Origin of the sequence: Micromonospora fiedleri (assembly GCF_016774385.1) — a bacterium.
Lineage (GTDB): Bacteria > Actinomycetota > Actinomycetes > Mycobacteriales > Micromonosporaceae > Micromonospora > Micromonospora gifhornensis.
In genome coordinates this window covers 285,770-343,160 of the sequence record NZ_JAETXL010000007.1, presented here as the reverse complement: position 1 = coordinate 343,160, position 57,391 = coordinate 285,770, and the positions used below count along the sequence as shown (strand labels likewise).

The window sequence follows — 57,391 nt, the reverse complement described above, 5'->3', positions numbered from 1 at the left end:
GTAGGCGGGAGACTACGCCGATCGCTGCCCACGGCGATCGTTCTACCCGCACCACCGGGTCCGCTACCGGGGATCCGACGAATTCGTCGACGGTCAGCGGTGCGACTGCCGGAACCGACGCACCATGAGCAGGGCACCGGTGACCAGGGCGACGAGGACCGCCGAGCCGATCCAGAGCCGATCCGTACCGCTGTTGTCCTGCGCGCCCGCCGCCCGGGCCCGCCAGCGGGTCTCCTGCTGCGGCGCGGTGAAGCCGAGGTGATCGGCGTCCGGGTCCGGGGTGGGGATCGAGCCCGGCGCCGGGCCGAACCCGGTGATCCCCGGTGCCTCGTTGTCGTCCAACGGGTTGTGCTGCACCAGCGGCACGTCCGCGGTCAGCGCCGCGATCGGGTCCACCAGGCCGTAGCCGAACCGGTCGTCGCGGCCGGTGGGACCGATGTCCTTGGCGGTGACCAGCAGACGGTTCACCACGTCGCCGGCGGACATCTGCGGATAGCGGGCCCGGACCAGGGCGGCGGTGGCGGCGACCAGCGGCGCGGCGAAGCTGGTGCCCTGCACCCGCCAGTAGCCGGCGGGGGACCGTGCGCCGACGAGACCGCTGGCGGGCGCGGTCAGTACGGTGGCCCGGCCGGTGATCGCGCCGCTCCACAGGTTGTTGCTGGACCGTTCCAGGCCGGAAACCGCGATCACGCCGGGCTCCCGGGCCGGGTACCACACCTTCGCGTCGGGTGAGGTGGCCAGATTGCCGGTGCAGGCGACGACCACCACGTCCCGGGCGAAGGCGTAGTCGATGGCGGCGGCCAACGCCGGGCTGTCCCCGCTGCCACCGAGCGACAGGTTGATGACCTGGGCGCCGTTGTCGACCGCCCACCGCACACCCTGGGCGACGATCAGCGCGTCGTCGTAGCGGTTCTCCTCGTCGAGCACCCGTACCGGCAGGATCCGGGCGTCCGGGGCCAGCCCCACCACGCCCTGACGGTCGTCGTTGCGCCCGGCGATCAGGCCCGCCACGGTGGTGCCGTGCCCGACCGGATCCGGCTCGGCCGCCCCGTCCGGCGAGACCAGGTCGATGCCGGGCAGCACCCGCCCGGCCAGATCCGGGTGCGAACCGTCCACCCCGGAATCGATCACGGCGACGGTCACGCCCCGGCCGGTCGACGTACGCCAGGCGATCCGGGCACCGAGCTTGTCGAGCTGCCACTGCTCGTCGCGGATCTGATCGGCACGGTCGGTCACGTCGCCGGGCGCGTACGCCACCGGCACGGTGACGCTCGGGTTCGCCGGTACGGCGGCAGCCGGCACCGCCGCGACGACAGCCGACACGGCGGTGGCAGCCGCCGCGAGCAGCGCCCGGCCGGCCAGCCGTCGAGGCCCCGGCGGGCGACCGTGCCGCACCCTTGTCACATTCTCAGCCGTTCGGTCGCAGCAGACATGACGATCGGAGATTACCGGTTCCGTCCCGTTTCCAGGGACGTTCGCGATACTCGACGTCACTGTGGCGGCAAGTACGCCAGTTGGACCAGCCGTACGCCCTCCCGCCGGGTGAACAACCGGCCACGCCCGGCGGGCAACGGACCGGGTCGGACCGGGCCGACCAGGGCGCCTTCGTCGGGGCTGCCCGACATCACCAGGCCCGAGGTGGACAGTTCACGCAACCGTTGGACGATCGGCTCGTACTGGGCCCGGCCGGCGCCACCGCACCGACGGACCAGCACCAGGTGCAACCCGACGTCGCGGGCGTGCGGCAGATGCTCCTCAAGTGACCGCAGTGGGTTCGCCGGCCCGCTGGCCACCAGGTCGTAGTCGTCGACCAGGACGAACAGCTCCGGGCCGGACCACCACGACCGGTCCCGCAACTGGGCCGGCCCGACATCGGGGCCGGGAATCCGACCCTGCATGTAACCGGCGGCGGACTCGACCAGGTCGGTGGTGTGCGCGGCGGTGGTGCCGTACCCGATCAGGTGGGGTTCCTCGATGACGCCGAGCAGGCTGCGCCGGTAGTCGACCAGGATCACCCGGGCCTGCTCCGGAGTGAACCGGCTGACGATCGTGCTGGCCAGGGCGCGCAGGAACGACGACTTGCCGCACTCGGCGTCGCCGTAGACCACGAAGTGCGGTTCGGTGGTGAAGTCGAGCACGACCGGGCGCAGGTCCGCCTCGGCGATCCCGATCGGGATGCGCAACCCGGTGGCGGCGTCGCGATCCAGATCGGCGTACGGCAGCACCGCCGGCAGCAGCCGCACCGGGGGAGCGGACGGCCCCGACCAGGCCCCGTCGATCTGCTTCACCAGTGCGGCGGTGTCGGAGCCGGTGGACTGGGGCAACGCGACGAGGAAGTGCAGACTCGCGGCGGTGATGCCGCGCCCCGGCGTCTGCTCCGGCACGTCCGCCGCCGCGCGCCGGGCGACGAGCGAGTCGGACGGATCACCGAGCCGCAACTCCAGGCGGGATCCGAACAGGTCCCGGATGGCGGGGCGGAAGTCCAGCCAGCGCACCGCGGTCGCCACCACGTGCAGCCCGTACGACAGACCTCGGGTGGCGAGATCGGTGATCAGTGGTTCCAGGTCGTCGTACTCGCCGCGCAGGGTCGCCCAGCCGTCGACGACGAGGAAGACGTCACCGAACCGATCACCCTCGGCCGACCCGCCGGCGAGTCCGGTGGCACGTCGCTGCCGCCAGGCGGCCACCGACTCGACCCCGGATTCGGCGAAGGCGCGTTCCCGCTCCGCCAGCAGGGTGGCCATCTCACCCACGGTGCGGCGTACGCCGGTCGGATCGGCCCGCCCGACCACCCCACCGACGTGCGGCAGGTCGCGTACCGCCGCCAACCCGCCACCGCCGAAGTCGAGGCAGTAGACCTGCACCTCGGCCGGGGTGTGGGTGAGCGCCAGCGCGCAGATCAGCGTACGGAGTGCGGTGGACTTGCCGCTCTGCGTACCGCCGACCACCGCGACGTGGCCGGCCGCGCCGTCCAGCGCCAACCAGAGCAGGTCACGACGTTGCTCGTACGGCTTGTCGACCACCGCCACCGGCACCTGGAGGGCGCCGTGCAGCTCCGGATTGCCGAAGGTCAGGCCCCGGACGGGATCGATCGTGAGTGGCCCGACCAGTTCGTCCAGCGCGGGGGCACCGTCCAGCGGTGGCAGCCACACCTGGTGGGCCGGTGGACCCTGTCCGGCGAGCCGGCCGATCAGCAGGTCGAGCAGGGTCTGACCGGTCTCCTCGTCCGGCTCGGTGGTGACGGCCGGAACGGGCGGCTGCGCAGCCGGCGTGAAATGGGTGGAGAAGGTGAGCAGCCGGGGCCGGTCCGGACCTGCCGCCGAGGCCGATGTTCCCCGCCGCCGCACCGGCCCGGAGACGTACGCGGCCTTGAACCGCAGCAACGGCTCGGTGCCGAAGCGCAGATAACCGTGCCCCGGCGTACGGGGCAGTTCGTAGGCGTCCGGCACCCCGAGCACGGTGCGCGACTCAAGCGAGGAGAAGGTCCGCAGACCGATCCGGTACGACAGGTGGGTGTCCAGCCCGCGCAGCCGTCCCTCCTCCAACCGCTGACTGGCGAGCAGCAGGTGCACGCCGAGGGAGCGGCCCAACCGGCCGATCTGGACGAAGAGGTCGATGAAGTCGGGCTTGGCGGAGAGCAGCTCGGAGAACTCGTCACAGATCAACAGCAGCGACGGCAGCGGGGCCAGCGGACTGCCCGCCGCCCGGGCCCGTTCGTAGTCGCGCAGGCTGGCGAAGTTGCCGGCCCGGCGCAGCAGCTCCTGCCGGCGGACCAGTTCGCCGTTGATCGCGTCGACCATGCGGTCGACCAGCGGCAGCGCGTCCGCCAGGTTGGTGATCACCGCTGCGGTGTGCGGCAGCCGGTCGAACGAGGCGAACGTCGCGCCGCCCTTGAAGTCGACGAGTACGAAGTTGAGCTGCTCCGACGAGTGGGTGGCGGCGAGCCCGAGCACCAACGTACGCAGCAACTCCGACTTGCCCGAGCCGGTGGCACCGATGAGCAGGCCGTGCGGGCCCATCCCGTCCTGCGCCGACTCCTTGAGGTCCAACTCGACCGCGCCGCCGTCGACGCCGACGCCGAGCGGCACCCGCAGACGCTCACGGGCCGACCGGGGGGCCCAACCCTGCTCGGCGGTGAAGCCCGCCGGGTCGCCGAGGCCGAGCAGCTCCGGCAGACCCGGCTCGACACCCGGTACCGCATCCTTGCCACCGGTGGCGGCGGCCAGCCGTAACGGTGCCAGCCGGCGGGCCACCGCCTCGGCCTCGACGATGCTCAGGGCGTCGGCGGTGCCGACCTCGGCGGTCTCGTCCGCCGAGTGGGAGTGCAGCCGGCCCTCGCGCAGCTCCAGCAGCAGCGCGAACCGGTCGAGCAGCCGGGGCGGCGGGGTGTCCAGGTCGATCAGGGTGACCCCGTCGATGCCACCGTCGCCCGCCAGCTCGGTGGCGCCGGTGAGGTCGCCGCCGTCCAGCACGACCACCAGGTGCGGGCCGTCCGTGGCGGGCCCGGCCGGGCTGAACCGGGGCCGGCTGGCCAGCACCTCGTCGAGCAGACGCTCCAGTTCCACCGCGGAACTGGTCACCAGGCGTACCGGACCGAGGGCGTCGCTGCGCGTCGGGTGCTGGGCGTGCGGCAGCCACTTGGTCCATTCCCAGCGGTCGCGCCGTTCCGGCCCGGCGCAGACGGCGACGAGGAGTTCGTCCGGGGCGTGGAAGACCGCGAGTTGGGTGAGCATCGCCCGGACCAGCGCCTGCGCGGCCGGCGAGCCGGTGTTCCCGGCCGGCGCGCCCCGGACGAACACGCGGGCGAAGCTGCGCAGCGACAGCGCCACCGGCAGGTCGGGCACCACCGAGTACGCGTCGAGGAACCGGCGCAGCGCGCCCGCCGTCATCGGCTCCAACTCCTCCAGCGGGCGGGTGACCGGCGGGATCAGCGGCGTGGCCAGGGTCTGCGGCCCGACCGCGACCCGGACCACCGCGAAGTCCGGGTCGGTGGGCCGGCGTTCCCACACCCGGTGGCTGTCCACAGTCGACCAGAGCAGCCCCGGGTCCGGGTGCCGGTAGCAGAGCCCGGTGCGCTGCCGCGCCGCAGCCTGCCGCACCTGCCGCCGCAACGTCGCCAGGTGCCGCAGGTACTCCCGACGGGCCGCCATCATCTCCGACTTGCGTGGGCTGCCCGAGGCGCTGCCCCAGCTGGTGACCAGCATGGCCAGCGAGGAGAGCCCGAACATGGCCCCCACCACGTACGAGTAGGCGCCGCCGCCCCGGCCGAACATCATGGCCATGGCGATGGTGCCACCGAGCATCGGCAGCACCATCAACATCTGGTGCCAGCGTCCACCGGTGACGGCGGGTATCTCCGGTGGCGCCTCGACCGGCAGTTCACCGACCGGGATCTGCGGTGCCGGACGCCGGGGTGGCCGCCGGATGACGACAGTGGACACGCGACCTCCTGACCGCGCTCGGTAACCCGAAGCTGGCTCATCGTAGGTAAAGTGCTCCCGTTCGCGCAGCCGTCGCCCCACTGAGCATGGAGGCCGGTCGATGACAGTCGAGCTGACCCGGATCACCGTCAGCACGCCTGCGCGGCGCGTCGACGTGGCCCTGCCGGAACATGTGCCGCTCGCCGAACTGCTGCCGGAGGTGCTGCGGCACGCGGGCGTTGGGCTGGCGGACGACGGGGAACGCCACGGTGGCTGGCTGCTGCGACGGGCCGACGGCACCGCGCTGACGGCCGGGCAGGCGCTGCTCGCCCAGGGCGTCCGCGACGGGGAGATGCTGCACCTGGTGCCGGCCAGCGTGCAGTGGCCCGAACTGGACTACGACGACGTGGTCGAGGCGATCGCCGACGGTGCCCGTCGTCGCGGTGGTGCCTGGTCGCCCCGAGCCACCCGGGCCGCCGCACTGGGCGGGGCGGCGGTTCCGCTCGCCGTCGGTCTGATCGCCCTGCTGGGCGGCGGTCCGGAGCATCCGGTCGGCTGGTTCGCGGCGGCTCTGATGGCGGCGCTGCTCTTACTGGCGGGCACGGTGCTGTCCCGGGCTCAGGGAGACGGCCCGGCCGGGGCCACCCTCGGCGGGTACGCGCTGCCCTACGCGGCAGCCGCCGGTGCGCTCGCCGTCGGCTCGGGTGACCCGGTCGGCCCGTTCGGTCCGCTGCGCTGGATCGGCGCGGCCGAACTGCTGGCCGCCTCGGTGGCGCTGCTGCTGGCCTCGGTGCTCGGGCTGCTCGGGGTGGCCACCCGGTTACGGATCTTCGTGGCCGGCGTGGTGGTCGGCGCGGTCGGTGCCGCGACCGCCGTCGGCGGCCTGTGGCTTCACCCGGCCGGCACCGCTGCCGTGCTGCTCTGCGTACTGGCCTTCGGGATCGGGGCCGTCCCGCTGCTGGCCATCCGGTTGGGCAAGGTTCCGTTGCCGCCGATCACCCTGCCCACCGGCTCGCCGGACGACGCGGACCGGGTCCGGGATCTCCCCGACCGCAGCCGGGTGTACGCGGCGGTGACCCGCACCGAGGAGATGCTCACCGGGATGCTGATCGGGCACGGTCTGCTGGCGGTGGGTGCCGCGCTGGTGCTCAGCGGCTCGGACACCGCGAGCCGGTTGCTCGTCGCGGTGACCTCGGCGGTGCTGCTGCTGCGGGCCCGACTGTTCGTGGCGGTACGCCACCGGATGCCACCCGTGCTCGCCGGACTGGCCGGGTACCTGCTCCTCGGCGCAGACCTGGCCGCTGCGGCGGGGGAGCGGGGTCAGCTGCTCCTGGCGGCCGGTGGGCTGCTGGTCGCCCTGCTGATCGTGGCCGGTGGCACCACGTACGCCCGGCGGCCGGTCTCGCCGTACCTCGGTCGCCTCGCCGACCTCACCGACACCGCGCTGGTGGTCTCCGTGGTGCCGATCGCCTGCGCCGTGCTCGGTCTCTACGAACGAGCCCGGGGCCTGCTCGGCTGAGCAGGCCCCGGGCTGTCGGATGCGTCCATCAGTGCGTGGATTCGCCGCGCTCGGCGGCCTCCCGGGCCCGCCGGTACGACGCCTGGATCTCGGCCTCGGCCTCGGTGCGCCCCACCCAGGTCGCGCCCTCGACCGACTTGCCCGGCTCCAGGTCCTTGTACACCTCGAAGAAGTGCTGGATCTCCAGCCGGTCGAACTCGCCCAGGTGGTGGATGTCGCGCAGGTGCTCCTGCCGCGGGTCCTCGTACGGCACGCAGAGGACCTTGTCGTCGCCACCCTTTTCGTCGGTCATCCGGAACATGCCGATGGTGCGGCAGCGGATCAGGCAGCCCGGGAAGGTCGGTTCGGGGACCAGCACGAGCGCGTCCAGCGGGTCGCCGTCCTCGCCCAGGGTGCCCTCGATGAAGCCGTAGTCGGCCGGGTACTGCGTGGAGGTGAAGAGGGTGCGGTCCAGCCTGATCCGGCCGGTCACGTGGTCCACCTCGTACTTGTTGCGGTGACCTTTCGGGATCTCAACCGTGACGTCGAAATCCATCTGCACGCTCCTCATTCGCCCACGCTGGCTTGACGGAACCGGCGGCCGCACCCCCGGACAGGCGAATACCCGCCCGCATACTCCGGCCGCCGCATAGTCTTCGGACCGAAGTAGTGTCACCCAGGCCGGTTCCGGGTGGGGAGGAGGGGGTCGTGGGGAGGGAAGATTCACACTATCGACCCGACGACGCAGGTGACGGCGTTTCCCGCCAACCGCCCCCGAAGCCGGCAGCCGGGCGGGTACCGGTGCCCGAGGCCCAGGTCCTCCGGCCGCAACCGGCCGTCCCGACCGGTCCTCCCGCCGGCGAATCCCCGCGGGACGCGGAACGGACCCAGCCGCTGACGGTCGGCGCCGGCGCGGGCACGACCAGGGCTTCCAGCCCACCGCCGCCCGCTGTCGGCGGCGGACCGGGCGTGCCGTCCGACGTACCTCCGCAGCCGCCCCGACCGACGTCGCGCCGCCGGCTGCCGGTGCTGCTCGCCGCGGTGCTGGTCCTGGTGCTGGCCGTGGTGGGCCTGGTCGTGGTGCGTCCCGGGCCGGTCGAACGCTGGTTGGCCGACGACCCCGCCGCCCCGAGCGCCGCGCCGCCGGAGCCGTCGCCGGTGGCGGTGCTGGCCGGCACCGACATCGGCGCGCCGATGCCCGCCACCGACGGGCTGCGTACGGTGCTCGATCCGCTGATCGCCGACACCGCGCTGGGCGGTCGGGTTCACGTGTCGGTGACCGACGCGCTGACCGGCCAGCAGTTGTTCGAGCGGGGCGGCGGTACGGGCACCGTGCCGGCGTCGGTGACGAAGCTGCTGACCGCGGTGACCGTGCTCACCGCTCGCGGCCCCGGATACCGGATTCCGACCACGGCCGTGGCCGGCGCGCAACCGGGCGAGGTGGTGCTCGTCGGCGGCGGCGATCCCACCCTGGCGGCGGGCGACAAGGGCTTCTACCCCGGCGCGGCCAGTCTGAAGGACCTCGCCGAGCAGGTGCGTACGGCGCTGGGCGGGACCGCGCCGACCCGGGTCGTCGTCGACTCCTCGCTCTACTCCGGGCCGCGGTTGGAGCCGGGCTGGGACGACGACATCCCCACGGGTGGATACGGCGCGCAGATGACCGCGTTGATGCTCGACGGTGCCCGCAAGGATCCGAAGGCCAGCCAGGGCTGGGCCGAGCGGGTCAGCCAGCCCGATCTCACCGCCGGGCGGGCGTTCGCCCGACTGCTCGGCGTACCGGAGGGCGAGGTACGCAGCGGCACCGCCCCGGCACCCCCGGCCGGCTCGACGGAAACGACGGAAGCGACGGAAGCCCCCGGGGCGACCGGTGCGCCGGTCGGCGCCACCGGGCCGGGTGCGCAACTCGGCGTGGTGCAGTCGCCGCCACTGATCCGGCTGGTCGACATCATGATCAGCGACAGCGACAACATCATCGGTGAGGCGCTGGCCCGTCAGGTCGCGTTGGCGCGTGGCCGTCCGGCCTCGTTCACCGGTGCCGCCTCGGCGATGACCGAGGTGCTGTCCGAACTGGGCCTGCCGACCGAGGGCCTGGCCCTCGCCGACGGCAGCGGCCTGTCCCGGCGGAACCTGATCAGTCCCACGTTGCTGACCGAGACGTTGGCCCTCGCGGCCAGCCCGGACCGCCCCGAGCTGGGCGGCATCTTCGGTGGGCTGCCGGTCGGCGGCTGGTCGGGCACGTTGCGCGACCGGTACGGCTCGGTGCCCGGCACCGCCGCCGGGGCCGGAACGGTCCGCGCCAAGACCGGCACGTTGACCGGGGTGCACGCCATCGCGGGAGTGGTGACGACGGCCGAAGGCCGGCCACTCACCTTCGCCGTGCTCACCGATCGCGTCCCGGCCGACGGGATGGAACCGGCTCGCGGGGCCCTCGACCGGATCGCCGCCGCCCTGGCCACCTGCGGCTGCCGCTGACCCGTACCGCCGTCGAGGGCGTGGACGGGTGTGCCGGCGCGGGTACGGTGGGTGGCATGGCGCAGTTCGTGGACTGGGATCTGGCCGTCGCGACCGCGGGGGCTCTGGGCAAGACCGGCCCTCGGGTGTCGTACGACGAGGCCACCGAGGTGGTCGCCGAGCTGCGCCGGTTGACCGACGAAGCGGCCGGGCACGTGGCCGACTACACCGGGCTCACCTCGCAGGTGGCGCATCCGCCGGTGCGGGTGGTCGACCGGCGGGACTGGGCCGCCACCAACGTCGCCGGCCTGCGCGAGGTGATCACACCGCTGGTCGGTCGGCTGGCCTCGGACAAGCAGCCCGGCGCGCTGACCGAGGCGGTCGGCTCCCGGGTCACCGGAGTGCAGGCGGGCACCGTGCTGGCGTACCTCTCCGGCCGGGTGCTCGGCCAGTACGAGGTCTTCTCGGCCGATCCGGGCCAGTTGCTGCTGGTCGCGCCGAACATCGTCGAGGTGGAGCGCAAGCTGCAGGCCGACCCCCGCGACTTCCGGCTCTGGGTCTGCCTGCACGAGGTGACCCACCGCACGCAGTTCACCGCGGTGCCGTGGATGCGGGGATATTTCCTCGGCGAGGTGCAGGCGTTCGTGGATGCCGCGCAGGGCAGCGAGCACCTGCTCGACCGGCTGCGCCGGGGCGTGGGCACGCTGGCCGACGTGGTGCGTAACCCGCAGGGCCGCTCCAGCGTGCTGGACATCGTGCAGACACCCGGGCAGCGGGCGGTGCTGGACCGGCTGACCGCGCTGATGACCCTGCTGGAGGGGCACGCCGAGTTCGTGATGGACGGTGTCGGCCCGCAGGTGATCCCGAGCGTCGAGCGCATCCGGGCCGGCTTCAACCGCCGCCGGGAGGCCGGCAACCCGGTGGAGAAGACCGTCCGCCGGTTGATCGGCATGGACGTCAAGATGCGGCAGTACGCCGAGGGCCGCAAGTTCGTGCACGCGGTGGTCGAGCGGGTCGGGATGGCCGGCTTCAACCGGATCTTCGAATCGCCACTGACCCTGCCCCGGCTGAGCGAGTTGAGCGAACCCGACGCCTGGGTGGCCCGGGTACACGGTCCGGTCGGGCCGAAGCCGCCCGCCGACTGAGTCGGCGACGATGGCCGCGATCTCCCCGTCCGTCGCTGCGATCCGGGTCGCGGTGCGTCGGGCGCTGGCCGAACTGCCGGCGGACGGGCCGGTGCTGGTCGCCTGCTCCGGGGGTGCCGACTCGCTCGTACTGGCCGCCGCCGCCGCGTTCGTCGCGCCCAGATCGGGCCGGACGGCCGGTCTGGTGACCGTCGATCACGGGTTGCAGGCCGGGTCGGCCGAGCGGGCCGAGGCGGTGGCTCGCTGGGCGGAACAGGCCGGTCTGTCGCCGGTGGAGGTGGTCCGGGTCGAGGTGGCCGGCCGACCCGGTGGCCCCGAGGCGGCGGCTCGCGAGGCCCGCTACCAGGCGTTGGTCGAGGTGGCCGGGCGGCATCGCGCCGCGGCCCTGCTCACCGGGCACACCCGCGACGACCAGGCCGAGACGGTGCTGCTCGCGCTGGCCCGGGGGGCCGGCCCACGTGGGCTGGCCGGGATGCCGGTACGCCGCGATCTGGGCGGGGTGCCTCTGGTCCGGCCACTACTGGAGATCAGCCGCGAGCAGACCCGCGCGGCGTGTGCGGCGCTGCGCCTGACGCCGTGGCAGGACCCGCACAACTTCGATCCCGCGTACGCTCGATCCCGGGTCCGGGCCCAGTTGGTGCCGGCGCTGGTCGAGACGCTCGGTCCCGGTGTCGTCGACAACCTCGCCCGGACCGCCCGACTGGTGGCGGCCGACAACGCCGTGCTGGACGAGCTGGCCGGGGATGCGCTGCTCGCGGCGCGGCACCCCGACGGCGGGCTGGCGACCAAGACCCTGGCCGACCTGGCCGGCGCGGTACGCGGCCGGGTGCTGCGCGCCTGGGCTCACGAGCTGGGCTCACCGCCGGCCGCGCTGTCCCACCGGCACATCGCCGCGCTCGACGCGCTGGTCACCGCCTGGCGGGGCCAGGGGGCGGCGTACCTGCCGGGCGGACTACGGGTGGTGCGCCAGGCCGACCGTCTGCTGCCCGCACCCGACTGAGGTCAGTCGGCGGGGACGCGGTCGCGGAAGGTGACCCGGTAGGCGTTCGGGGTGGCACCGACCCGGCGGGTGAAGTGGTGACGTAGCGCGGCGGCGTTACCGAATCCGGTCCGGTCGGCCACCTCGTCCACGGTCAGCCCGGTCTCCTCCAACAGTCGGCGGGCCAGCAGGACCCGCTGGTTGGTCACCCAGTCGTGCGGGGTGGTGCCGGTCTCGGCGCGGAACCGGCGGGCGAAGGTGCGCGGTGCCATGCCGACCCGGGCCGCCAGTTCGTCGACGGTCACCTGTTGGTCCAGCCGCTGAATGAGCCACTCCAGCAGCGGCTCCAGGGTCGGGGCCTGCGGCACCTTCGCGATCGGCGCCTCGACGTACTGGGACTGCCCGCCGTCGCGGTGTGGGGGTACCACCATCCGCCGGGCCAGCCGGGTGGCGGTGGCCGAGCCGTGCTCCTGGCGTACCAGATGCAGGCAGGCGTCGATGCCCGCCGCCGTGCCGGCGCTGGTCAGCAGCCGGCCGTCCTGGACGTAGAGCGAGTTGCAGCGGACCCGCGCCTCGGGGTGTCGGCGTTGCAACTCGTCGACGTGCCGCCAGTGGGTCGTGCACTCCCGGCCGTCCAGCAGCCCCGCCTCGCCCAGCAGGTACGCCCCGGTGCAGACGCTGAACAGGTACGCCCCGCGGTCGGCGGCCCGGCGCAGCGCCGCACGCACCTCGGGGTGCGCGGCGGTGTCGCCGTGGTGGGCGGGAACCGCCACCAGGTCCGCCCGCTCGATCGGGCCGAGGTCGGCGCTCGGCACCAACTGGAAGCCGGCGGAGGTACGCACGGTCGCGCCCTGCGGGCTGCACACGTCGAACCGGTAGCCGGGCAGGCCGTCGGCGGTGCGGTCGGTGCCGAACACCTCGGCCAGTACGCCGAGCTCGAACGGGGCGACACCATCCAGCACCAGTACGGCCACCGAGTTGAGCATGTGACGAGGGTAACCACAGCAGTGGCGGTAAATCGAGGTCCGGTGGCATTCCTGCCACTGTTCGGGCGGAGGCGCGAGGCGCAGACTCATCTCAGTCGGTGCGCACCGGCGGCGAAAACACCAGCAACCCTGTGAAAGTGAGCGCCGCCATGGAGTTCCTTTTCGTGCTGTTCCTCCTCGCCGTCCTCACCTCCGCCTCGGCCGCCGGCCTGACCGCCGACAGCAGGGACTCGGCCGACTGGAAGCCCTCCGACGGTGGTCGCCGGTGGTGATCCGGTCCCCGCTGAGATGATTGGTCGGCTTCGTCGGAAAAATCCGCCCGGGGCCGTCCCACGAAGGGGCGGCCCCGCCGACGGCCCACCCAGGGCGTACGGCAGGCTAGTGGCATGGCTGACGGCTCCTGGTACGACGCCGACATCGACCACGTGATCATTTCCGAGGCGCAGATCCGCGAGAAGACCGCGGAACTGGCCAAGCAGGTCTCCGCGGACTACGCCCACGTCACCGACGGGCTGCTGCTCGTCTGTGTGCTCAAGGGGGCGGTCATGTTCATGGCCGACTTCGCCCGGGCCCTGGGCCGCCAGGGTCCGCCCGCGGAGCTGGACTTCATGGCCATCTCCTCGTACGGGCAGGGCACCACCTCCTCCGGCGTGGTGCGCATCCTCAAGGACCTCGACCGGGACATCGCCGGCCGGCACGTCGTGGTGGTGGAGGACATCGTCGACTCCGGGCTGACCCTCTCCTGGTTGCTGCGCTACCTGGAATCCCGGTCGGCGGCCAGCGTCGAAGTGGTCGCCCTGTTCCGCAAGCCGGACGCGGTCAAGGTGACGGTGCCGGTCAAGTACGTCGGCTTCGACATCCCGACCGAGTTTGTCGTCGGGTACGGCCTCGACTTCGGCGAGCGGTACCGCGAGTTGCCGTACGTCGGCGTCCTCAAGCCCGAGGTGTACGCCCGCAGCTGACCCCGTACCCGGCCGGGCCGACCCGGGCGACGTACAGCGGGCTTTCAGGTGATCCGGCTACCGTGGAGCACGGTGGTGGGGACTCCGATCCCGACCATGCCGGTCGACTCCCGGGTTCGCCGTGCGCGTAAGTGCTGGGCTCGCCAGCTCACATCCGTCTCGCACGGTGTACCGTCGAATGACCGTGGCGCGGCAATTTCGCGCCTCGGGGTCGAGGCCGGCCCGCACGGCGGCTACGGCAGCCGCCCCGGCGGCGACACCCAACAGTCGGTCAGGACGTCGATCAGGAGGATGCGGGCGTCTCGGCGCTCGACAAAAGCATGGAACGTACGCGTTTCTTCCGCCGACCGGTGTTCTGGGTCATCCTGGTCATCCTCGGCGCCGTTGTGCTCAGTCAGTTGTTCACCTCTGGTCCCAGCTACCACCGGGTGGACACCTCAGTCGCGCTCGACCAGCTCAACAAGGGCGGCATCGAGAAGGTCGTGTTCCAGGACAAGGAACAGACGATCCAACTCGAGCTCGCCCAAGAGGCCGAGTTCGGCAAGACCACCACCAAGCTGATCGAGGCCCAGTTCCCGTACGAGGTCGGCAACGAGGTCTGGAACCAGGTCCTCGACGCCAAGGCCAACAACCGGGTCACCGGGCCGGCCGACACCGAGGTGTCGTCCGACAGCATCTGGGTCAGCCTGCTGGTCAACCTGCTGCCCATCGTGCTGCTCGTGCTGCTGCTGCTGTTCTTCATGTCGCAGATGCAGGGCGGCGGCTCCCGGGTGCTCAACTTCGGCAAGTCCAAGGCGAAGATGATCACCAAGGACACGCCGAAGACCACCTTCGCCGACGTGGCCGGGGCCGAGGAAGCCGTCGAGGAACTGCACGAGATCAAGGACTTCCTCCAGAACCCGGGCAAGTACCAGGCGCTCGGCGCGAAGATCCCGAAGGGCGTACTGCTGTTCGGCCCGCCCGGTACCGGTAAGACGCTGCTCGCCCGGGCGGTCGCCGGGGAGGCCGGGGTGCCGTTCTACTCGATCTCCGGTTCCGACTTCGTGGAGATGTTCGTCGGTGTCGGCGCCAGCCGGGTCCGCGACCTGTTCGAGCAGGCCAAGGCGAACGCTCCGGCGATCGTCTTCGTCGACGAGATCGACGCCGTCGGTCGGCACCGTGGTGCCGGCATGGGCGGCGGTCACGACGAGCGCGAGCAGACCCTCAACCAGCTGCTCGTCGAGATGGACGGCTTCGACGTCAAGGGCGGCGTCATCCTGATCGCCGCCACCAACCGGCCGGACATCCTCGACCCCGCGCTGCTGCGCCCGGGCCGTTTCGACCGGCAGATCCCGGTCGACGCCCCCGACATGGAGGGCCGCAAGGCCATCCTGCGGGTGCACGCCAAGGGCAAGCCGTTCACGCCGGACGTCGACCTCGACTCGGTCGCCAAGCGGACGCCGGGCTTCAGCGGCGCCGACCTGGCCAACGTGATCAACGAGGCGGCCCTGCTGACCGCGCGGAAGGACCAGCGGGCGATCAGCAACGAGTCGCTTGAGGAGTCGATCGACCGGGTCATCGCCGGCCCACAGCGTCGTACCCGGGTGATGAGCGACCAGGAGAAGAAGATCACCGCGTACCACGAGGGTGGGCACGCGCTGGTCGCCTGGGCGCTGCCGCACGCCGCGCCGGTGCACAAGGTGACGATCCTGTCGCGTGGTCGCTCCCTGGGCCACACCCTGGTGCTGCCCACCGAGGACAAGTACACCCAGACCCGCGCCGAAATGATCGACACCCTGGCGTACGCGCTGGGCGGGCGGGCCGCCGAGGAACTCGTCTTCCACGAGCCCACCACGGGCGCCGGCAACGACATCGAGAAGGCCACCGCCCTGGCCCGCGCGATGATCACCCAGTACGGCATGAGCTCCAAGCTCGGTGCGATCAAGTACGGCACCAGCGGCGACGAGCCGTTCCTCGGCCGCAACATGGGCCACGAGCGGGACTACTCCGACGCCGTCGCCGCCGAGATCGACGGCGAGATGCGGGCACTTATCGAACTGGCCCACGACGAGGCCTGGGAGATCCTGGTCGAGTACCGGGACGTGCTGGACAACATCGTTCTCGAACTCATGGAGAAGGAAACCCTCTCCACCGCCGACATGGCCCGGATCTGCGCCCGCGTGGTCAAGCGGCCGCCGATGGCGCCGTACAACGGCTTCGGCAAGCGTCAGCCCTCCACCGAGCCGCCGGTACTCACGCCAGCGGAGAAGGAGGCGCTCAAGGTGCAGGCCGAGGCCGACGGGGCGCAGGCCACCGTCGGCAGCCCGAACTCCAACAACTCGGACGGCCCGCACTGAGCACCAACGACCCAGCGGCCAGCCCTCCGCAGCGGGGGCTGGCCGCCTCCTCAACCGAACCCGACGAAACCCTCGACTACATCGCCGCACGGCTGGTCAACGGCCGGCTGACCGGCCGACCGGTCGAGGAGATCGTCGACCTCGCCCGCATCGAGAAGGCGGTCCGCGAGATCCTCATCGCGGTCGGCGAGAACCCCGACCGGGACGGGCTCCAGCAGACCCCGGCCCGGGTGGCCCGCGCCTACGCCGAACTCTTCGCCGGCCTGCGGGTCGACCCGGCCACGGTGCTCACCACCACCTTCGAGGCCAACCACGAGGAACTCGTGCTGGTCCGGGACATCGACGTGATGAGCCTCTGCGAGCACCACCTCCTGCCGTTCCGGGGCAGCGCACACATCGGCTACATCCCCGGCCCGGACGGGCGGATCACCGGCCTGTCCAAGCTGGCCCGCCTGGTCGAGGTCTACGCCCGCCGGCCGCAGGTGCAGGAACGGCTCACCTCGCAGATCGCCGACCTGCTGATGGACCGGCTCGCGCCGCGCGGGGTGGTGGTCGTACTGGAATGCGAGCACATGTGCATGGCGATGCGCGGCATCCAGAAGTCCGGCGCCAAGACGATCACTTCGGCGGTGCGTGGCACCCTCCAGCGGGACGCCAAATCCCGTGCCGAGGCGATGGCGCTCATCCATCCCCGCTGACCGGCGTTCTTCGCTGATCGGCTTTCGCCGCTGATCGGCTTTCGCTGCTCTGCCGGCGGTGGCGGCCGGTCAGGTGGCCAGCATGGCCAGGACGATTCCGGCGGTGGCGACCACCGCCGGAATCAGGCAGGCCAGGGCGCCGAACCGGGGAGTCCGGTCGACCCGCTCACCGGGCTGGGACGGAAACAGCCGCCCCACCGCCAGCCACCCCGCCCCGAAGGCGACCGCCGGGCCCGGCAACCCCACCACCAGGGCCAGGATGGTCACCGGACCGGTGCCGGCGGCCAGGTAGATCGCGATCAGCAGCAGCGGGACCAGCAGCCCCAACGGACCGTAGACCAGCAGGTTGCGCGGGCGAGGCGACCAATGCGCCACCCGCGACAGGCCCCGCGCGGCGAGGATGTCGTCGACCCCGTACGCCCACCGCCGGGCCTGCCGCAACGAGGCGAGCACCGCCGCCGCGCCACCGGACATCGACCGGGCCGCCTCCGACAGCTCCGGCGGGGTCGGCGCCAGCGAGATCGGCGGTACGCCCAGCTCACACAGCCGCGCTTCCTGGGCCGCCAGGCGGGTGCGTACCGTGACCAGCTCGTCCCGGGCCGCCTGGACGGTGCGCGCCTGCTCGCTCGCGGCGGTCGCCGCGTCGCGGCGTACCCCGTCGAGTTGGCGGGCGGCGGCCAGATAGTCCGCCCACGCGGTCGGCAGCGCCTCCTCGGGTGTCGGCGCGGCGGCCGTCCGCTGTCGCCCCGGACGCACGGGCGTGGTCCCCGCCTGGCTGATCGTCATGCCTGCTGCCCACCCTCCGGCACGTCGTACGGCACCAGCACGACCCCCTGCTCATCCGGGCCGTCCCAGAGCACCACCCGATCAGGGCGCGGCCGCCACTCCACCGGCCGGCCGAAGACCGGCGTGAGCTGAGCACCCGGCACACCCGCCACCGCCACGGCGGTCAGCTTGTCGACCGTCTCCTCGGCAGCGATCAGCGCCGCGAACGACGGCACCGTACGCCACCAGCCCAGCAGATGCTGCCCGGCCGGCGGGCCCTCGCGCAGCAACATCCGCAGTCGAGCCGGCGGCAGGTCCTCCGCAGGCGCCACATCCAGACCGAACACCACCAGGTAGGCCGGCGCTCCGTCGTCCAGCACGGCCACCAACCCGGCCAGGTCGACCGTCTCGACCGGATGCCGTGCGGCCAACTCGGTGGCCAGCGCGTCGGCCACCGGCCGAGCCTCGACGTCCGGTACGGCGATCACGAAGCGCGCCGTTCCCGGCGGATGGTGAGCTGCCGTACTGCGGGCGGCCACGGACAGCAGCCGGCTGCCGTCGGGCCGAGGACCCAGCACCGCGAGATTCCGGCCGGCGGCCGGCCCGAACGGCACCGCCGCGGTGGTCCGCGCGACATCCACCGCCCGCCCCAGCAGCGCCGCCGGTGCCAACGACCGCCCGGCAAGAGCCGATCGGTAGCGAGGATCATTGCCCAACTGCGGACGGGCGTAGCCGGCGAAGACCACCGGCGGGACGGCACCCTCCGTACGGGCCGACCAGAGCCGGTGCCGTAGCCCCTCCACGACCTCCGGTTCGTCCTGCGGATCAGGGAACCGGATCATCCGCTCGTGTCCGCGGATCGCACCCCGCGGCCCACCCAGGCCACCGGCGGTGTTGACGACCGCGCTGCCCGCCGGGAGCCCGGCCGCCGAATCGTTCGTCGGCTCCAGCACCGCTCCGCCCCCGGGCAACGCCACCCGGACCGGGAACTGGCCGAGCAGCGAATCCCGCGGCCCGCCCTCAGTGCGTACGCCCAGGCCCAGATCGGCCTCACCGGCGAGGACCAGGTGCACGCCGTACAGCCGACCGGTCCTGGTCAAGGTGTCCAGCCGGGCGGCGGCGTCGACGGTCAGTCGATCCCGTTCGGCGAACAGCAGGGGCAGATTGTCCACCACGCACACGATGCGGGGCAGCCGCTGATGCTGCCGCAGCTCCGCGAAGCGCTGCCCGCCCGCGCGGGCGGAAGCCTCGGCCCGTCGCTGGACCTCGGCAGTCAGCTGGTCGAACAGGTCGAGCAGGTACTCCCGATCGGCGGCCATCGCCGCCGCCCGCACCTGCGGAACCCATGACCTGTCGCGCTCGGTCTGGAGGAACTCGGCGAACGACTCGCCGTCGCCGAGATCGGCCAGGTACAACGACAACTCGTCCGGGCCGTACCGGGCGGTGAGACCGAGCAGCGTGTTGGTCAAAAAGGTCGCTCGGCAGGCCCGCGACCGGCCGCTGACCAGCCAGTGTGGCGTCAGCTCGGTGAAGCCGAGCGACACCGCCCGACCGCCGGCGTCACCGACCGTGGTGCTCATCCCCTCGGTCGCGTCCGCCTGCCACAACTCGTCCTCATCCGAGGGCAGCAGGCTCGCCAGGGACAGCCGGGTGCCGGCCTCGACCTGCGCGGCGAGCCGCCGACACACCTCCTCCACCAGCCCGGCCGGTGGGTCCGGCTCGACGAACACCGGTGAGTTCAACCCGCCGTCGGAGCCCGCTGCGGCGAAGGCGGCACCGGGCGCGTCGCCAAGCAACGCATACCCGGTGCGCATCGCCAGCGCCGTGGCCCGGGGCAGCGGAGCATGGTCCACAGTCGGCCACCCCGCCACCACCAGGTGCAACCCGGCGGACGGCCCCTGCTCGGCCAGGGACTCGATCCGGGACAGCTCATCGTTTCCGGTGTGCTCAGGCAGCCCGGCGAGGACCAGCAGCAGCATCCGGTCATGCCGACGCGGCCCGGTCGAGCCCGGCGTCACCCACCGCTCCGCCTCGTCGAGCAGGGCACGCAACCCCGCGACATCCCGGGCCGGCGGCGACAGCAGCCCGGCATCACCGAGCGTCCCGAACGGCGCCAGCACGTCACCGGTCGGATCCACCGCCCGTACCAGCAGCGTTCCGGCCGGGGTCGCGGCCACCAGCCGCAGCATCAACCCCCGTAGCATCCCGGCCACCCGCGGGTCCTGCGCGTCGGCGTCCACCGTCAGGTGACCGGTGCCGAGCAGCGGAACCAGGGCGGGGAAACGGGCATCGTCCAACGGCGCGGCGGTGCCGACCCGGACGAAGGGCGGCGGCGCTTCCCCGGCACGGGTGGTCGACTCGATACCGTCCAGCGCGTTGCCCGCCCAACCCGGCGCGAGTACGGCGGCAGCGGTACGCAACCGTTCGGCCAGGGCGTACTGGCGGCGCTGGTCCGCCGGGGCGGGACGGGTGTCGTCAAGACTGGTGGCCGCGGCCGCGACCGTCGCGGCGGCCCGACGGTGCAACGCGGCGGCACGCAGGGCCCGTACCTTCGGACCGCCCACCGCGTTCACCTCCTCCGCCCGAGGTCGGCACCCACCCGGCCGAGCAGAGACGACGGTATCCCAGCGACCGCCGGACCTCTGGGACGTGTGCCGGTGCTGCGCCGGTGTTGTCGTGAATCTCACCGGTCGGCAGGGGTCCGTCACGATCTGCTGAATCTGGGGCATTGGGTCCACAGCCTCCAGCCGATAGCCTCAGGGGGTGGAATCAGTGCCGCCCCCCGCCGGTTCCCAGGTCTCCCGCGTACCGGCGCAACGGACCCCGCCAGAGGAGCTGGCACCGCCCACCGTCGCGCCAGCACCACAGCGACCACGTCGGCGGGTCCGTACGGTGCTGGCGGTGGTCGCCGGAGTGCTCGCGGCGATGTGTCTGGGCGGCGGCGTCGTCGGCTACCTCGTCTACGACCGCGCCACCACCCCCGACCGCAGCTCTCCGGTAGTGGTGGTGGACAGCTATCTCCGGGCGTTCCTCGTGGACCAAAACGATGTTCGCGCGACCCTATTCGCCTGTGAAGGCAGCGCGGACCTCGATCAACTGCGGTTGCTTCGGAGCGACCTGCAGGCGCGCGAGGAGCGATTCGATACCACAATGCTAGTTAGTTGGGAAGAGCTTCAGGCGGCTGTCAATGGCAGTTCTGCCGAAGTGCGAGTAGACCTGGTTTTTGCAGCTCATGTCGATGGTGTTCGTCAGACGGACCGTCAGTCATGGAGCTTCGGGCTACAACTGACTGACGATTGGCGCATCTGCTCCGCGGGGCGGAAGGACTAGGCTCTACACCTGTCGCTATTCCAGCCATAACAGGTGAACGGGAACCTCCAACGTGGTTGGTGGCTGGCCGCGCCAGGCCCAGCGGTACCACTCCACCTCCGGTGCGACCCGTACGCAGATGTCGCCCTCGGCACCCGAGTAGGTCTCCGTGACCGCGCGCAGGTCGCGCTGCTCAACGCCACCGACCATGTGAACCACCCGACGACCGACCACCGAATCCGCCTCGAAGACCGGTGTCGGCGGACGGTGTGCCGGCGCATCCAGTGAGACGAGCCGCAGGCCCCCGCCATCCACTGTCGGCGTGTTGGCCGGTGAGCCGATCGTCTCGACCCAGACCCGTTCGACGGGCACCAGCGGAGCGAAGACCTCCACCTGGTCGGACTCGGCGCGGTACCACTCGTGTTCGGGTATGACCGGCACGTAGGTGCGGCTGTTCTGCACCACTTTCTCGTCGGCCCGCAGGTCACCTCGCCAGCCGAGGCCGGGCAGCCCGACCAGCACCCGTTGTCCGCGCAGGTCCACTCGGCCGGCAGCCGGAACGATCTCCACGGGTCGGGGCGGTTGCGGTGCCCAGTCCGGCTGATCGGCGAACGGGTCCGGTAGTGGCTCGGTCATGACGGGGAAAGGCTACTCCGCGCCCTTGAGCGGAGCACCCTTCGACCGCATGAACGGCACCGGGTCGATGGCGCTGCGGCTGCTGCGGTCCCCATCGGTGTGCACCTCGAAGTGCAGGTGCGGTCCGGAGGAGTTGCCGCTGCTGCCCACCTCGCCGATCACCTGACCGGCCTGCACGGTCTCCCCTACCGAGACCCGCGGACGACTCACCATGTGGCAGTAGCGGGTGACGATGCCCTGAGCGTGCAGGACGTCGACGAACCAACCGCAGCCACCCTTGTTCGGCCAACCGTCCACGTCGCAGCTGAGCCTGCCTCGCCGGTCCGGGTCGCACCGGGAGACCAGGACTCGACCGGTGGCCGCGACCCGGATGAGGGTGCCCTTCGGCGCGGCGATGTCCACCCCGTTGTGACCGGGCCGGCTCGCCGTGCGGAAACCGGAGCCGACGCCCCCCGGAATCGGGGCGGTCCAGCCGGAGGCGGCGATTTCACCCGACGCGGCCGCGTCACACACCTCCTGCCCGGCGATCAGGGCCGTCCGGGCCGCGCCACCCGCCAGTGCGTCGACGATCCGGGCGGCGAGTTCCTCGTGCTTGGCGTACGCGTCGGGAAAGGCGCTGATCTGCACGCGTTGGGCGGCCACCGTGAGCGGCAGTTTCTGCCAGTCGGGCAGGTCCACCAGCTTCTCGTAGAACTTCCGAGAGGCGTACGCGGGATTCATCCGCTGCGCGACGGTGCCCCACGACGCGCGTTGCTGGAACAGCCCTACCGAGTCGTGATCGGCGCCGACACCCTCGTGGGGGATGTCCTGAGACTCGGCGACCGTGCGGTTGGCCAGGTTGAGCAGCCGGGACTCCTGCATGGCGGTCGCCACCGCGATCACCCAGCCGCGCGCCGGCACCTTCATGTCCTGGCCGACCTTGATGATCACGGCGGCGTTGCGGAGTTGGCGTTCCCCGTACTGCGGGATCCGGGGCATCTTGCCGGTCACGTCGACCGTGAAGTCTCCGGTGCATTCCAGGCTCGCGGGCGTGATCTGTTCGGCCGCGTCGCCGCCCAACTCGGTCAGGAAGAAGGCACCGGCACCCCCGGTGCAGCACAGGAATGCCAACGTCGCGGTGAGTGCGGCGGCCAGCGCGCCGATCCGCACCGGTCGGCGGCGCGAAGGATTCGCATCGGTCATGACCGCTCCCAGTCCACGGCGTCCACCAGCCACCGCCCCTGCGGCGCTACCAGTTCGAGTCGGAGGCGTCCGCTGTCGAGCGCGATCAGCGCCTCCACGAAGGTCTCGCTCCGCGGCCGGATGGTCACTTCCTCCGTCATCTCACCCGCGGGAACGCCGGCCGGGTCGGCACCAGCGAGCTTGTCCATCAGCGCGGTGGTGGAGAGCGGACGGAGACCCTCGTGCCAGTCCTCGGCGGTCAGGCCCGATCCGCCGAGCCAGGCCACCACGAAACGTTTCGCGACCTGTTCCGGCTTCGCCTCGCCAGGGCTGGTCACCGGGGTCGGAGTGGTGGTGGTCGAGATCGCGCCGTCGTCGCCGGCGGTCGGATGCACCGTGGTGATCGGCTCGGACGGCCGGTTGCTCAAACCGGTCGTCGGGTCAGCGGGGCCGGCGACCAGCCGGGCCGCACCGACCACGCCGAGCACCAGTACGGCAATGCCGAGGGCGACCCCGAGCCGGGAGCGCAGCAGCCGAGTGACCAGGAATTCGATGGCCCGCCGCACTGCGGTCACCGAGCCTCGGAGCGGATCCGGGGCACTGGCTTCTCGGGTGTGCGCTCAGCCGAACCCGGACGGTAGATGGCGAAGGACGGGTTCTCCTCGGGTACGTCCGGCTCGGTCCATGCGGCGGGCTGCCGACGCCTGGGCCGGGGTGCGACCGGCTGCTTCTCGGGACGCGGCTGTTCCTCGCTCTTGCCTCGGTCGTCGCCGGCTCCGCGGCCTTCCGAACGTTCGGCGGCGGGAGGTGCACCGCTCGGAACCGGGTCCGGGCGCGCCTCCGGACGCACCTTCGGCTGTTCCACCATCACGGTGCGGCGCCGCCCCATGGCGGGCTCGGTGGTGCCGCCCGGCTCGGCGACATCGAGCCGGGCCGCCGTACGCATGTCGCGGAAGAACCGCCGATGCCAGGAGCCGGCCGAGCTGACCGCCTCGCTGCTGTCCTTGCCGCCGAGCTGGGTGATCCGCCGATACGGGCGCAACAGCAGCCAGCCCACCACACCGCACAGCCAGACCAGCACCACCTGGAGCCAGCCGGGCAGGGTGGGCGTGCTCATGATGAGGTCCACCGCGAAGAGGTAGATCGCCGCACCGGTTCCGAAGATCGCGATGTTGAAGAGGGCGGCCACCACCGCGTTGCCCAGCCGGCGCAGACCGGCGCTGGCCGGTCGGAGCAGGCCGATGGTGCCCAGGATCGGTGCGGCGATCACCGCCCACCGGAAGATCAGGAAGCCGAGCAGGACGAGCAGCGAGGCGGTCAGGTCGAACATCGCGAAGAGCAGCGCGGCCAGCACCGCGATGAAGCCCGCGCCGACCCGGTCCATGTCCCGAACACCTTGCAGGTACTCGTACGCCTCCGGGTCCTCTCGCTCGATCTGCGCCGCCACCGTCATCCACTGCTGCTTCTTGGCGTTGATGGTGGCTTCGCGAAGCTCGGGATTACTTCGAATCCTCTCCGCCTCACCCCACGACAGCGACTTCGCGTCGTAGAGCGCCGCGCCGTACTTGCGGGCGGTCTCGCTGTCGGCCGAGCCGAGCACGCCGCGCAGCCAGTTCCGGTAGAGCATGCCCTCCGTGGCGGTGTCGCTCGCCCTGACCGCAGGCGGGCGCTTGTCGGTGCAGGCATCCGGGTTCGGCATGGCGCAGCGATCGGGCGGCACGTCCTTGGACGCGGGCCCGACGGCGTCGTGTACGACGCCGAGGGTGGAGATGAGCGCACCGTCGGCCAGGTTCGCGGACTTGACCGGCCAGGCGGCCAGCGCCGTGACCGCCACCATCACCACGAGCGCCCATCCCGCCGTGGTCATCGCGCTGCTCATGTCCGACTGGCGTGAGCGCCAGAGCAGGTAGAGGCCGACCACGCAGAGCGTGATGATGCCGAAGACGCTGAACACCTTCTGGTAGATCGCCTTCGTGGCCTGGTCCACCAGCGGATCCGCCCAGCCCCACATCGTCCCCGGATCCCAGGCGCGTTCCCGCAACGCGTTCGAGGCACCGATGATCGCCGTGGCGATCATGAATTCCCCGTTGGCGATGGTGTTGGTGAACTTGTAGTCCGGGTGCAGCAGCGTGGTCGCGCAGCCAGTCTCGATCTTGTAGGTGGTGTAGCTGTATCCGGCGTATCCGTAGTCGCTGTAGTAGCCCTTGGGGCCGGCGAGCTTGGAGGCCTCGGGTCGGGACGCGAACCAGCCGGCGATGCCGGAGTCCGGGGCCGTCGGTGTCGGTGGGTTCAGGCAGGTCGCTTCGCTCTCCGCGACCTGCTGGAGCTTGGTGACGCAGGCGCGGAAGTCGGCTTGCCATTCCTCCGTGGTGCAGAGGTCGGTGGGGGCCTGGTACGCGACCGGGGCGGCGTACGCGGGTGTGGCGGTGAGCCCTGGCCAGCTGATCGTGGCACCGGCGAGTACGCCGATCGCCAGGAGGAGCGCCGTGATCCGTGCCCGGGCCCTCGCCATGTCATGCCTCCAGGTCAGGCAGCACGGTCGGCAGCACCCCGGCGGCGGCAGCGATGGCGGCGGGGGTGGTGTCGAGGTGCTCCAAGAGTCCATCCACGTAGGAGACGTCGACTCGGACCTTCTGCACCCGGCCGTCGACGTCGCGCATCACGAATTCGCGGAAGCCGAGCCGGTGGGAGGAGGTCGCGTCGGCGGTGGAGAGCGAGGCGAGGGTTGCCTCGTAACCGTCGTCGACCGGGACCCGCAGCAGGCGCAGCGCCTCCGAGGCGATCTCGGCGTCCTCGGCGATCCGGCCGACGAAGACGGTGGAGACCAGGTTCTGGACGTCGAGGCCGAGGATGTCGCGAGGGTTCTGGGAGGCGACCAGCGCGGCGAGGTTCCACTTGCGGGAGTCGCGGGCGAGCCGGACGAGGAAGGAGCGGCCGGACCGCCAACCCTCCATGAAGTGGGCCTCGTCCAGGCCCACCAGCTTCCGGGACGCCATCGAGCCGCCGTAGCAGCGGCGGACCGCCAGCCGGTGCGCGGTGTGCAGCATCGGCAGGGCCAGCGCCTCCTCGGCCGACCAGTACTCCCGCTCGATCTTGAGGTCGGGCAGTCGCAGGCCGGCCATGGTGATCACGGTGAGCGCCGCGTCCGCGCCGAGCAGGCCCTCCGGTGGTCGGCCGAAGAAGAGCATGGCCAGCGGCATCTCGGCGGTGTCCAGCAGCAGGTTGGCCAGTTCCCGGCCGGCGTCGTCGTCGAGCTGCGCGAGGCAGGTGACCACGTCGTCCAGGGTGGAGGTCTCCTCGGCCGGCACCTGGCGTACGGCGTGCCGGAACAGGGTCGCGGTGGACGCCTCGCGGGCCACCTGCGGCGGTACCAGCATCATGCAGATGTCCTGCACCAGCATCCGGCGTTCGGCCCGGGCGTTGGAGACCGCGATCTCGAACTCGCGGTCCCCGGCGGCGCCGGCACCGAATTCGCTGCGCAGCGGCGTCGGAATCAGCGAGTACGGCGCCAGGGTGCCGTGCTCGGAGCCGGTCAGGTTGAGCACCCGCGAGTACGGCCGCAGTTCCGGCATCGCGCAGAGGCGGGCCAGCGGGCCGGACGGGTCGAGCAGCGTCACCTGCACGCCGCGCCGGGCCGCCAGGTAGCCCAGCGCGCCGAGCAGTGTCGACTTGCCACCACCCGGCTCGGCCACGAAGACCGCGAGGCCGGAGCGTTCCCGTACCTCCATCGGGAAGTGCAGGTCGAGGAAGACCGGCCGGCGGCAGGTGCCGGCGGTCCGTCCGATCAGGTCGCCGCGACGGTCGCCGACCGTCGACGCAGCCTGCGGCAGCGCCGCCGCCAGCAGGTGCACCGGCATCCGCCGGACGTAGCCGGTGTTGGCGATGGGCTCGCCGGGGATGAACTCCCGGGCCAGCCAGTCCTGGTTCTTCGGGTGCTGCAGGGAGATGCGCAGTTCCCGGGAGTAGAGCTGGATCAACCGGCGGGCCCGCTCCAGGCACTCCTCGCGGGTACGCCCACCCACCGCGATCCGGTGCCAACCGTGCGCCCGAGCGGAGTCCACCGGCAGGCCGGTGGTCATCTCGTCGCCGATGACCAGTGCCCGCTTGGCCAGCCGCTCCAGCTCCGGCGGTGCGTCGATGCCGTGCTCGGCGTAGTCGAGCTGCTGTGACCGGATCATCCGCAGCCGGTGTTCGAGGTTACGGAAGGAGTCACCGGAGCCGAGGATGTCGACCCGGGTGGATAGCTCCATCGGCCACGGCAGCCGCTCGTGGAAGTGCAGCCAGGGCTCGTGCCGTTCGGGGATCTCCAGCGGTTCCATCCGACCCACCGCGAGCACGGCCACGTGCCGTTCCTCGCCGGTCATCCGGTTGACCAGCTTCACCGTCGAGCCGTACGGGGTGCGGTAGCGCTCCACCTGCTCGGTCAGCGCGAGCAGGTCACCGCGTTCCCAACGCCCGTCGGTGATCGGCGAGAGCGCACCCGGAGGGGCCATGCAGAGCGCCACCGAGCGGTAGAGCAGCCATTCCAGTTCCTGTGCGGTGACCCGCCGGCCCCGCATGCCGAACGCGCCGAGCACCTCGTCGAACTGCTCGACGGTACGGCCCAGCTTGCGCCGTTCGCCTTCGGCGACGCCACGCCCGAAGGTGCGCAGCAATCGTTCGGTGAGCGAGTCGCCGAGCGAGCGACGGGCGAAGGTGACGCCGAGGTAGGTCTGGCCCTCGGCGTGGTTGACCGAGAGCAGGTGCCGTTGGGCGGCCACCAGATGGTCGGCCCAGCTCGGCGTGCCGGGCACGTCGGGCAGCGGGGCGTGGGTGTGGGCGTCGATGGTGCGGGCCCACTCGTCGGCCGGGAAGGGGCGGGTGGTGCGGCGCAGGTGCAGTCGGAAGCCGGCCAGGCCGGCGTACTGCTCGGAGATCGCCGAGAGCAGCGCCTCGCGTTCCGCGTCCGGGCGGAAGGCCCAGCGCACTTCGGGCAGCCAGTACCAGGCGGTGACGGTGTTCGGGGTGAAGGTCAGGTGACCGGCGATTTCGGTGATCGCCAGTTCCACCGCCGGATCACGGTCGCCGAACTTGATCTTCGGGGCGCGGACCCGGACGGGCTTGGTCGGTCGGTCCCGGCGGTCGGCCGAGCGCTGCCGGGGTGGGCTGGCGACGCGGGTGGCCGGTGCGCCGGCTCGGCGGCTGGGCGTGGCGTCCACCGGTGGACCGTCGTGTGGACGGTCGTCGGCGGGGGGACGGGCGCTCGGCAGCCGGTCGCTGGTCGGGGTGGCGGTGGTGACGGGCGGCGGAGTCGGCGCGGGGGGCACGATCGCCGGGGCGGCCACCGGGCGAGGGGTGTCGGCGGGGCGTTCCGGCGCGGCGATCGGCGTCGGCGGGACGGGTGGCGCGGGTAGCGGGGCCGGCGCCGGTCGGCGGGTCACCGGAGGTGGTGCGGCGGGGGTCGCCTGCTGCGGCAGGGCCCGGGCCGACTGGCCGTTGCCCCGCAGCGCGGACCCGGGCCGGGCGTAGGTGCCACCGAAGAGGTCGAGGAACGGCGAGTCGATGTCGGCGCTGTCGCGGGTGGCGGGTACGACCGGCGAGGGCTCGGCCGGTGCCGACCGGCGCTGCGGCGGGCGGGGTGCCTGGAAGACTCCCACGCTGCCGTGCCCCGGGGTGGTGGCGAGCGCCGGATCGAGCGAGGCGTCCTCGGGATCTGCGGATTGTGGGTAGTCGAACGATCGCGCACGGTTACCGTGCGGAGCGGCCGAACGCCCGGCCGGGGACCCCGGCGTGGAGGAGCGGCTCATGCGATCGCCCTGCCCGTGCTCGCAGTGGTCACCCGATGGCGGCGAGGCGGCTGCGGATCCGCCTCGCAAGTCGGCGGCAAACCCTCCGACGGCCGGTACGGCGTGCAGCCGGTCATGCCAGTTCCTCCCGGATCCTGATCCCGCTTCCGACCAGACGCGGGTCGCGCTGCTCGGCGGCCGGCTCCCGGGTGCGTCGCCAGTCGGTCAGCGCGGTGCGGATCACCATGCGCGCCGGCCGGTCCGGATCGACGTACCGGAAGACGAACGAGGTGGTCACGATGGCGAGGGCGATCTCCCACGCGGGGAAGAGCTCGACCTGCAACGTGAACAGCCAGTGGATGAACATGTAGAGGGGAACGAGCAGCATGAAGAGCCCGTACTGGGCGTAGGGCAGGTGGACCGGAAGGGTGTAGCCGGGCGGCCCGAGATAGACCAGGCGGGCCCGGTAGATGTCGTCGTCGGTGCGCAGCCGCATCTCGTGCCCGCGCCTATTCGAAGATCAGGTTGATCAGGAAGTCGCCGATGAAGAAGAGAGTGGCGGCTCCGGCGATGAATGCCAGTCCGACGATCGCGATGGCGGAGCTGGTCAGCACCTTCGAAATCTCGCCTCGGCTGGCTCGGCCGATGAAGATGACGCCGAGCACGGCGAGCAGGATCGGCGCGATCTTGCTGGCGAAGAAGGTGACGACGCCCTCGGTGTTGATTCCCTTCGGCTCCTCGGCCGCGAGTGGAATCGACGATGCCAGGGCGGTGAGCAGGTGGGCGGCGTTGCTCGACGCCGATTCCATCAGCTCGATGGCGATCACTGGAACCTCCCCAAGTCGCGGCCGGCGGCGCCGCGGTGGTGCAGTAGGCAAGCCTTGCGGGATCGGTGCTTACTCTGCGCAGCGGCCGAGACCCTGCGTGCGTAGCTCGCCACGGTAGGTGGCGATTTTTGGGCGGATTACCCCGCTTTGGCCCTCCCTCCAAGCGTCGCCATCTCGATGCTGGGCAATTCCACAGCGTACGGGCCGCCCCCCTTTGCGACAAGCCGCGAAGAGTCTGCCCGATACGGCCCGGACGACCGATCGTACACATGTTTCAATTCGCATGTCAGCGCCCTGACCCGGGTCGATCACGGCGGTCTCGACGACCGGTACCGTCTAGTCGTGACCGATCTGGTGCGGGCCCCGGCCCCGGTGGTGATGGGCGTCCTGAACGTCACGCCCGATTCGTTCTCCGACGGCGGACGCTACGCCGACGTCGGGGCCGCTGTCGCACACGGCGTCCGGCTGCGTGACGAGGGTGCGGGGTTGGTGGATGTCGGTGGCGAGTCGACCCGGCCCGGCGCCGAGCGCGTCGACCCCGAGACCGAGGTGGCCCGCGTGGTGCCGGTCATCCGGGAGTTGGCCGGTGCCGGCGTGCCGGTCAGCATCGACACCACCCGTGCCCAGGTCGCCGCGGCGGCCCTCGCGGCCGGTGCGGTGGTGGTCAACGACGTCTCCGGTGGGCTCGCCGATCCCGACATGGCCCGGGTCGTCGCCGACGCCGGCTGCCCGTGGGTGCTGATGCACTGGCGAGGCCACTCCCGGCGGATGACCGAACTGGCCGCGTACGACGACGTGGTCGCCGACGTACGCGCCGAACTCGGCCAGCGGGTGGAGGCCGCGCTCGCCGCCGGGGTGGCCGCCGATCGCATCGTGATCGATCCGGGGCTCGGGTTCGCCAAGACGGCCGCCCACAACTGGCAGCTCAGCGCCCGGCTGCCCGAGCTGCTGGAACTCGGCTATCCGCTGCTGTTCGGCGCGAGCCGCAAGTCGTACCTCGGTCTGCTGCTGGCCGGACCCGACGGCGTGCCCAGGCCCACCGGCGGTCGCGGGTCGGCCACCGTCGCCACCAGCCTGCTGGCGGTCGCCGCCGGCGCCTGGGGGGTACGCGTGCACGATGTACGCGCCACTGTGGACGCCCTGGCCGTCTGGCAGGCGACCGGTCGTCCACGGTTGGCCCCGGCAGCCGGCACCGCGCTGGCGGGCGCGGGTTCCACCGGCGATCCGCAGGGGGTATGGCGATGACGGACCGGATCGAGCTGACCGGGCTGCGGGCCCACGGCCGGCACGGGGTGTACGACTTCGAACGCGTCGCCGGGCAGGAGTTCGTGGTCGACGCGGTCCTGGAACTGGATCTCGCGCCGGCCGCCCGCTCCGACGAGGTGAGCGACACCGTGCACTACGGCGAACTCGCCGAGCGGCTGGTCGCGGTGATCACCGGGGAACCGGTCAACCTGATCGAGACCCTCGCCGACCGGTTGATCACGATCTGCCTGGCCGACCCGCGGGTCAACGCCGCGACGATCACCGTGCGCAAACCCGAGGCGCCGATCCCGCACGCCTTCACCGACGTCGCCGTCACGATGCGTCGGGCCCGATGAGCCGGGCCGTCCTCTCCCTGGGCAGCAACCTCGGGGACCGCATGGCGCACCTGCGTACCGCCGTGACGGTGCTCGGTGAGCACGTGCTGATGGCGTCCGGGGTGTACGAGACCCCGCCGTGGGGCGACACCGACCAGCCGGCGTACCTGAACGCCGTGCTGCTGGTGGCCGACCCGGAGGCCGGCCCGTACGACTGGTTGACCCGGGCGCGGGCCGCCGAGCAGGCGGCCGAGCGGGTACGCGACCCGAACCGTCGGTTCGGTCCCCGCACGCTCGACGTCGACGTGATCGCGGTCTGGACCGACGACGGCGAGCCGGTGTTGAGTGCCGATCCGGAGCTGACCCTGCCGCACCCCCGGGCGCATCTGCGTGCCTTCGTGCTGCGGCCGTGGATCGACATTCAGCCGTACGGTGAGCTGCCCGGACACGGCTGGTTGACCGATCTGCTGACCTCCGGGCCGGCGGCGGCCGAGGTCGCGGAACTGCGTCCCCGACCGGATCTGGCGTTAGAGTCGACCACATGAGCGAGCGGCAGCGAGCGAGTGATCAACGCGGTGCCGTGGCGCGTCGTGACGGCACGCCGCGCAGGCGGCCGGCATGACCCAGACCCCACCGCCCGACGGGTCGCGGATGCGCCCCACGCGCATCTCCACCCTGGTGGTCGCTGCCCTGGCCGCTGCGGCCGTCGCCTGGCTGCTGATCAGCAGCATCTACTACGACCGGCTGCCGCCGCTGCCGTGGCTGCCGGTGGTCACCCTGGCCGGGCTGGCCGTGCTGGAGGCGTACGCCGCGATCAACACCCGGGGGCGGATCGAGCGGCGACCGGGCCGCGAGCCGGTCAACCCGCTGATGGTTGCCCGGTTCGTCGTCCTCGCCAAGGCCTCCGCCCTGGTGGGGGCGATCTTCGCCGGCTTCTACGCCGGGTTGGCCGGCTGGTTGCTGGTCCAGTCGACGCGGGCCGCGGAGCAGGATCGGCCGGCCGGCATCGCCGGGCTGGTGGCCTCGGCTGCTCTGGTGGCGGCGGCGCTCTGGCTGGAGCGGTCCTGCCGGGTTCCGGAACGGCCGGACGACGACCATGAGCCCGACGATTGGGAGTCGCAGCCGGGTCGCCGCTAGACCTACCTTCCGCACAGGGGTTACGTCCGGCTGCGCTCGCGGGTACGGTGCCTGCGACCGCAGGGCAAGCGGTCACCACCAATATGCCCTTTCGTCGAAGCAGTCCGGGCGGCCGCTGGAAGGCAGGCATGATGGCGTACGACGAACCAGGCCGCAGTGGGCAGGCAGAGTCGACTCCGGTCGGATCCACCGTCGGCACGGACACCGTCGCCGACGACCGTCAGAACGGTGAGTCGGGCGGTGACCGCTTCGGGGTCTACGTGCTCTGGGAGACGCTCCTGCTGCTCGGCTTCGCTGCGCTGGTCTACCTGCTCTGGCTGGAGAACCCGACCGCACTGCGCGGCAGCGGGCTGCGTGCCCTCATCGTCGACGTGGTCGCCCTCGGTCTGCTGGCGTTGGCCGCCGGGCTGACCCTGCGTACCGCGGCGGTGAACCTCGCGATCGGGCCGGTGGCGGTCGCGGCCGGGTTGAATTTCGCCGAGCAGAGCGACCGGGGCCTGCTCATCGCCGTGGGCACCCCCGCCGCGGTGGCCGCGGTCGGTGGCCTGGTGCTGGGGCTGGTGGTCGTGCTGCTGCACGTCCCCGGCTGGGCCGCGAGCCTGGGTGCGGCGGCCGCTGTCGTCGTCTACATCGAGCAGCGTGCCGCTCCGGTGCTGGTGCAGGGGGACTACGACCCGCGCGGTATCGCCGGGCAGCTCTTCGTGGGTTTCGCCGCGCTCACCGTGATCGGCGGGCTGTTCGGCGCGATCGGACCGATCCGCCGGCTGGTGGGCCGGTTCCGTCCGGTCGCGGACCCGGCGCGACGGCGGGGGGTGGCGGCCGCCGTCGTCACCACCGGCGGGTACGTCTGCTCCACCGTGCTGGCGATGCTCGCGGGCGCCCTGCTCGCGTCGAAGGACGACGCGGTCACGCCGGGGGACGGGCTGGACTGGACCGTGCTGGCCGTCGGTGCGGTGCTGCTGGCCGGCACCAGCGCGTTCGGTCTGCGGGGTGGCGTGTTCGGCACGCTGCTGACGGTCGGCGCGGTCGGCCTGTTCCTCGCCTACGCGCAGGCACGCGGCTGGACGGTGAGCCGGTGGGTCGTCGGCGGGGCGGCGCTGGCGGCCGGACTGGCGGTGACCCGGCTGGTCGAGCGGTACGGCCGTCCGGTCGTCGGACCGCCCCGCCCGGTGTCTCCGCCGGCGGCCGGGGAGTCCACGGGAGGTGCCGGTGGCTGGGCGATGTCTCAGCCGGAGCCGGTCGGCGACTGGCCGCCCGTCCTGCCGGCACAGTCGACGGGCGATCCGACCGATCCGTGGGGTCCACGCCGCTGGGAGACCAACTCGCCGATCTGGCAGGCCGACGACCGGTGAACGATGTTCTCGCGCGTCGTCGGCGAGCCGGATGTGATCTCGGCAGTTAGGCTCGGCACATGACCGACACATCATCGAGCTCCGGCGGCCGGTCGTTCGAGGAGTTGGACGCGCTCGGCACCGAGGAACTGCGTGAGCAGGCGTTCGCGGTGGCTCGGGAGCGCCGGGACGTGAAGTTCTTCTGGTCGGTGCTCCGGCACCTGCCGAACGCCGACGAGGCTGCCGCGCTCGACGGCGCCCCGAACTCGGTGGGGCCGACGGTTGACGAGGCGGTGGCGCTGTGGCGGGAGATGACCGGTCACGGCTACGAGGAGTCCGCCCCGTTGCTGCGCGCCGCCTTCATCGACTACCTGATGAAGCACTGACCGGGGCTGCTGACCGCGACATCCGCTCGTCCCGGCATACCGTCACAAAACGCGCCCTCGCGTTTGTTCATGTCGATCCGCTGGGAACTAGCGGGCCATGGCTCTCACCAACCGATACAAGTCCGCACCCGGGGCCGGCACCCTCGCCGCGCTCCTGCTGGTCCTGGTCTTCGGCAGCCCCTGGTACGCCGACTGGGCCAGAGACAACACCGATCCCGACAGCGCCGGCGGGTGGTTCCTCAGACTGCTCGCCTGGCCCGCCTGGCGGTTCGACTCATCCGACTCCATTCAGGAGATCATCGCGGCGGACCTGAAGGCGATCCTCCTGGTCGTCCTGACCTTCGTCTTCCTCTACCTGCTTCCGGGCTCCCAGCTGGCCCGCGCCCGGGGCACGCTCAGCCAGTTCTTCGCCGGCTGGGCCGCGTACGTCTTCGCAGCGGCCCTGGCGGCCCTGCTCACCGCATTGATCCGGACCAACCCGTCGCTGCTCGGCGCGTTGCAGGCCGCCGGCGACGGTGCGGAGTACGGGCTGTTCACCGGCTGGATCATCGGCATCGCCACGCTGGGCGGTTGGCGGGGACGTCGTTGACGCCGTGGCCGGCCCCGTGACCTGGTCAGGTGGCCGGCCCGGTGCCAGTCACATCAGCCGGTCGGCTCTGCGAGCGCCAGGACACGTTCCCGGCTGAGCAGACCGACCGGCTGGCCCTGCTCGGTCACCACGGCCTGTCCACCGGCCGAGGTGAGCAGCACGGCCAGCGCGTCGTACGCCGAGCCGCCCAGGGCCACCGCCGGCAGGTCCGCCACACCGTCGCTGGGCAGCGGCGCGAGCACCTCCCGGGTGACCGGGGTGACCACCAGCCGGCGGATGCCCCGATCGGCGCCGACGAACTCGCGGACGAACGGGGTGGCGGGCGCACCGAGCAGCGTCGCCGGGGTGTCGTACTGCTCCAGCCGACCCCCCTCGGAGAGCACCGCGATCCGGTCACCGAGCCGGACAGCCTCGTCCAGGTCGTGGGTCACCAGGACGATGGTCTTGCGCACCTCGGCCTGCAGGCGCAGGAACTCCTCCTGCAACCGGGTACGCACGATCGGGTCGACGGCGGAGAACGGCTCGTCCATCAGCAGGACCACCGGGTCGGCGGCGAGCGCCCGAGCCACGCCCACCCGCTGTCGCTGACCACCGGAGAGTTCGTGCGGGTAGCGCCGGTCGAACTGCGTCGGGTCCAGCCCGACCAGCTCCAGCAACTCGTCGACCCGCCGTCGGGCGCGGTCCTTGGACCAGCCGAGCAACCGGGGCACGGTGGCCACGTTCGCCGCCACCGTCTGGTGGGGGAAGAGCCCGACGTTCTGGATCACGTAACCGATCTGTCGGCGTAGCCGCACCGGATCGGTCCGGGTGACGTCGGCGTCGCCGAGCAGGATCCGCCCGCTGGTCGGCTCGATCAGCCGGTTGATCATCCGCAGCACTGTCGACTTGCCGCAACCCGACGGCCCGATCAGGACCACCAGTTCACCCGCGTCGACGTGCAGACTGAGGTCGCGGACCGCCTCGGTGCCGTCCGGATAACGCTTACCGATGCCGTCGAGAGTGATCGACGCCGCGCGCTGGCCGTCGTCGGCGACCGGGGTACCGTCCACGTATGTCCTTCCGCCTGAGCTACCGGGCCGACCCGGGTAACCCGTGGTTCTCCTGGCAGTACGTGCGGGACAACTCTGACACGGTGCTGGCCGCCCTGCGGGACCACACCACCCTCACCCTGCGCGCGGTGCTGATCGCCACGCTGATCGCCGTCCCGCTGGCCGTGGTGGCGTACTGGTTCCGACCGCTCACCGGGCCGATTGTCGCACTCACCGGGGTGCTCTACACCGTCCCGTCGTTGGCCCTGTTCGCGTTCGTCGCGCCCTATCTGGGCATCGGCGTCGCGACGGTGCTCAGCGTGGTGGTGCTGTACGCGCTGCTGGTGATCGTCCGCAACACCGTGGCCGGGCTCAACCAGGTGCCGGCGGAGGTGCGGGAGGCCGCCGAGGGCATGGGGTACGGCCGTTGGGGTCGCCTGCTGCGGGTCGAACTGCCGCTGGCCCTGCCCGGCATCCTCACCGGCCTGCGGCTGGCCACGGTCTCCACGGTCGCCCTGATCACCGTGGGCGTGGTGATCGGGCGGGGCGGGCTCGGGCAGATCATCTTCGCCGGGTTCAACAACAACTTCTACAAGGCCCAGATCATGACCGGGACGCTGCTCTGCGTACTGCTGGCTCTGGTGCTCGATCTGCTCCTGGTGGGCGTCGGCCGGCTGCTCACTCCGTGGCTGCGCGGGCGGGTCGGATGAGGGGCCACCGGGCCGGCGGGCGTGACCGGAGGTGCCGATGAATCCCGTACAGCAGGCGGTGGTCTGGCTCAACGACCCGCTGAACTGGACGAACTCGGGTGGCATCCTGGACCGGCTCGGCGAGCACGTCACCATCTCGGCCGCTGCGGTGCTGCTGGGCTGCCTGGTGGCCTGGCCGCTGGGGCTGTGGCTGGGCCATGCCGGCCGGGGCGGCGGGCTGGTCGTGCTCGTCTCCAACGTGACGCTGGCGGTGCCGACCCTTGCCCTGCTCACCATCCTTCCGTTGACCTTCCTCGGCTTCGGTCGACCGGCCGTGGTCGTCGCCCTGGCGGTGTTCGCGGTGCCGCCGCTGCTGGCCAACGCCTACACCGGCGTACGGCAGGTCGATCCGCAGACCCGGGAGGCGGCCCGGGGCATGGGGATGACCGGGCCGCAGGTGCTGCGCCAGGTGGAGTTGCCGCTGGCGATCCCGTACCTGGCGGCCGGGTTCCGGACCGCCGCGGTCCAGGTGGTCGCCACGGCCGCCCTGGCGACCTTCGTCAACGGTGGGGGCCTTGGCGAGATCATCCGGCTCGGATTCGGTCTGAGCATCGCGGTGGGCGGCGGCCAGATCCTCGCCGGTGGCCTGCTGGTCGCCGGGCTCGCGATCAGCGCGGAGCTGATCTTCGGACTCGTCGAGCGGCTGGTCACCCCACGTCCGCTGCGCCGCGCCCGGCGCCGTGCCGCACGTCGCGCCGCCGACGCGGTCACCGGCGGCTGACCTGATCTCCGCACTGCGGCCTGATCTCCGACTGGCCGACGCTGGCGGTCTGGGGCCCAATTGCGGCGGAATGGTGGTTACCGGGGTGCGTGGTAACCACCATTCCGCCGTAACGGTGTCGATCAGGGACGGGACGCCGGGCGTAGCCGAGGGATGGTGACGTTCCGGTGACGAACGTGGCGCAGAAGTTGTCGGTGGCGCTCGGCAGGATGTTGGGTGGATCAGCGGGCGGCCGGAAGGCGGGATCGGCGGGATGACCCGCCACCAGATCGCCGCCCGTCGGACACGCGGCCGGCCCGAACGGGCCGCGCCGGGACACGGAAGGCGGGTCCATGCGCGCAGGTAGAAGACTGTCCATCGCCGTTGTCGGCGCCGTCGCGGCGGCAGGCGTGCTGGCGGGCTGCGGCGAGGCAGGTTCGTCCGGCACCGAGGCGCCACAGCAGTCCGCCTCGGGCGAAGGCTGCGCCCCGGTCGCCGGGGAGCAGTTGATCGCGCTGACGGACGACAAAGCCCTGCAGAACGCTGACAACATCATCCCGGCGATCAACACCAAGGTCGCCGCCCCGCAGCTCGTCGCGGCGCTCGACAAGGTCTCGGCGGTGCTCGACACCCCGAAGCTGGTGCAGCTCAACAAGGCGGTCGACGTGGACCGCAAGAGCGCGCAGGCGGCGGCGCAGGAGTTCAGTGCCGCCAACGGGCTCGCCGACGGGGTGGAGAAGGGCCCGGGCGGGAAGATCACGGTCGGCGCGGGCAATTTCACCGAAAGCGAGATCATCGCCGAGCTTTACAAGATCCAGCTGACTGCGGCCGGTTACCAGGTGACCGTCCAGCAGATCGGCAACCGGGAGCTGTACGAGCCGGCTCTGGAGAAGGGTGAGATCCAGGTCGTCCCGGAGTACGCGGCGACGATGGCCGAGTTCCTCAAGGGCAAGACCGGCGGGGGCAGTGACCCCGTCTCCTCGCCCGACGTGGAGAAGACCGTCACCGCCCTGCGCGGTCTCGGCGAGCAGGTGGGGCTCAGCTTCGGCCAGCCGGCACCGGCACAGAACCAGAACGCCTTCGCGGTGACCAAGGAGTTCGCCGAGAAGTACGGCGTACGGACGCTGTCCGAGCTGGCCGCAAAGTGCTCGGGTACCGCCACGGTGCTGGGTGGCCCGCCGGAGTGCCAGGAGCGGCCGTTCTGCAAGCCGGGCCTGGAGCAGACCTACGGGCTCTCGGTCGGCTCGTTCTCCTCGCTGGACCAGGGTGGTCCGCTGACCAAGACCGGGTTGCGTAACGGCACCATCAGCGTCGGCCTGGTCTTCTCCACCGACGCGGCGTACGCCACGAGCTGAACCGACACCGCCCCCGGCCGGACTGGTCGGGGGCGGCCCGTCGTTGCTGCTCACGGGTCGATCAGCGACCGGCGTCGAACTTCGGCAGCGATCCCTGCCACTGGCCCCGTTCCCAGCCAACGCAACTCTCGGTAGGCTCCGGACCCATGCCCGCAACGGTGCCCACCGATCCGCGCAGCAAGCAGTTGCTCACCGCCCTCTTCTGGGGTGGAGTGGCGTTGGCCCCGGTCGCGGCGCTGATTCTGCTGGTCGCCGACGGGAACGGTCCACTGCGGTTCGCCGCGCTGTTGGCCATCCTGGCGGTGGTGCTGATCGGGCTCTCCATCACGCTGCGCAGCGACAACGGTCACGAGCAATACACCGAGGAACTGCGCGAGGAGCTCGACGAACTGCGGCGGGAACTGCGTAGCGAGATCGTGGCGGCCGCGCAGCGGGGCAATCAGGCGCTGGATGAGCTCCAACGGGTCCAGCAGACGCTGGCCGGGTTGCGTCGCACTGCGGACGCCGCCGGTTCCGCAGCCGTCGATGCTGCGCCCGCCGGTGCTGCGCCCGCCGGTGCTGCGCCCGCCGGTGCGGAACCGGCCGGTGCGGAACCGGCCGGCGGAGGCCGCGCCCGGGTCGCGGCACCGGAACCCCCACCGCCCGCCCCCTTCACGGACCGGCCCACATCGACCCCCTTCGGGGAGCGGCCCACGTCGATCCCTTTCGGAGACCGGCCTGAACCGGCACCTTTCGGGGACCGGCCTGCGCCACCTTCCTTCGGGGAACGGCCCGCGCCAGCACCCTTCGGGGACCGGCCTGCGCCGGCTGGTGTGGGGGAGCGGCAGACCCGCCCCGGCGGGGTCTACGGCTCGGCCCAGCCGGCAGGTCAGGGCGTCGTCCGCCACACCGAAACGGTGCACGTCACCACCCGGCACACCATTGTGGACGGCGGCGGGATGGGTGAGGTGCCCCGCTATGGCGGCTACGCCGCCCCATGGTCGGCGGGGGAGCGGCCACGCGGCGGGCCCGGCGTGGACCCTGCCGAACGACACTGGCCCGACGGCGACGAGCGCTCTCGTCGCGACGACGACCGAGCCTGGTCGGGACCGGCGCGGGACGAGCATGCCGCCTGGTCGGAGCCCCGGGACGAGCGTCCCTGGTCCGGTCCTCGTGACGACCGATTCGCACCACCTGACGACCGCTCCACCTACCGCGACGACCGGTCCACGTACCGCGACGACCGCTCCGCACACCAGGACGGCTCCGCTTACCAGGACCGCCCCGCCTATCAGGACCGCTCTGCGTATCAGGACGGCCCTGCACGCCACGACGACTCTGCGTATCAGGACGGCTCCGCACGGCAGGACCGCTCTGCACACCAGGGCGGATCCGCCTTCCAGGACGGCTCCGGGTACCGGGACGAGCGGGACTGGGCAGCCCCGCGCGACGAGCGGGGCTGGGGTGAGGGTGGGCAGCAGTGGGCGGCTGCCGCCGAGGTGGCACCTGGACCGTCGCGTCCGGACGACACCGGCGAGTACTGGGCGCAGTTACGTGCCGGGGACCGCTGGGCCGCCGTACGCGACGACGATCGGGGGCGCGAACTGCGGGTCGGTGAACGCCACGCCGAGGTGAACGCGGACCACACCGGCACCGAGTACCGGATGGCGGACCGCTGGGCCAGCGTGCGCCACGGCGAACCACGTCGTGCCGCCGACGGCGACGAGGGATGGCGGGACGGCCGGGGCGAACCGGAGCGGCGGCCCGGCCTGCCCGCCGGCGGCGTACCGGTCCCGGACGAGTGGCGTCCTCCACGACAACGCGGACACCAGCCCGAGCCGCCTCGGGCGCACCAGCCGGAGCCGGTACGCGGATACCAGCCCGAACCAGCACGCGGATACCAGCCCGAACCAGCACGCGGATACCAGCCCGAACCAGCACGCGGATACCAGCCGGAACCGGAGCGTGGCTACCAGGCGGAGCCGGAGCCGTACGGCCGGCGGCACGGGGCCGAGGACACCGGCTACGGGCAGCCGGTCCAGGACCCGAACAATCGCTGGCGCTGATCGGATCTCCGCGCCACCGGCCGGATCACTTGTCGATGTCGCCGACCACGAAGAACATCGAGCCGAGGATGGCGATCAGGTCCGGCACCAGGCAGCCGGGCAGCAGAGTGGCCAGCGCCTGCACGTTCGCGTACGACGCGGTGCGCAGCTTCAGTCGCCACGGCGTCTTCTCGCCCCGGGACACGAGGTAGTAACCGTTGATGCCGAGCGGGTTCTCGGTCCAGGCGTAGGTGTGGCCCTCGGGGGCCTTCAGCACCTTCGGCAGCCGGGTGTTGATCGGCCCGGTCAGCCGGTCGACCCGGTCCAGACACTGCTCGGCGAGTTCCAGTGAGGCGTACACCTGGTCGAGCAGCACCTCGAAGCGGGCGTGGCAGTCACCGGTGGTGCGGGTGACCACCGGCACGTCGAGCTGGTCGTAGGCCAGGTACGGCTCGTCGCGGCGCAGGTCCAGGTCCAGCCCGGAGGCGCGGGCGACCGGGCCGGAGGCACCGAAGGCGGCGGCGTCGGCCGCGGAGAGCACCCCGATGCCGACCGTACGGGCCAGGAAGATCTCGTTGCGCCGGATCAGGTTGTCCAGGTCGGGCATCCGGCGGCGGACCTCACCGATGGCGGCCCGGGCCCGACCGGTCCACCCGGACGGGACCTCCTCCTTCAGCCCACCGACCCGGTTGAACATGTAGTGGATGCGCCCGCCGGAGACCTCCTCCATCACCGCCTGGAGCGTCTCCCGTTCCCGGAAGGCGTAGAACATCGGCGTGATCGCGCCGATCTCCAGCGGGTACGAGCCGAGGAACATCAGGTGGTTGAGCACCCGGTTCAGCTCGGCCAGCGCCATCCGCAGCCAGGTGGCCCGCTCCGGCACCTCCATGCCCATCAGCCGTTCCACGGCCAGCACCACGCCCAGCTCGTTGGCGAACGCCGAGAGCCAGTCGTGCCGGTTGGCCAGCACGATGATCTGCCGGTAGTCGCGTACCTCGAACAGCTTCTCCGCGCCCCGGTGCATGTACCCGACGATCGGCTCGGCGGCGACCACCCGCTCGCCGTCCAGGGTCAGCTTCAGCCGCAGCACACCGTGCGTGGATGGGTGCTGCGGTCCGATGTTGAGCACCATGTCCGTGCCGAGTTGCTCGCCGCCGGTGCCCGCCACCAGCCCGGCGCCGGTACCGACGGTCAGCTCACGCAGGTCGCCCGTGGTCATGCCCGCCATCGTGCCATGACCGGCCGGTCACGACGGCGCAGCGGTGTCGATCGGTCCGGCACACCCCACCGGTAGCCGGTCCGCGGACAGGCCGACGGGCTGCCACAACCACAAGTGTCCGCCGAGCCCGGCCGCATCGGTCAGTTCGGCCGCCGCCGATGCCGCGGCCAACGCCCGCACATACCCGGCCGGGTCACTGACAGCCAGGCTCAGCGGCGGTCGCCCTCCGTCGGCCCCGAGCGCCCGCAGCCCGTCCCGCTGCGACCCCAGGAGGTACGCACACCGGGCGACCCGCTCACCGGCGGCGGCGACCGAGTCCATGGCCACGTGCGCGGTGACGTCACACGACCCGTCCGGCACCGGCGGCACCTGCCTCCCCGCCCGGTACCCGGTCAACGTCCCGTCGACCGGCCGCTCCGCGCGCAGGTGCCCGTAGTCCACCGCCAACGCCAGCCCTCGTTCGACGTGGCCGACCGCGTCCGCCCAGGCTTCGTCCCTGGTCCTGCCGATCTCCACTCGTGCGTGGTCCGTGGGGGTTTCCGGGCAGCCCGACCGGCTCCGGGCGGTCAGGCTTGATCCCTGCGCCGGTCGGGCTGCCCGGAAACCCGACCCGGTCGAGCTGCCAGGGTCTGGTGCGGTCGCCGGTGGGAAGGCAACGTCCGTCGCAGCGTTCGCCGACTGCTGACCGGTCGACCCTGGCCGGGTGGTCGCCGCGAGCCGGGTGGTCGCTGAGATGGGCCACCAGGTCGAGAGCCAGTCGAGGTCTGCTCGGCCGACTGGTTCTCCGATCGTCTCCTCGCCCGAGGTGGGGTCGACGAGAAGGTAGTGCCAGCCGTGCTGGGTGTGCACGGCGAGATCCAGGGGGACGTTGTCGAGCCACTCGGTGGCCAGCAGCAAGCCGGTGACGCCGGCGGGAATCCGGTCGGTCCAGGCGATCTGTTCGGGCAGGTCGTCGGGGCGCGGGGCCACTTCGACGGCGGTGAACCGTACCCGCTCGGCCAACGGCACCGGCGCGCCCGCGGCGAGATCCGAGGCGCAGCTTTCGTCGCCGTACCCCGTCGTGATTGTCAATGGGTTGACGGGTGAGGGTCGGACGGTGGCCGTGGTGGTCGGGGTTTCCGGGGAGCCCGCCCGCGCAGGGATCAAGCCTGACCGCCCGGAGCGGGTGGGCTCCCCGGAAACCCCCACCCCGACGGACAGCGACCGAAGCAACTCACCCCGCCCGGCCCCAACATCCACCACGTCGAAGACGGAAGGAAACCCGAGCACCTCGTCAAGGTGGTGGATCAACCGGAGCAGCGCACCCGAAAAGACCGGGGAGGCGTGCACGCTGGTGCGGAAGTGCGCCGCCGGCCCCGCACCGGAGACGAAGAACCCGTCGGCACCGTAGAGCGCCCGCTCCATGGCCTGATGCCAGCGCATTGCCATCAGCTCACCCCCCGCTTTCAGCGCTTCCACCGCACCGACGCAACGGCGGTGAACGATTTCACACATCCTTGTTTCGGATCCCCGTCGGCGACGCATACTTGCCTCGACCGGTACCCATCTCGAGGACTGGATCGTGACATGAGCGCACCGCTGCGCACGCGCCCGGCCGCCCGTCGACGGCCCGCGACCGTGCCATTCGCCGCCATTCCCGCCGTGCTCACCGTCGGCATCGTCGGCGCTGGACGCGTCGGCACCACGCTGGGGGCCGCGCTCGCCGCCGTGGGCCACCGGGTGGTCGCCACCACCGGCAGTTCCGGGGCCTCGCAGGCGCGGGTGGCGCTGCTGCTGCCCACCGTCTCGCGCCGCCCGGCCGCCGAGGTCGCCCGGGCGGCCACCGATCTGCTGCTGATCGCGGTACCCGATGACGCCCTGGCCGGGGTGGTCGCCGGGCTTGCCGCCGAGGGGGCGTTGCGCCCCGGCCAGGTGGTCGCGCACACGTCGGGGGCGCACGGCCTCGCGGTGCTGGCCCCGGCCGTCGCGGCCGGCGCCCGCCCGCTGGCGCTGCACCCGGCGATGACGTTCACCGGTACGCCCGACGACCTCAGCCGGCTGTCCGGCATCTCGTACGGGGTGACCGCGCCGGCCGAACTGCGCCCGTTGGCCGCCCGGCTGGTGGCGGATCTCGGCGGGGTGCCCGAGTGGATCGGGGAGGCCGACCGGCCGCTCTACCACGCGGCGCTGGCGCACGGCGCGAACCACCTGGTGACGCTGGTCAACGAGGCGGCCGACCGGCTGCGCGACGCCGGTGTGGCGCAGCCCGAGAAGGTGCTCGCCCCGCTGCTGCGGGCCGCGCTGGAGAACGCGCTGCGCCTCGGCGACGACGCGTTGACCGGCCCGGTGGCCCGGGGTGACGCGGGTACGGTCGCCCGGCACCTGACGCAGTTGACGGCCACCGCACCCGAATCGGTCCCCGCCTACCTGGCGTTGGCCCGGCGTACCGCCGACCGGGCGATGGCCGCCGGTCGACTGCGGCCGGTGGATGCCGAGCCGCTGCTCGGGGTACTCGACCGGGACCAGAGCGGGGTGGCGGCGTGAGCGGATTGGTGGACCAGATGGATCGCGTGACGAGGCTCGTGCACACCCGTGCCGAGTTGGCCGAGGCCCGGTCCGCCCTCACCGGAACGGTGGGGGTGGTGATGACCATGGGTGCCCTGCACGAGGGGCACGAGTCGTTGTTGCGGGCGGCCCGGGAGCGCGCCGATCACGTGATCGTGACGATCTTCGTGAACCCGCTCCAGTTCGGCCCGACCGAGGACTTCGACCGCTACCCCCGGACCCTCGACGCTGATCTCGAGGTGTGCCGACGAGCCGGTGCCGACCTGGTCTTCGCCCCGGCGGTGGCGGACATGTATCCCGGCGGCGCACCGCAGGTACGGCTCAACCCGGGTCCGCTCGGCGAGGACCTGGAAGGGCTGAGCCGCCCCGGCTTCTTCCACGGTGTGCTCACCGTGGTGCTGAAGCTGCTCCAGCTCACCCGCCCCGACCTGACGTTCTTCGGCGAGAAGGACTACCAGCAGCTGACCCTGGTCCGGCGGATGTGTCGGGACCTGGACGTGCCGGTCGAGGTGGTCGGCGTACCCACCGTCCGGGAGTCGGACGGGTTGGCGCTGTCCAGCCGTAACCGCTACCTCTCCGGCGAGGAGCGGCAGGTGGCGCTCAGCCTGTCGCGGGCGCTGCGGGCCGGTGCCGAGGCCGCCGAGGCGGGCCGTGACGCCGGGGCGGTGCTGAGCGCCGCGCACGCCGCCTTCGGCGCCGGCGAACCCGGTGCCCGCCTCGACTACCTGGTCCTCACCGACCCCGACCTGGAACCGGGGCCGGTGCAGGGGCCGGCCCGGCTGCTCGTCGCCGCCTGGGTGGGCCAGACCCGGCTGATCGACAATGCGCCCGTCCTGCTGCACCCGGCGTCCTGACCAGACACATCAGCGCGAAAGGCGTCCCGATGTACCGCACCATGCTCAAATCCAAGATCCACCGGGCCACGGTGACCCAGGCGGATCTGCACTACGTCGGGTCGGTGACCGTCGACGAGGACCTGCTCGACGCCGCCGACCTGCTGCCCGGCGAACAGGTGGCGATCGTCGACATCACCAACGGCGCCCGGCTGGAGACGTACGTGATCCCGGGCCGGCGGGGCAGCGGCGTGATCGGCATCAACGGGGCGGCGGCGCACCTGGTGCACCCGGGTGACCTGGTCATCCTGATCTCGTACGGGCAGATGGACGACGCCGAGGCCCGCACGTACCGCCCCCGGGTGGTGCACGTCGACGCCGACAACAAGGTCGTCGACCTGGGTGCCGACCCGTCGACCGCCGCACCCGGCACCGCCGGCAGCCCTGTGCCCAACCCGCTGGCGGTGTAAGGAAGGGCCCCTTCTTAACGCCTCGCGAGGTAAAAGGGCCCCCTGTTAACACCTGCCCCACCCTGCGCCCGGAATCCGGTCTGTCACCGGAAGGTCATTTCTGGTTACGCTGTGACCGCCGTCGGGGGACGGCCGCTGGCTGGGGGAGGCGGCGTCATGCAGCGTGCGACGAGAACCCTGACCGCGGCCCTGGCCGTCGCGGCGGTGCTGGCGGGCTGCGGTGCGCCGCACGGGCTCGACGGCGACCTGACCGACGACTGGCCGGCCATGGCTGCGCCCGGCGCGTTCACCCCGGCCGCTGAGGTCTGCCACGAGACGGATTTCGCCGACGCGGTGCCGGTGGCGGCGTACGCGCCGGTCGACTGCGCCACGCCGCACCGGGTGGAGACCGTGCACGTCGGGGTCTTCCCCGGCGAACGCAGCGAACCGCCGCCGATCGCCTCACCCGAACTGCGTACCGCCTTCGCCGACTGCGATCAGCGGACCAACGGATACGTCGGCGACAACTGGCGGGCCGGCCGGCTGCGACTGGCGGTGGCGGTGCCCACCGGGCCGGGCTGGGCCGCCGGGTCGCGCTGGTACCGCTGCGACCTGATGGAGGTGACCACCGCCGAGGCGGGCGCCGAGGTGGTGACCCGTAGCGGCTCGCTGCGCAACGCCCTGCGGCCACCGTCAGCGCTCTGGTTGGGCTGCCAGCAGGCCCGCACCAATCGCTCCGGGGTGGTGCAGGCCCTGGTGCAGGTGGACTGCGCCGAGCGCCACAACGCCGAGTTCGCCGGAGTGTGGCAGGCGCCCGATCGCCCGTACCCGGAGAACAGCGCAGGGTGGGCGCCGTTCTACGCCGGCTGCCGTACGATCCTCGCCCGCTACGCCGGTCTGCCGGACGGCACCGACCTGCTCTACCGCACCGACCTGGTGGTCCGCCCGCCCAGCGCCGGGCGGTGGCGGGCCGGTGACCGGGGGGTGCGGTGCTACCTCTGGCTCAGCGACCGGCAGGTGACCGGCTCGCTCAAGGGGGCCGGTCCGGCCGGCCTGCCGGTCCGGACGAAGTAGCGGGAACCACTCGTCCCGCCCCCGTCGCCCGAGCCGAGTGACGTTCGGGTTGACTGGGGGGATGGAGCTACCGACCGTCGGCCTACCGGCGCTGCCCCGCCTGCTGTCCGCGCCGGCGCCGGGTTGGGTGGAGACGACCGACGTGATCGTGGTCGGTTCCGGGGTGGCCGGGCTGACCGCCGCGCTGCACCTGCGCGAGGCCGGCCTGCACGTCACAGTGGTCACCAAGGTGAACATCGACGAGGGCTCGACCCGCTGGGCCCAGGGCGGCATCGCAGCGGTGCTCGACCCGGCGGACACCCCGGCGATGCACGCCTCCGACACCGAGATTGCCGGCGTCGGGCTCTGCGACCCGGCGGCGGTCGGTGTACTGGTGGAGGAGGGGCCGACCCGGCTGCGGGAACTCATGCGCATCGGTGCCGCCTTCGACCGCAACCCCGACGGTTCCCTGATGCTGACCCGGGAGGGCGGGCACCGGGCGGACCGGATCGTGCACGCCGGCGGCGATGCGACAGGCGCCGAGGTCCAGCGGGCCCTGCACGAGGCGGTCCGTCGCGACCCGTGGATCCGGTTGGTCGAGCACGCGCTGGTGTTGGATCTGCTCCGCGCCCCCGGTGACGGGCCCGACGGGCTCGGCAGGGCGTGCGGCATCACCCTGCACGTGCTCGGTGAGGGCAGCGAGGACGGCGTGGGCGCCATCCTGAGCCGGGCCGTGGTGCTGGCCACCGGCGGGATGGGTCAGGTCTTCGCGGCGACCACCAACCCCGCGGTCTCCACCGGCGACGGGGTAGCCCTGGCCATGCGGGCCGGTGCCGCGGTCACCGACGTGGAGTTCGTGCAGTTCCACCCGACCGCGCTGATCGTGCCCGAGCAGGCCCGTACGCCCGGCGACGGCCACGCCCAGCAGCCGCTGGTCTCCGAGGCGCTGCGGGGCGAGGGCGCGCACCTGGTGGACGCCGACGGCAAGCGGTTCATGCTCGGCCAGCACGAACTGGCGGAACTGGCCCCCCGGGACGTGGTGGCCAAGGGCATCCACCGGGTGCTGCTGGCCACCGGTGCCGACCACGTCTACCTCGACGCCCGCCATCTCGGCGGCGACTTCCTGGCCCGCCGGTTCCCCACCATCGTCGCCTCCTGCCTGGCCATCGGCGTGGACCCGGGCGTGGACCTGATCCCGGTGGCGCCCGCCGCCCACTACGCCTCGGGCGGCGTCCGTACCGATCTGCACGGCCGCACCTCCATCCCCGGCCTGTACGCCTGCGGCGAGGTCGCCTGCACCGGGGTGCACGGCGCGAACCGGCTGGCCAGCAACTCCCTGTTGGAAGGGCTGGTCTTCTCCCGGCGGATCGCCGACCACATCGCCGCCGGACTGCCCGAGCAGGCCCGTCCGGCGGAGACCGGCGCCTGGCGGGGTGGCGACGGCTGGGTGCTGCCGGCTGCGGCCACACCCGTCCTGCAGCGGGCGATGACCCGGGGCGCGGGCGTGCTCCGCTCGTCGGCGACGCTCGCCGGGACCGCCGCCGAACTGGCCGAGCTGGGCGCGGGTCGCGGTACGCCCCGTACCGCCGACTGGGAGGCGACGAACCTGCTGACGGTGGCGACGATGCTCGTCGCCGCGGCGTACGCCCGGCAGGAGACCCGGGGCTGTCACTGGCGGGAGGACCACCCGTCGGCCGACGAGCGGTGGCACGGCCACCTGGTCGGCGCGATCGGGGCGGAGAACCGGCTGGCCATGCGGTGGGAGGAGACACGATGAGCGACAACGGTGCCGCGGGCGTGGGCATGAGCGCGGCGACGGAGACACTGCTGCGCGCGGCCGGGCTGGCGCCCGAGCAGGTGCGGCGGATCATCGAGACCGCGCTGGTCGAGGATCTCGGACCGGACCTGCTCGACGTGACGAGCGTGGCGACCATCCCGGCGACGCAGACCGACACCGTCGACGTGGTGGCTCGGGCCGACGGGGTGGTGGCCGGGCTGGCCGTGGCCGCTGCCGTCTTCGAGGTGGCCGACGAGCTGACCGGCGGTGGTCGTACCGTCGAGGTGTCGGTGGTGGCCCGCGACGGCGATCGGGTGGCCCGCGGCGACGTGCTGGCGACGGTGACCGGCCCCACCCGGGTGCTGCTCACCGGCGAACGCACCGCGCTCAACCTGCTCAGCCGGATGTCCGGGGTGGCCACCCACACCCGGGCCTGGGCGGACGCGCTGGCCGGCAGCAAGGCGATGGTCCTGGACACCCGCAAGACCACGCCGGGCCTGCGGATGCTGGAGAAGTACGCGGTCCGCGCGGGCGGCGGCACGAACAAGCGAATGGGCCTGTACGACGTCGCCATGATCAAGGACAACCACAAGTACGCCGCCGGCGGGATCACCGCGGCCTACCGGCGGGTCCGCGAGGCGTTCCCGGACGTACCGGTGCAGGTGGAGGTGGACACCCTCGCCGAGGCGGTGGAGGCGGTCGAGGCCGGCGCGAAGTTCCTGCTGCTGGACAACATGTCCCCGCAGCTGCTCACCGAGGTGGTGGCGGCCGTCGGTGACCGCGCCGAGCTGGAGGCGACCGGCGGGCTGACCCTCGCCGACGCCGCCGAGGTCGGGGCGACCGGCGTGGACTTCCTCTCCGTCGGCGCGCTCACCCACTCCTCGCCGATCCTGGACATCGCGCTGGACCTGCGTACGGAGTGAGCCCCGCAGGACCGGCCGTCTAGGCTGCGTGGCGTGCTGCTCTGCATCGACATCGGGAACACCAACACCGTGCTGGCGACCTTCGACGGTGATCAGCTGGTGCACTCCTGGCGGATCAAGACCGACGCCCGCTCGACCGCCGACGAGCTGGGGCTGATGTTCCGAGGGTTGCTCGCCGGGGACGCCGTCGAGATCACCGGGGTGGCGGCCTGCTCGACCGTGCCGGCCGCGCTGCGGTCGCTGCGGACCATGCTGACCCGCTACTACGGGGAACTGCCGAGCGTGATCGTGGAGCCGGGGGTACGCACCGGCGTGCAACTGGCCATCGACAACCCGAAGGAGGTCGGCTCCGACCGGGTGGTGAACACGCTGGCCGCGTACAGCCTCTACGGCGGCCCGTCGATCGTGGTCGACTTCGGCACCACCACCAACTTCGACGTGATCAGCGGTCGTGGTGAGTTCCTCGGCGGGGCGTTCGCGCCGGGCATCGAGATCTCCTTCGACGCGCTGGCGGCCCGCGCCGCCCAGCTCCGCAAGGTCGAGGCGACCAAGCCGCGGTCGGTGATCGGCAAGAACACCGTGGAGTGTTTGCAGGCCGGGCTCTACTTCGGCTTCGCCGGGCAGGTGGACCGGATCGTCGAGCGGATGGCCGAGGAGATGGGCGAGCTGAAGGCGGTGATCGCCACGGGTGGGCTGGCGCCGTTGGTGCTCAACGAGTGCCGGACGATCACCCATCACGAGCCGATGATCACGTTGATGGGGTTGCGCATGGTTTATGAGCGGAACGTCTGATTCTGTTGCGGGTGGGGTTTCCGGGCAGCCCGACCGGCTCCGGGCGGTCAGGCTTGATCCCTGCGCCGGTCGGGCTGCCCGGAAACCCCTCGGTGCGCGGGGTTCAGCCGTTCCTTGGGGCTTTTGAAAGTGGGGTCGTGGTTGCGGGGGTTGGTTTCCGGGGTGGTGGTGGGGTTGGTCATGGGGGCGGGTTATCCGGTAACGGGGGTTCGGGGGCTTGAGTACGCTCTGGGCTTGACCCCGTCCGAATTCTCCCTCCGAGGAAGCGTGCCGTGACCCAGCAGAGCCCCGTGCCAGTCGACCCCGCCGACGACCTTCCCGAGCAGATGAAGGTCCGCCGGGAGAAGCGGGAGCGGATGCTCGCCGACGGCGTCGAGCCGTACCCGGTCAGCTTCCCGCGCACCAGCAGCCTCGCCGAGGTGCGGGAGCGCTACGCGGAACTGCCCACCGACACGGCGACCGGCGACCGGGTCTCGATCACCGGCCGGGTGATCTTCGTACGGAACACCGGCAAGCTCTGCTTCGCCACCCTGCGGGACGGCGACGGCACGGAACTGCAGGCCATGCTGTCGCTGGACCGGGTCGGCGCGGAGCGGCTGGACGACTGGAAGCGCCTGATCGACCTCGGGGACCTGGTCGGCATCACCGGCGAGGTGATCACCAGCCGGCGGGGCGAGCTGTCGGTGCTCGCCGAGGAGTGGGCGGTCACCGCCAAGGCCCTGCGCCCGCTGCCGGTGGCGCACAAGCCACTCAGTGAGGAAGCCCGGGTACGGCAGCGTTACGTCGACCTGATCGTCCGCCCTCAGGCGCGCCAGATGGTGCGTACCCGGGCGGCTGCGGTGCGCAGTCTGCGCGATTCGCTGCATGACAAGGGATTCATCGAGGTCGAGACCCCGATGCTTCAGTTGCTGCACGGTGGTGCGGCGGCCCGGCCTTTCGTGACCCACAGCAATGCACTCGACACCGACCTGTATCTACGAATCGCGCCGGAACTTTTTCTCAAGCGCGCTGTGGTAGGTGGCGTCGAGCGGGTGTTCGAGATCAACCGCAACTTCCGTAATGAGGGCATCGACTCTTCGCACTCACCGGAGTTCGCGATGCTCGAGGCGTACCAGGCGTACGGCGACTACAACACGATGGCCGAGTTGACCCGGAATCTCATACAGCAGGCGGCGATCGCGGCAACCGGGTCGACCGTGGTGACGCACGCCGACGGTCAGGAGTTCGACCTGGGCGGCGAGTGGCGTTCGGTGAGCCTCTTCGGTGTGCTTTCCGAGGCGCTCGGCGAGGAGGTCACGGTCCGCACCGAACGAGCCCGTCTCGTCGAGTACGCGGACAAGGTCGGGGTAAGCGTCGACCCCAAGTGGGGGCCGGGCAAGTTGTTCGAGGAGTTGTTCGAGGAGTTGGTCGTGCCCGGGCTTCAGGCGCCCACTTTCGTGCGCGACTATCCGGAGGAGACCAGCCCGCTGACCCGTGGACATCGCAGTGAGCCGGGCGTGGCCGAGAAGTGGGACCTGTATGTGTTCGGGTTCGAGTTGGCCACCGCGTACTCGGAGTTGGTCGATCCGGTGGTGCAGCGGGAACGGCTGCTCGCCCAGGCGCAACTGGCCGCGCGTGGCGACGATGAGGCGATGCGGCTGGACGAGGACTTTCTCCGGGCCATGGAGTATGGAATGCCGCCGGCCGGTGGCATGGGAATGGGAATCGATCGACTCCTGATGGCGCTGACCGGCCTGGGAATTCGGGAAACCATCCTGTTCCCGTTGGTTCGCCCGGAGTAGTCGTACGGAACTCGTCGGCTCGTTACCGCGTCCTATTGACGTGACAAGCATCTGACAGGTTATTGTTGCTGTCGCAGATGGCAGTATCAGCCCTGCTCGAAAGGAATGTGGGACGTGGCCAAGCAGATCATTCACAAGCTGGTCGATGACCTGGACGGCGGGGACGCGGACGAGACCGTCAAGTTCGCCCTCGACGGCGTTCAGTACGAGATCGACCTGTCGAGTTCCAACGCCGACAAATTGCGTGATGCATTCGCGCAGTACATCGCGCACGGCACCAAGGTGGGTCGTGGCGGTGTGGTCGTCGGTGGGCGCGCCGCCCGTGGTCGGGGTGGAGCCACCGCCGACCGCGAGCAGAACAAGGCCATCCGGGCCTGGGCGCGCAAGGCCGGCAAGGACATCTCCGACCGGGGTCGCATCCCGCAGGAGATCGTCGACGAGTACCACGCCAAGGCGGGGCACTGAGACGACTCCTGCGAAGGTCATCGGCCGACGCCGGCCCGGAGGAACATTCCGGGCCGGCGTCGGCGTCGTTTCCGACCCGGCCGCGGGGACTAAAGCCGGCGGGTCGGGCGTTGTCCACAGCCGGTGGATGTGTTGTCCACACCCTGTGGATGGCGTCGGAAGGGATGCCGTCCGGTCTCCGGGGCCCCTCCGTGCGCGGTCCCGGTGGCTTGCGGCTGTCCGTCGAATTTCGCTCTGCGCGTACAGACCCCCCGCCCGGAACACCCGCTGAGCGCGGAGGGTTGTGCAAAACGACGCGTACCGGGCCCACCGCGCAGACACACGAGGTCAGCCGAGCCGGTTCGCGGCGATAGAGTAATGAGGCGCGGACGCCCGTCCCGGGCGCTCGCGCACCGGCCCCGCCGAGAGTCTTGACCACCAAGATCGAGTGCGCACGGCACGTGAGGAGCACGAGGGCATGTTCGAGCGGTTCACCGACCGAGCGCGACGGGTTGTCGTCCTGGCCCAAGAAGAGGCCCGGATGCTCAACCACAACTACATCGGTACGGAACACATCCTGTTGGGCCTGATCCACGAGGGTGAGGGCGTCGCGGCCAAGGCCCTGGAGAGCCTCGGGATCTCCCTGGAGGGCGTCCGCCAGCAGGTGGAGGAGATCATCGGCCAGGGCCAGCAGGCACCGAGCGGGCACATCCCGTTCACGCCGCGGGCCAAGAAGGTGCTGGAGCTGTCGCTGCGCGAGGCGCTGCAGCTCGGCCACAACTACATCGGCACCGAGCACATCCTGCTCGGCCTGATCCGCGAGGGTGAGGGCGTCGCCGCCCAGGTGCTGGTCAAGCTCGGCGCCGACCTGAACCGGGTCCGCCAGCAGGTCATCCAGCTGCTCTCCGGCTACCAGGGCAAGGAGCCGGCCGCGGCGGGCACCGCGCCGGGTGAGGCCGCGCCGTCGACCAGCCTGGTGCTGGACCAGTTCGGCCGGAACCTGACCCAGGCGGCCCGTGAGGGCAAGCTCGACCCGGTGATCGGGCGCGAGAAGGAAATCGAGCGGGTGATGCAGGTGCTCTCCCGCCGTACCAAGAACAACCCGGTCCTGATCGGTGAGCCCGGCGTCGGTAAGACCGCCGTGGTCGAGGGGCTGTCCCAGAAGATCATCAAGGGCGAGGTGCCCGAGACGCTCAAGGACAAGCAGCTCTACACGCTCGACCTGGGCGCGCTGGTGGCCGGCTCCCGTTACCGCGGTGACTTCGAGGAGCGCCTGAAGAAGGTGCTCAAGGAGATCCGCACCCGTGGTGACATCATCCTGTTCATCGACGAGATCCACACCCTGGTGGGTGCGGGTGCCGCCGAGGGCGCGATCGACGCGGCGAGCATCCTCAAGCCGATGCTGGCCCGTGGCGAGCTCCAGACCATCGGCGCGACCACCCTCGACGAGTACCGCAAGCACCTGGAGAAGGACGCGGCGCTGGAGCGCCGGTTCCAGCCGATCCAGGTGGGTGAGCCGTCGCTGGCGCACACCATCGAGATCCTCAAGGGCCTGCGCGACCGCTACGAGGCGCACCACCGGGTGAGCATCACCGACGCCGCGCTGGTGGCTGCCGCGACGCTGGCCGACCGGTACATCTCCGACCGGTTCCTGCCGGACAAGGCGATCGACCTCATCGACGAGGCGGGCGCCCGGATGCGGATCCGCCGGATGACCGCGCCGCCAGACCTGCGTGACTTCGACGAGCGCATCGCCCAGGTGCGTCGCGACAAGGAGTCCGCGATCGACGCGCAGGACTTCGAGCGCGCCGCCCAGCTGCGCGACAAGGAGAAGCAGCTGCTGGGCCAGAAGGCGCAGCGGGAGAAGGAGTGGAAGGCCGGTGACCTGGACGTCGTCAGCGAGGTCGACGACGAGCAGATCGCCGAGGTGCTGGGCAACTGGACGGGCATCCCGGTCTACAAGCTGACCGAGGAGGAGACCTCGCGCCTGCTGCGCATGGAGGACGAGCTGCACAAGCGCGTCATCGGCCAGGAGGACGCGGTCAAGGCGGTCTCGAAGGCCATCCGGCGTACCCGCGCCGGCCTGAAGGACCCGAAGCGCCCGTCGGGCTCGTTCATCTTCGCCGGCCCGTCCGGTGTGGGTAAGACCGAGCTGTCCAAGGCGCTCGCCGAGTTCCTGTTCGGCAGCGAGGACGCCCTCATCCAGCTGGACATGTCCGAGTTCCACGACCGCTACACGGTCTCCCGGCTCGTCGGTGCCCCGCCCGGGTACGTCGGCTACGACGAGGGTGGCCAGCTGACCGAGAAGGTGCGGCGTCGGCCGTTCTCGGTGGTGCTCTTCGACGAGATCGAGAAGGCCCACCCGGACGTGTTCAACACGCTGCTCCAGATCCTGGAGGACGGTCGGCTCACCGACGGTCAGGGTCGGATCGTGGACTTCAAGAACACGGTCATCATCCTGACCACCAACCTGGGCACCCGGGACGTGGCCAAGGCGGTCTCGCTGGGCTTCCAGGCGTCGGAGGACTCCGAGTCGAACTACGACCGGATGAAGCAGAAGGTCAACGACGAGCTCAAGCAGCACTTCCGGCCCGAGTTCCTCAACCGGATCGACGACACCATCGTCTTCCACCAGCTGCGTCAGACGGAGATCCTGTCGATCGTCGACATCATGATCGCCCGCATCGAGACCCAGCTGCGCAACAAGGACATGGGTCTTGAGCTGACCGACAACGCCAAGAAGTACCTGGCTGCCAAGGGCTTCGACCCGGTGCTGGGCGCGCGGCCGCTGCGCCGCACGATCCAGCGCGACATCGAGGACAACCTCTCCGAGCGGATCCTGTTCAACGAGCTGATCCCGGGTCAGATCGTGGTGGTGGACTGCGAGGGCGACCCGAACGACATCGACAAGTCCAAGCTCGTCTTCCAGGGCTCCGAGCGCCCGGTCGACGTGCCGGACGCCGTCCCGGCTGATCTCGGTGGCACCGCTACCACCGGTGCGGACGAGACAGCAGCCTGAGTCCTACCAGCTCACATCGACGCCGGCCCGGTGGCATCTGCCACCGGGCCGGCGTCTTTTCTGCGTCGCGGCATTGAAACCGGATTCTGGTCCGGTACCCGTGTCATACCGGACAAAATGACAGGCTGGCCCCATGGGCGGGCAGACGTTCCGAGGCGTCGGGCAGAGCCGCCAATCTTGTGGTGGCGGTCACGGTTTGCCAGGGCATGTGCGCCCACCAGCAGCGGTTGTACGAGGGGTACGCGACGGCACCCACCGGGTGAGGCCGTTGCCGTCCGACAGCCGCCTTGCCGAATGACGCCGAGGCATGCTGCTACTTCCCTCCGACGCGATTCGCACCCCTCCCCTTATCCGGGTGTCGTGTCGATCCCCGAGATGGAAGGCGATGACCATGACGACTCTGATCTACAAGGCCGCCCTGACCGTCGCCGGTGCCGTTGTCGCTGGTGGAGTGGTCGCCGGTCCGACCGGCGCAGTCGCCGCTTCCCCGAACTCCAGCCAGCAGGCCGCCGACCGCGGTCACGCCAAGGGTGAGCGGCAGCTCAAGGTGCGCTATCAGGCGCAGCCCAACTACTACTACTGCGGCCCGGCCGCGGTGCGCAACGCGCTGACCGCCATGGACAAGGACGTCCCGCAGGACGAGTTGGCCCGGGAGATGGGCACCACCGAGCGGGGCACCGACTCCGCGTACGACATCACCAAGGCGCTCAACGAGCGGGTCGGCAAGGACGTCTACCGCACTGTGGAGATCCCCGGCCGGGCCGCTGACGGTGCCGAGACCGATCGGTTGCGGGCCGACATCGTCCGCGCGGTCGACGAGGGTCGCAGTGTGGTGGCCAACGTCGCCGGCACGGCGTTCGACCTCGACGGCGGGACGCACTCCTTCGAGGGCGGGCATTACGTCTCGGTGACCGGCTACCGGGACGGCGGCGCCCAGGCGAAGATCGCTGACTCCGCCGACCCGGCGAAGGCCGAGTACTGGATCGGCATCGACGCGTTGGCCGACTGGGTCGCCACCCGCGGCTACTCCGCCTGATCCGTCGACCGTCTGATCCGCCAGCCGTCTGATCCGCCAGACACTCAGGGCCGGCCTCCATCCGGAGGCCGGCCCTGACACGTCGAATCCGGGCTCAGCCCGGCACGGGCGTCGCCGATGTGTCCAGCCCGGCACGGGCACCCGTGGGCCGTCGCCGATGGGCTCAGCCCGGCACGGGTGCCGGTGGGCCGTCGCCGATCAGGCGGAAGGACGCCTCGCCGACCGGCTCGACCAGGCCGTCGGTGACCAGGCCGGCCAGCGCCCGAGCCCGTTGCACGTCGTCGTCCCAGACCTGGTCCAGGCGTTGGTGCGGCACCGGGCCGGTCGCCTCCCGGAGCACCCCGAGCAGCAGGCCGCGTACCTGGCGGTCGGTGCCCGCGTACCGCTGCGGTCGGCGGGTCGGCCCGGCCGGGGCGACCTGACCCGAGGCGCGCCAGGCGCAGATCGACTCGACCGGGCAGTCGGTGCAGCGGGGCGACCGGGCGGTGCAGATCAACGCCCCCAACTCCATGATCGCGGCGCTGGCCAGGGCGGCGGCAGCCGGCTCGACGGGCAGCAGTTCCTCGGTGGCGACCAGGTCGGCGGGGCGGGTCGCCGGGCCGGCGTCCGGCTCGCCGGCCACCGCGCGGCAGACCACCCGGCGTACGTTGGTGTCGACCACCGGGTGCCGCTGACCGTACGCGAAGGCAGCCACCGCCCGGGCCGTGTACGTGCCGACGCCGGGCAGGGCGAGCAGTTGGTCCAGTCGGTCCGGCACCGCGCCGCCGTGCCGCTCCACGATCGCCACCGCGCAGTCGCGCAGCCGGACGGCGCGACGCGGATAGCCGAGCCGTCCCCACATCCGGATCGCCTCGGCCGGACTGTCCTGCGCCAGGGCGGCGGGTGTGGGCCAACGGTCCAGCCACGCGTGCCAGGCGGGCAGCACCCGGACCACCGGGGTCTGCTGGAGCATCACCTCGCTGACCAGGATCGCCCAGGGGCTGACGTCGGGTTTGCGCCAGGGCAGGTCCCGGGCGTTGTGTTCGTACCACCGGCTCACCAGTCCGGCGAATGTCGATTCCGTCATCGCGTCGCTGATGATGTCACGCGCGCCGGTTCCCACGATTGGACACCTCCGGGCGGGCCGTGGCCAGTGGCGAGTGACGATCGGGGAGAATGCCCGGATGAACGAGCTCGCGATCACCGTCATCGGCCGGGACCGGCCCGGCATCGTGGCCGACGTCGCCGAGGTGCTCGCTCGGCTCGGGGCCAACCTCACCGACAGCACGATGACTCGGCTACGGGGGCACTTCGCGATGACCCTCATCTGCGTCGGTCCGTCGGCCGCGGAGGTCGAGGACGCCCTGGGCCCACTGACCGCCGACGGCCAGCTGCTGGCGACCGTACGGCAGGTGCGGCCGGACGGGGAGACCGTGCCCACCGGTGAGCGCTATGTCATGTCGGTGCACGGCGCGGACCGGATGGGCATCGTGGCCGCGATGACCCGCGCGGTGACCGTGGCCGGCGGCAACGTCACCGACCTGAGCACCCGGCTGGTGGGATCGCTCTACGTGGTCGTCGCCGAGGTCGATCTGCCGGCCGACGTCACCGACACGCTTCCGGGTCAGCTGGCGGAGGTCGCCGCCGGCCTGGGCGTGGAAGTCACTCTCCGTCCCGCTGACTCGGATCTGCTGTGAGCGGGCAGGTGGGCGGGCCGGAACTGGA

General features: G+C 71.6%; 50 protein-coding genes and 2 pseudogenes (2 of these 52 cut by a window edge). 33 read left to right on the top strand and 19 right to left on the bottom strand.

Translation table 11 applies throughout. The features are described 5' to 3' along the window. The 3 genes from JMF97_RS21320 to eccCa all read right to left on the bottom strand — a co-directional run. Positions 1–74 carry the start of a phosphatase PAP2 family protein gene (locus JMF97_RS21320; RefSeq protein ID WP_438803771.1) on the bottom strand. The gene continues 718 nt to the left of window position 1, outside the view, so 74 of the gene's 792 nt are visible here — the first part of the coding sequence; its start codon is at positions 72–74; its stop codon lies off the left edge, out of view. A 19-nt stretch (positions 75–93) separates the two neighbouring features. Further along, positions 94–1,404: a type VII secretion-associated serine protease mycosin gene (mycP, locus tag JMF97_RS21315; RefSeq protein WP_203223130.1), complete on the bottom strand. Its 1,311-nt coding sequence runs from the start codon at positions 1,402–1,404 to the stop codon at positions 94–96. An 86-nt stretch (positions 1,405–1,490) separates the two neighbouring features. Next, positions 1,491–5,441, bottom strand: a complete 3,951-nt coding sequence (eccCa, locus tag JMF97_RS21310; protein ID WP_203223129.1) for a type VII secretion protein EccCa — start codon at positions 5,439–5,441, stop codon at positions 1,491–1,493. A gap of 100 nt (positions 5,442–5,541) precedes the next feature. Here eccCa and eccD point away from each other — a divergent pair, with 100 nt between their 5' ends. Beyond that, positions 5,542–6,939: a type VII secretion integral membrane protein EccD gene (eccD, locus tag JMF97_RS21305; RefSeq protein ID WP_203223128.1), complete on the top strand. Its 1,398-nt coding sequence runs from the start codon at positions 5,542–5,544 to the stop codon at positions 6,937–6,939. 28 nt (positions 6,940–6,967) lie between these two features. Here eccD and JMF97_RS21300 read toward each other — a convergent pair whose 3' ends face one another. After that, the gene (locus JMF97_RS21300) at positions 6,968–7,474 is read right to left on the bottom strand and encodes an inorganic diphosphatase (protein ID WP_013736295.1); all 507 of its coding nucleotides are present in this window, start codon (positions 7,472–7,474) and stop codon (positions 6,968–6,970) included. 413 nt (positions 7,475–7,887) lie between these two features. Between JMF97_RS21300 and dacB the strand changes: the two genes are divergently transcribed. The 3 genes from dacB to tilS are packed head-to-tail and all read left to right on the top strand — an operon-like array spanning position 7,888 to position 11,514. Beyond that, the gene (dacB, locus tag JMF97_RS21295) at positions 7,888–9,390 is read left to right on the top strand and encodes a D-alanyl-D-alanine carboxypeptidase/D-alanyl-D-alanine endopeptidase (RefSeq protein WP_203223127.1); all 1,503 of its coding nucleotides are present in this window, start codon (positions 7,888–7,890) and stop codon (positions 9,388–9,390) included. A gap of 56 nt (positions 9,391–9,446) precedes the next feature. Continuing rightward, positions 9,447–10,514 (top strand): zinc-dependent metalloprotease, encoded by a 1,068-nt coding sequence (locus tag JMF97_RS21290; protein WP_126711378.1) that lies wholly within the window; start codon positions 9,447–9,449, stop codon positions 10,512–10,514. A gap of 10 nt (positions 10,515–10,524) precedes the next feature. Beyond that, positions 10,525–11,514 (top strand): tRNA lysidine(34) synthetase TilS, encoded by a 990-nt coding sequence (tilS, locus tag JMF97_RS21285; RefSeq protein ID WP_203223126.1) that lies wholly within the window; start codon positions 10,525–10,527, stop codon positions 11,512–11,514. 2 nt (positions 11,515–11,516) lie between these two features. On the opposite strand, the gene JMF97_RS21280 is transcribed toward tilS, so the two are convergent. Then, positions 11,517–12,479, bottom strand: a complete 963-nt coding sequence (locus JMF97_RS21280; protein ID WP_203223125.1) for a GlxA family transcriptional regulator — start codon at positions 12,477–12,479, stop codon at positions 11,517–11,519. A 137-nt stretch (positions 12,480–12,616) separates the two neighbouring features. Between JMF97_RS21280 and JMF97_RS31815 the strand changes: the two genes are divergently transcribed. The 4 genes from JMF97_RS31815 to folE all read left to right on the top strand — a co-directional run bounded on the left by JMF97_RS31815 (position 12,617) and on the right by folE (position 16,475). Continuing rightward, complete coding sequence (locus JMF97_RS31815) at positions 12,617–12,751, top strand: hypothetical protein (protein ID WP_273543905.1); 135 nt, start codon at positions 12,617–12,619, stop codon at positions 12,749–12,751. A gap of 114 nt (positions 12,752–12,865) precedes the next feature. After that, positions 12,866–13,441, top strand: a complete 576-nt coding sequence (hpt, locus tag JMF97_RS21275) for a hypoxanthine phosphoribosyltransferase (RefSeq protein WP_013736289.1) — start codon at positions 12,866–12,868, stop codon at positions 13,439–13,441. Positions 13,442–13,761: 320 nt separating this feature from the next. Then, on the top strand, positions 13,762–15,777 hold the full coding sequence (gene ftsH, locus JMF97_RS21270) for an ATP-dependent zinc metalloprotease FtsH (protein WP_013736288.1): 2,016 nt from the start codon (positions 13,762–13,764) through the stop codon (positions 15,775–15,777). Positions 15,778–15,815: 38 nt separating this feature from the next. Continuing rightward, complete coding sequence (gene folE, locus JMF97_RS21265; RefSeq protein WP_203223239.1) at positions 15,816–16,475, top strand: GTP cyclohydrolase I FolE; 660 nt, start codon at positions 15,816–15,818, stop codon at positions 16,473–16,475. Positions 16,476–16,544: 69 nt separating this feature from the next. Here folE and JMF97_RS21260 read toward each other — a convergent pair whose 3' ends face one another. Together JMF97_RS21260 and JMF97_RS21255 are read right to left on the bottom strand one after the other, a co-directional pair. After that, positions 16,545–17,261, bottom strand: coding sequence for a hypothetical protein (locus JMF97_RS21260; protein ID WP_203223124.1), 717 nt, complete (start codon positions 17,259–17,261; stop codon positions 16,545–16,547). Next, on the bottom strand, positions 17,258–19,813 hold the full coding sequence (locus JMF97_RS21255) for an FtsK/SpoIIIE domain-containing protein (RefSeq protein ID WP_203223123.1): 2,556 nt from the start codon (positions 19,811–19,813) through the stop codon (positions 17,258–17,260). The genes JMF97_RS21260 and JMF97_RS21255 overlap by 4 nt, the downstream gene beginning before the upstream one ends. A 190-nt stretch (positions 19,814–20,003) precedes the next feature. Between JMF97_RS21255 and JMF97_RS21250 the strand changes: the two genes are divergently transcribed. Further along, on the top strand, positions 20,004–20,570 hold the full coding sequence (locus JMF97_RS21250; RefSeq protein ID WP_438803770.1) for a hypothetical protein: 567 nt from the start codon (positions 20,004–20,006) through the stop codon (positions 20,568–20,570). Between the two features lie 15 nt (positions 20,571–20,585). Here the strand turns inward: JMF97_RS21250 and JMF97_RS21245 are convergent, their stop codons facing one another. The 8 genes and pseudogenes from JMF97_RS21245 to JMF97_RS21215 form a co-directional block, all read right to left on the bottom strand. Next, positions 20,586–21,185: a hypothetical protein gene (locus tag JMF97_RS21245; protein WP_203223122.1), complete on the bottom strand. Its 600-nt coding sequence runs from the start codon at positions 21,183–21,185 to the stop codon at positions 20,586–20,588. Between the two features lie 12 nt (positions 21,186–21,197). Then, a complete protein-coding gene (locus JMF97_RS21240; RefSeq protein WP_203223121.1) occupies positions 21,198–22,367 on the bottom strand; it encodes a M23 family metallopeptidase in 1,170 nt (389 codons plus the stop codon). Next, positions 22,364–22,921 (bottom strand): hypothetical protein, encoded by a 558-nt coding sequence (locus JMF97_RS21235; protein WP_203223120.1) that lies wholly within the window; start codon positions 22,919–22,921, stop codon positions 22,364–22,366. Before JMF97_RS21235 ends, JMF97_RS21240 begins: the two co-directional genes overlap by 4 nt. Further along, positions 22,918–24,858, bottom strand: coding sequence for an MFS transporter (locus tag JMF97_RS21230; protein ID WP_203223119.1), 1,941 nt, complete (start codon positions 24,856–24,858; stop codon positions 22,918–22,920). The genes JMF97_RS21235 and JMF97_RS21230 overlap by 4 nt, the downstream gene beginning before the upstream one ends. Position 24,859: 1 nt before the next feature. Then, a pseudogene (locus JMF97_RS21225) lies at positions 24,860–27,484 on the bottom strand (ATP-binding protein); the annotation flags it as partial. 353 nt (positions 27,485–27,837) lie between these two features. Further along, positions 27,838–28,132: pseudogene (locus JMF97_RS32390) on the bottom strand (hypothetical protein); the annotation flags it as partial. 112 nt (positions 28,133–28,244) lie between these two features. Further along, positions 28,245–28,607 (bottom strand): hypothetical protein, encoded by a 363-nt coding sequence (locus JMF97_RS21220; protein ID WP_013736278.1) that lies wholly within the window; start codon positions 28,605–28,607, stop codon positions 28,245–28,247. A gap of 13 nt (positions 28,608–28,620) precedes the next feature. Continuing rightward, a complete protein-coding gene (locus JMF97_RS21215) occupies positions 28,621–28,938 on the bottom strand; it encodes a hypothetical protein (RefSeq protein WP_013736277.1) in 318 nt (105 codons plus the stop codon). 342 nt (positions 28,939–29,280) lie between these two features. On the opposite strand from JMF97_RS21215, the gene folP reads away from it, so the two are divergent. From folP to JMF97_RS21180, 7 genes are all read left to right on the top strand, one after another. Further along, entirely contained in the window at positions 29,281–30,183 is a 903-nt protein-coding gene (folP, locus tag JMF97_RS21210) for a dihydropteroate synthase (protein ID WP_203223117.1), read from the top strand. Next, the gene (folB, locus tag JMF97_RS21205) at positions 30,180–30,539 is read left to right on the top strand and encodes a dihydroneopterin aldolase (RefSeq protein ID WP_043725941.1); all 360 of its coding nucleotides are present in this window, start codon (positions 30,180–30,182) and stop codon (positions 30,537–30,539) included. Before folP ends, folB begins: the two co-directional genes overlap by 4 nt. After that, positions 30,536–31,063, top strand: coding sequence for a 2-amino-4-hydroxy-6-hydroxymethyldihydropteridine diphosphokinase (gene folK / locus JMF97_RS21200; RefSeq protein ID WP_203223116.1), 528 nt, complete (start codon positions 30,536–30,538; stop codon positions 31,061–31,063). Before folB ends, folK begins: the two co-directional genes overlap by 4 nt. A 106-nt stretch (positions 31,064–31,169) precedes the next feature. After that, positions 31,170–31,655: a DUF3180 domain-containing protein gene (locus tag JMF97_RS21195; protein WP_373306879.1), complete on the top strand. Its 486-nt coding sequence runs from the start codon at positions 31,170–31,172 to the stop codon at positions 31,653–31,655. Positions 31,656–31,786: 131 nt separating this feature from the next. Beyond that, positions 31,787–33,007 (top strand): ABC transporter permease, encoded by a 1,221-nt coding sequence (locus JMF97_RS21190; RefSeq protein WP_238359854.1) that lies wholly within the window; start codon positions 31,787–31,789, stop codon positions 33,005–33,007. Positions 33,008–33,066: 59 nt separating this feature from the next. After that, positions 33,067–33,372, top strand: coding sequence for a hypothetical protein (locus JMF97_RS21185; protein WP_203223113.1), 306 nt, complete (start codon positions 33,067–33,069; stop codon positions 33,370–33,372). Positions 33,373–33,469: 97 nt separating this feature from the next. Beyond that, positions 33,470–33,961: a hypothetical protein gene (locus JMF97_RS21180; RefSeq protein WP_203223112.1), complete on the top strand. Its 492-nt coding sequence runs from the start codon at positions 33,470–33,472 to the stop codon at positions 33,959–33,961. A 53-nt stretch (positions 33,962–34,014) separates the two neighbouring features. Here JMF97_RS21180 and JMF97_RS21175 read toward each other — a convergent pair whose 3' ends face one another. After that, positions 34,015–35,010: an ABC transporter ATP-binding protein gene (locus JMF97_RS21175; RefSeq protein WP_203223111.1), complete on the bottom strand. Its 996-nt coding sequence runs from the start codon at positions 35,008–35,010 to the stop codon at positions 34,015–34,017. A 2-nt stretch (positions 35,011–35,012) separates the two neighbouring features. On the opposite strand from JMF97_RS21175, the gene JMF97_RS21170 reads away from it, so the two are divergent. The 4 genes from JMF97_RS21170 to JMF97_RS21155 all read left to right on the top strand — a co-directional run bounded on the left by JMF97_RS21170 (position 35,013) and on the right by JMF97_RS21155 (position 39,838). Beyond that, positions 35,013–35,699: an ABC transporter permease gene (locus tag JMF97_RS21170; RefSeq protein ID WP_013736268.1), complete on the top strand. Its 687-nt coding sequence runs from the start codon at positions 35,013–35,015 to the stop codon at positions 35,697–35,699. A gap of 37 nt (positions 35,700–35,736) precedes the next feature. Next, positions 35,737–36,459, top strand: a complete 723-nt coding sequence (locus tag JMF97_RS21165; RefSeq protein ID WP_203223110.1) for an ABC transporter permease — start codon at positions 35,737–35,739, stop codon at positions 36,457–36,459. Positions 36,460–36,791: 332 nt separating this feature from the next. Beyond that, positions 36,792–37,793, top strand: a complete 1,002-nt coding sequence (locus JMF97_RS21160; RefSeq protein ID WP_203223109.1) for a glycine betaine ABC transporter substrate-binding protein — start codon at positions 36,792–36,794, stop codon at positions 37,791–37,793. Positions 37,794–37,939: 146 nt separating this feature from the next. Further along, positions 37,940–39,838 (top strand): hypothetical protein, encoded by a 1,899-nt coding sequence (locus tag JMF97_RS21155; protein ID WP_203223108.1) that lies wholly within the window; start codon positions 37,940–37,942, stop codon positions 39,836–39,838. Positions 39,839–39,863: 25 nt separating this feature from the next. On the opposite strand, the gene JMF97_RS21150 is transcribed toward JMF97_RS21155, so the two are convergent. Both JMF97_RS21150 and JMF97_RS21145 read right to left on the bottom strand, forming a co-directional pair. Beyond that, complete coding sequence (locus JMF97_RS21150; protein ID WP_203223107.1) at positions 39,864–41,045, bottom strand: NADH-quinone oxidoreductase subunit D; 1,182 nt, start codon at positions 41,043–41,045, stop codon at positions 39,864–39,866. Positions 41,046–41,063: 18 nt separating this feature from the next. Continuing rightward, on the bottom strand, positions 41,064–42,464 hold the full coding sequence (locus tag JMF97_RS21145; RefSeq protein WP_238359764.1) for an SAM-dependent methyltransferase: 1,401 nt from the start codon (positions 42,462–42,464) through the stop codon (positions 41,064–41,066). A gap of 138 nt (positions 42,465–42,602) precedes the next feature. Here JMF97_RS21145 and JMF97_RS21140 point away from each other — a divergent pair, with 138 nt between their 5' ends. The 11 genes from JMF97_RS21140 (at position 42,603) to JMF97_RS21090 (ending at position 55,687) form a co-directional block, all read left to right on the top strand. Continuing rightward, positions 42,603–43,559, top strand: coding sequence for a Rossmann-like and DUF2520 domain-containing protein (locus JMF97_RS21140; protein ID WP_203223106.1), 957 nt, complete (start codon positions 42,603–42,605; stop codon positions 43,557–43,559). Positions 43,560–43,585: 26 nt separating this feature from the next. Further along, complete coding sequence (gene panC / locus JMF97_RS21135; RefSeq protein ID WP_203223105.1) at positions 43,586–44,434, top strand: pantoate--beta-alanine ligase; 849 nt, start codon at positions 43,586–43,588, stop codon at positions 44,432–44,434. 29 nt (positions 44,435–44,463) lie between these two features. Further along, positions 44,464–44,883: an aspartate 1-decarboxylase gene (gene panD / locus JMF97_RS21130; RefSeq protein ID WP_203223104.1), complete on the top strand. Its 420-nt coding sequence runs from the start codon at positions 44,464–44,466 to the stop codon at positions 44,881–44,883. Positions 44,884–45,039: 156 nt separating this feature from the next. Beyond that, positions 45,040–45,936 (top strand): septum formation family protein, encoded by an 897-nt coding sequence (locus tag JMF97_RS21125; RefSeq protein WP_203223103.1) that lies wholly within the window; start codon positions 45,040–45,042, stop codon positions 45,934–45,936. A gap of 61 nt (positions 45,937–45,997) precedes the next feature. Next, a complete protein-coding gene (locus JMF97_RS21120) occupies positions 45,998–47,692 on the top strand; it encodes an L-aspartate oxidase (RefSeq protein WP_203223102.1) in 1,695 nt (564 codons plus the stop codon). Between the two features lie 26 nt (positions 47,693–47,718). After that, positions 47,719–48,615, top strand: a complete 897-nt coding sequence (nadC, locus tag JMF97_RS21115; protein WP_203223236.1) for a carboxylating nicotinate-nucleotide diphosphorylase — start codon at positions 47,719–47,721, stop codon at positions 48,613–48,615. Between the two features lie 33 nt (positions 48,616–48,648). After that, positions 48,649–49,407 (top strand): type III pantothenate kinase, encoded by a 759-nt coding sequence (locus tag JMF97_RS21110; protein ID WP_203223101.1) that lies wholly within the window; start codon positions 48,649–48,651, stop codon positions 49,405–49,407. Positions 49,408–49,679: 272 nt separating this feature from the next. Next, positions 49,680–51,188, top strand: coding sequence for a lysine--tRNA ligase (gene lysS, locus JMF97_RS21105; RefSeq protein ID WP_203223100.1), 1,509 nt, complete (start codon positions 49,680–49,682; stop codon positions 51,186–51,188). A gap of 114 nt (positions 51,189–51,302) precedes the next feature. Then, positions 51,303–51,653, top strand: a complete 351-nt coding sequence (locus JMF97_RS21100; protein ID WP_013736254.1) for a histone-like nucleoid-structuring protein Lsr2 — start codon at positions 51,303–51,305, stop codon at positions 51,651–51,653. Positions 51,654–52,110: 457 nt separating this feature from the next. Next, entirely contained in the window at positions 52,111–54,651 is a 2,541-nt protein-coding gene (locus JMF97_RS21095) for an ATP-dependent Clp protease ATP-binding subunit (protein ID WP_203223235.1), read from the top strand. A 385-nt stretch (positions 54,652–55,036) separates the two neighbouring features. Then, complete coding sequence (locus JMF97_RS21090) at positions 55,037–55,687, top strand: C39 family peptidase (RefSeq protein ID WP_203223099.1); 651 nt, start codon at positions 55,037–55,039, stop codon at positions 55,685–55,687. Between the two features lie 163 nt (positions 55,688–55,850). Here the strand turns inward: JMF97_RS21090 and JMF97_RS21085 are convergent, their stop codons facing one another. After that, positions 55,851–56,753, bottom strand: a complete 903-nt coding sequence (locus JMF97_RS21085) for an iron-sulfur binding domain-containing protein (protein ID WP_203223098.1) — start codon at positions 56,751–56,753, stop codon at positions 55,851–55,853. Positions 56,754–56,850: 97 nt separating this feature from the next. Here JMF97_RS21085 and JMF97_RS21080 point away from each other — a divergent pair, with 97 nt between their 5' ends. Together JMF97_RS21080 and JMF97_RS21075 are read left to right on the top strand one after the other, a co-directional pair. Next, positions 56,851–57,363 (top strand): glycine cleavage system transcriptional repressor, encoded by a 513-nt coding sequence (locus JMF97_RS21080; protein WP_203223097.1) that lies wholly within the window; start codon positions 56,851–56,853, stop codon positions 57,361–57,363. Positions 57,364–57,386: 23 nt separating this feature from the next. Beyond that, positions 57,387–57,391, top strand: the 5' portion of a protein-coding gene (locus tag JMF97_RS21075) for a peptide deformylase (RefSeq protein ID WP_043725914.1). Its footprint extends 556 nt past the window's final position; 5 of the gene's 561 nt are visible here — the first part of the coding sequence; it begins with the start codon at positions 57,387–57,389; the stop codon falls past the right edge of the window.

Excerpts from the sequence above, each read along its gene's own strand:
- JMF97_RS21165 (WP_203223110.1), top strand. The coding sequence starts at position 35,737 with ATGAATCCCGTACAGCAGGCGGTGGTCTGGCTCAACGACCCGCTGAAC.
- JMF97_RS21230 (WP_203223119.1), bottom strand. The coding sequence starts at position 24,858 with ATGGCGAGGGCCCGGGCACGGATCACGGCGCTCCTCCTGGCGATCGGC.
- JMF97_RS21245 (WP_203223122.1), bottom strand. The coding sequence starts at position 21,185 with ATGACCGAGCCACTACCGGACCCGTTCGCCGATCAGCCGGACTGGGCA.
- nadC (WP_203223236.1), top strand. The coding sequence starts at position 47,719 with ATGAGCGCGGCGACGGAGACACTGCTGCGCGCGGCCGGGCTGGCGCCC.
- JMF97_RS21145 (WP_238359764.1), bottom strand. The coding sequence starts at position 42,464 with ATGGCAATGCGCTGGCATCAGGCCATGGAGCGGGCGCTCTACGGTGCC.
- JMF97_RS21170 (WP_013736268.1), top strand. The coding sequence starts at position 35,013 with ATGTCCTTCCGCCTGAGCTACCGGGCCGACCCGGGTAACCCGTGGTTC.
- hpt (WP_013736289.1), top strand. The coding sequence starts at position 12,866 with ATGGCTGACGGCTCCTGGTACGACGCCGACATCGACCACGTGATCATT.
- JMF97_RS21150 (WP_203223107.1), bottom strand. The coding sequence starts at position 41,045 with ATGGCGGGCATGACCACGGGCGACCTGCGTGAGCTGACCGTCGGTACC.
- JMF97_RS21090 (WP_203223099.1), top strand. The coding sequence starts at position 55,037 with ATGACCATGACGACTCTGATCTACAAGGCCGCCCTGACCGTCGCCGGT.
- JMF97_RS21240 (WP_203223121.1), bottom strand. The coding sequence starts at position 22,367 with ATGACCGATGCGAATCCTTCGCGCCGCCGACCGGTGCGGATCGGCGCG.
- folK (WP_203223116.1), top strand. The coding sequence starts at position 30,536 with ATGAGCCGGGCCGTCCTCTCCCTGGGCAGCAACCTCGGGGACCGCATG.
- folB (WP_043725941.1), top strand. The coding sequence starts at position 30,180 with ATGACGGACCGGATCGAGCTGACCGGGCTGCGGGCCCACGGCCGGCAC.
- JMF97_RS21125 (WP_203223103.1), top strand. The coding sequence starts at position 45,040 with ATGCAGCGTGCGACGAGAACCCTGACCGCGGCCCTGGCCGTCGCGGCG.
- JMF97_RS21280 (WP_203223125.1), bottom strand. The coding sequence starts at position 12,479 with ATGCTCAACTCGGTGGCCGTACTGGTGCTGGATGGTGTCGCCCCGTTC.
- JMF97_RS21095 (WP_203223235.1), top strand. The coding sequence starts at position 52,111 with ATGTTCGAGCGGTTCACCGACCGAGCGCGACGGGTTGTCGTCCTGGCC.
- JMF97_RS21185 (WP_203223113.1), top strand. The coding sequence starts at position 33,067 with ATGACCGACACATCATCGAGCTCCGGCGGCCGGTCGTTCGAGGAGTTG.
- tilS (WP_203223126.1), top strand. The coding sequence starts at position 10,525 with ATGGCCGCGATCTCCCCGTCCGTCGCTGCGATCCGGGTCGCGGTGCGT.
- panD (WP_203223104.1), top strand. The coding sequence starts at position 44,464 with ATGTACCGCACCATGCTCAAATCCAAGATCCACCGGGCCACGGTGACC.
- JMF97_RS21220 (WP_013736278.1), bottom strand. The coding sequence starts at position 28,607 with ATGCGGCTGCGCACCGACGACGACATCTACCGGGCCCGCCTGGTCTAT.
- JMF97_RS21190 (WP_238359854.1), top strand. The coding sequence starts at position 31,787 with ATGGCGTACGACGAACCAGGCCGCAGTGGGCAGGCAGAGTCGACTCCG.
- JMF97_RS21195 (WP_373306879.1), top strand. The coding sequence starts at position 31,170 with ATGCGCCCCACGCGCATCTCCACCCTGGTGGTCGCTGCCCTGGCCGCT.
- JMF97_RS21160 (WP_203223109.1), top strand. The coding sequence starts at position 36,792 with ATGCGCGCAGGTAGAAGACTGTCCATCGCCGTTGTCGGCGCCGTCGCG.
- JMF97_RS21140 (WP_203223106.1), top strand. The coding sequence starts at position 42,603 with ATGAGCGCACCGCTGCGCACGCGCCCGGCCGCCCGTCGACGGCCCGCG.
- JMF97_RS21085 (WP_203223098.1), bottom strand. The coding sequence starts at position 56,753 with ATGACGGAATCGACATTCGCCGGACTGGTGAGCCGGTGGTACGAACAC.
- JMF97_RS21120 (WP_203223102.1), top strand. The coding sequence starts at position 45,998 with ATGGAGCTACCGACCGTCGGCCTACCGGCGCTGCCCCGCCTGCTGTCC.
- JMF97_RS21290 (WP_126711378.1), top strand. The coding sequence starts at position 9,447 with ATGGCGCAGTTCGTGGACTGGGATCTGGCCGTCGCGACCGCGGGGGCT.
- ftsH (WP_013736288.1), top strand. The coding sequence starts at position 13,762 with ATGGAACGTACGCGTTTCTTCCGCCGACCGGTGTTCTGGGTCATCCTG.
- eccD (WP_203223128.1), top strand. The coding sequence starts at position 5,542 with ATGACAGTCGAGCTGACCCGGATCACCGTCAGCACGCCTGCGCGGCGC.
- JMF97_RS21080 (WP_203223097.1), top strand. The coding sequence starts at position 56,851 with ATGAACGAGCTCGCGATCACCGTCATCGGCCGGGACCGGCCCGGCATC.
- JMF97_RS21300 (WP_013736295.1), bottom strand. The coding sequence starts at position 7,474 with ATGGATTTCGACGTCACGGTTGAGATCCCGAAAGGTCACCGCAACAAG.
- JMF97_RS21180 (WP_203223112.1), top strand. The coding sequence starts at position 33,470 with ATGGCTCTCACCAACCGATACAAGTCCGCACCCGGGGCCGGCACCCTC.
- JMF97_RS21260 (WP_203223124.1), bottom strand. The coding sequence starts at position 17,261 with ATGACGATCAGCCAGGCGGGGACCACGCCCGTGCGTCCGGGGCGACAG.
- JMF97_RS21155 (WP_203223108.1), top strand. The coding sequence starts at position 37,940 with ATGCCCGCAACGGTGCCCACCGATCCGCGCAGCAAGCAGTTGCTCACC.